The following is a 55662-nucleotide window of genomic DNA, read 5'->3' as shown; positions in this document are numbered from 1 at the left end:
CCGGCGAACTGGCCGGCGCGCGCCGGGAGCTTGACGAGGCGGTCCAGCGCACGCAGACGGCGGAAATTGCTGCGGAGGAGCTGCGGCAGGCTCTTCAACAGGAGCAAGCCCGCAGCGCCGCGTCCGCGAACGAACTCGCTGGAGCCCGCCGCGAGATCGAGACCCGTATCGCGCAGGCGCGCAACGCGGACGAGCTGGCCGCGCAGCAGAGAGATGCGGCGGCGCGGGAGATCGCTGAACTGCAGCAGTCCCTGCAGCAGGAACGGGAAAAGAGCGCCGTCCTGGCGAAGCAGGCGAGCGCCGCGCAGGCAGCAAGGGCAAGCTCTGAGCAAGAACGCTACGAGGCGCAGTCACGCGCAGCGGCACTCGCGAGCGAACTTGCCGGCATACCTCGCGGATCGCTCACGGCCGACGGTGCGGCGGCGGAGCAAAGCGAAGCGGCGGGACGGGAGATCGCGGAATTGCGGCAGTCTCTGCAGCAGGAGCGCGAAAGGAACGTCGCGCAACAGGAGAACGCCGCGCGGTCGGCAACGGTGAACGCTGAGCAACAACGCCGCGCCCTCGAAGAGGCCCAGGCTCACGCTGCCGCGCTGGAGGGCGAACTTGCGGAAACGCGCCGGGACATCGAAATCCTGAACGGGCAATTGCGCGAGGCGAACGATGCGGCCTCGCAGCAGAGACAGGCAGCGAACCGAGAGATCGCCGAACTGCGGCAGTCGCTGCAACAGGAGCGGAGCAGGACCGAAGCCAGGGAAAGAGACTTCGCCTCGGGATCGCGCCTCACCGATGAGCACGCCCCGGTGGAGCAAAAGAACGAAGGCCCGATCCTGTCGACGGCCCAGAACGTGATCGCAGCGGAGCCGCCGATGAGTCCGGGCCAAGACGAGGTGGAGGCTCGATTGATCCCGCGTGCCAGAGCGTTGCTCGATCAGGGCAATATCGGTGCAGCGCGGATCGTCCTCGAGCTCGCTGCCGAGAAGAACATTGCGCAGGCAACCTTCATGCTCGCGGAGACATATGATCCGGCGGTTCTGTCCGCCTGGGGGGCCTATGGAACGCGCGGCGAGGCGGCTAAGGCGCGAGAGCTCTACGCGAAGGCACAGAGGAGCGGTATTCGCGAAGCCAAGGAACGACTGGATGCAATGCATCACTGAGAGTGCGGCCTTGCATCTTTACCGGGACGAGTGGTTGCGGTGGGCAATCCGGAAAGGAACGACATGAACAAGGTGCCAAGGTCGCTCTCGTCGCTCCTGCTCGCCGCGCTGGTGCCGATTGCCATGCTGCTTCAACCGGCGTGCCTGGAAGCACAAACCGCAAGAACCGCCAAGGCGGATGCACAAACAGCCCGACGGCCGCTCCCTCAGGAGAGCGAAAAGGACCGGATGAACGCCTGGACCGTCGGGCTCGCCGGCGGCCTGCTCGAGGGCGCGCCGATCCGTCTCGCGGCAGAAATGGCCCGTGTCGTCGACGACGGGGCAGAGCTGCATCTTCTGCCGATCGTCACCCGGGGCGCCACCGATAATCTGAATGCGCTGCTCTATTTGCGCGGTGTCGATACCGCCATCATCAATTCCGACGCGCTCGACGAATATAAGCTCCAGGCTCCGCAGATCCAAAGCCGCATCAGCTACTTGCTCAACCTGTTCCCGTCCGAATTGCACATCTTCGTGCGGCCGGAGATCACGAGCCTGCAGGATCTTGCCGGCAAGAAAGTGAATTTCAATACCCAGGGCACCGCAGCCGCCTATTCCGGACCGCTGATCTTCAGCCGCCTCGGGATCGACGTCGACAAGACATTCATGCCGCATCCGCTCGCCCTGGAGCGGATGCGCAAGGGTGAGATATCGGCCGTCGTGTTCATCACCTCGAAACCCGTCGACGCCTTCGTACGCGGTCGTTGGGAGGCGGGATTCAAGTTTCTTCCGGTCCAATACGACAGACGATTCGAGGACTATTATCTGCCCGCGACGTTGGACGCGATCGAGTATCCCAATCTGATCAAGCAGGGCGATCGGGTCTCGACCATCGCGGTGCCGACAGCGCTCGTTGCGTTCAATTGGCGGCCAGGCTCCAATCGCTATCAACGCGTGGCGCGCCTCGTCGACCATCTGTTCTCGCGAATTGACCGCTTGCAGGCGCCAGGCTTTGATCCGAAATGGCGGTCGATCAATCTCGCCGCAACCATCCCGGGGCTCACCCGCTTCCAAGCCGCGCAGGAATGGCTGGATCGCCAGGCGCGCAGCGCCCAGGCGAAGCCATGAACACTGCCGTTGCTCCGCTCGCCGTCGCCTTCAACCTTGCCTGCGGAATTGCCTACGCGCAAAGCACGAGCGATTCCATGGAAGCATTTCGGGCCTGTTCGGCGATGGACGGATCGGCCCAGCTTGAATGTTTACGGGATTCATCACGCAAGTTTCCACCGCCTGCCCGGCGGCCGTCGGACAATAACTGGCTGGTCAGCGAGACCACCTCGCCAGTCGACTATTCGCCGATCGTCACCGCCACCACATCTTCTGTCAGCGGCTCGGATGGGGCCGCGATGCAGCTCGCAATCCACTGCCGCAAGGGCCGCACCGAAGTCATGGTCGCAGGACGAGCGTTCTCACGCAGCGCCAGCGAATACGCCGTCTCCTATCGGCTCAATTCCGATCCGCCAATTCAACTTGCGGCAGCCTCGCCGTCGTTCGGCTCCGGCGTCGCCTTCGGGGGCGACGTCGTGCAGTTGCTCAAGTCGTTACCCGACGAGGGTCGCATCGTGGTGCGTCTTTCCACCCGCACAGGCGCGGCGCAAGAGGGACATTTCCTCCTCAGCGGATTCAAAAACGTGCGTGAAAGAATGGCGGCTGCGTGCAAATGGCCACAGACCGTCGCCAGACCGGGAAGGTGATAGTCATGGAACGGGGAGACGCAAGATGATCAATCTGAAGTTGGCGATGGCAGTCGGCGGCGGCCTGGCGATGCTGCTCCTGGTCGGATCACACGCGCAGGCGGAGCTGGACAACCAGCCAATCGCCCAGGCGAGCGAGAAGAACCAGGCGAGCAATCAGAAGCAACCGGGTAGACAAACGCAGGCGAGCAAGCCGGGACACACTCGCGCGAGCAAGCAAACCCCTGTGACCAGGGCGGCGCTGGCTCAGGCGACAGAGCCCGAGATCGCCAAAAAGCCGCATCAGCTGATATTACAGATCAATTCCAACGACCCCGCGATGATGAATCTGCTCCTCAACAACGCGACCAACGTCGCCGAATACTACCACGATCTCGGTGAGGCAGTGTCGATCGAGGTCGTCACCTTTGGCCCCGGCCTTCACATGCTGCGCGATGACACCTCGCCGGTAAAGCCGCGCATCGAAGTGCTCGCCATGAGCCATCCCGAAATCTCGTTCAAGGCCTGCGGCAATACCCGGGAAAACATGCGCAAGGCGGAGAACAAGGACATCGCCCTCGTTCCGCAGGCGAGCGTCGTCAAATCTGGTGTCGTTCGCGTCATGGAGCTGCAGGAGCAGGGCTGGAGCTACGTCAAACCGTGAGGTCCGCCGGCAAATGCAGCAGCTTGCCGGAAAGTGGGCGAGAGGCTCCCCTCACTGAAGCGCGATGCGATTAGGATTAATCGTCATCGCGCTTTCGGGTTGTTGTTTGAGCATGATCTTTTCGGAAAACCGCTGCACACTTTGCCGGATCACGCTCTAAAACTGATACCTCCGCAGTCCCCCATCCACCGGGATTACGGTGCCCGTGATGTACCGCGCCACCGGTGAGGCCAGGAACACCGCGAGTGCCGCCAGATCCTCCGGCTCGCCCCAATAGCCGACCGGGATTTCCTCCTCGGCAAAACGCTCGCGATAATCCGGCGGATAGTTGCGGCGGATCTGCTCGCTCATGATGCGGCCGGGCGGGATGCAGTTGACGGTGATGCCGTGCGCGCCGATCTCGCGCGACAGGCCCTTGGCCCAGGCGTGCACGGCGGCTTTGGCGGCGAAAGCGGCGTTGAGGCCTTCGGGCTCGGACTTGCCGGTGATGTTGACGATGCGGCCCCATTTGCGTTCGATCATCTGCGGCAGCAGCGCATGCGCGATGCGGCGATAGCTGGTGAAGTTGAGCGTGATCGCCTCGTCCCATTTGCTGTCGGGCGCATCGACGGGCAGGGGACGGCTGCCGCCGGCATTGTTGACGAGGATGTCGACGTGGCCGAGCTCCTTCAGCGCGAAGGCCGCGATGTTCTCGGCGGCGTCCTTGGCCATCACGTCCTGCTCGAACGGCGTGATCAATCCGCCGCCGACTTCTTTTACCAGCGCGGCAAGCAGATCGGTGCGGCGCGCCACGCCGACGATACGCACGCCTTCGGCCGCCAGGCCCTTGGCAATGGCGCGGCCGATGCCGATGCTCGCGCCCGTGACGACAGCAGTTTTCGATTTGAGCCCGAGGTCCATGGTGGCACGCTCTCTTGGTCGTTGCTTCGCGTTTTTGCTGTTTGTTTCCTGCCCTGTCCCGGCGGCTTGCGAATTGCCCGGCCCGGACGAGCAGTGGTAACGAAGAGCAACCGCGAAGGAAACACGAAAAGGAAAAGGCGTCGAAGGATGGTCTGGGACCCGCAGCAATATCTGAAGTTTTCCGGCCATCGGCTCCGGCCCGCCGTCGACCTGTTAATGCGGATTCCGGATTTTGCCCCGCGCACGATCGCCGATCTCGGCGCCGGCGCCGGCAACGTGACGAAGCTGATCAGGGAGCGCTGGCCGGATGCACGTGTGACCGGCGTCGAGGGCTCGGCTGAGATGGTTGGCGCCGGGCGCAAGGCGGCGCCGGAGGTGGAATGGTCACATGAGGATCTCGGCCATTGGAGTCCCGACGGGCAATACGATTTGATCTATTCCAATGCCGCACTGCACTGGCTGCCCAATCATGCGGCACTGTTTCCGTCGCTGATGGAGAAGGTGGCGCGTGGCGGCATGCTCGCGGTGCAGATGCCGCGCAACTTTCTCGCGCCTTCGCATGTGCTGATCGGCGAGACTGCGCTTGACGGTCCGTGGCGGTCCAAGGTGGAGCATCTCGTCACCCCGCCGCCTGTCGAGGGGCCGGCCTTCTATCACGATCTTCTCGCGCCGATGTCGGCCAACATCGACATCTGGGAGACCGAATATCTGCAAGTGCTCGAAGGCGAGAACCCCGTGAAGGAATGGACCAAGGGCACCTGGCTGACGCGCTATCTCGACGTTTTGCAGGGCGAAGAGAATGTCGCGTTCGAAGCCGCCTATGGGATGCGCGTCGCAAAGGCTTATCCGAAGAATGCGGCGGGGCAGACGCTGTTCCCGTTCCGGCGCCTCTTCATGGTGGCGCAGCGCAGAGGCTGATCGCCCTGCCGCAATGCGGCATAAGCGCTCGTTCCGTTGGACTCGCGCGGATGCCGGGTTGCGCATACGGCGCTCGTCAAGTTAGCTTGGCTGCGGCAAATTGGGCTTAGGTCTAGTTGTTCGGGTGGCGGATTGCTGCCACTACTGACCTGAAAAACAAGAAGAAGCCGGTTAGAGGTTGTTGGGAGGTACCTTCATGCGCAAGCTGCTTGCTGCGGTCGCCGCCGCGGCTGTTCTCTTGGCGCCCGCCATCGCCCAGGCTCAGAGCCCTGTCGTCATCAAGTTCAGCCACGTCGTTGCCAATGACACCCCGAAGGGCAAGGGCGCACTGAAGTTCAAGGAGCTTGCTGAAAAATACACCGACGGCAAGGTCAAGATCGAGGTCTACCCCAACTCCACGCTCTACAAGGACAAGGAGGAGATCGAGGCGCTGCAGCTAGGTTCAGTGCAGATGCTTGCGCCCTCGACCGCGAAATTCGCGCCGCTCGGCATCAAGGAGTTCGAGGCGCTCGACTTGCCCTGGCTGTTCAAGGACGACCAGACCTATGCCAACGCGATGAAGGGCACGGTCGGCAAGTGGCTGTTCCAAAAGCTCGAGGCCAAGGGCATCACCGGCCTCGCCTATTGGGACAACGGCTTCCACATGCTCTCCGCCAACCGCCCCTTGCTGAAGCCGACCGATTTCCAGGGGCTGAAATTCCGCATCTCCGGATCGAAGGTCGCCGACCAATATCTCCGCATCATGGGCTCGATTCCGCAGATCATGGCGTTCTCCGAAGTCTACCAGGCCTTGCAGACCGGCGTGGTCGACGGCTGCGAGAACACGGCGTCGAACTATCTGACGCAGAAGTTCTACGAGGTGCAGAAGGACATCACCGTGTCCTATCACGCGCATCTGCAATACGCCGTCATCGTCAACTCGAAATTCTGGTCCGGCCTGCCGCCTGACATCCGCATCCAGCTCGACAAGGCGATGGCGGAGGCGACCGACTACACCAACTCGATCGCGCGCCAGGAGAACGAGGAGGCGCTGGCCGAGGTCAAGAAGACCGGCAAGACCAATCTGCATTACCTCACCGACGCCGACCGCAAGGCCTGGCAGGAGGCGATGCAGCCGACCTACAAATGGGCAAAGGGGCGGGTCGGGCAGGAGGTGCTCGATCTCGTCGCCAAGGAACTCGACGTCAAGATGAACTGACGGGCCGCGCCCCAATAAGAACACGACCGACGGTCGGGGGTGATCGCACTCCCGACCGTTGCGCTTGAATAATCCAATCCGGGGGGACCAAGTTGCTGCGCGTGCTGAATCGTTTTCTCGATCATCTCGAGGAGTGGCTGATCGCGACCATGATCGCGGCTGCGACGTCGCTCATCTTCGTCGCGGTGCTGCACCGCTATGGCGCCGGGCTGTCGATCGATATCGCCAAATGGGCGGAAGCCCGCAGCCTGACCTTCCTCGCCGTCCCCGCGCGCGCGACGTTCGCCTGGCTTGCGGCGCTCGACCTGTCCTGGGCGCAGGAACTCTGCATCTACATGTTCATCTGGATGGCGAAGTTCGGCGCCGCCTACGGCGTGCGGACCGGCATCCATGTCGGCGTCGACGTGCTGGTCAATATCCTCCCCGGCGGGTCGCGCCGGCGCGTGATCACCTTCGGGCTTCTGTGCGGCGCGCTCTTCACCGCCATCGTCGCCTATTTCGGCGCCGCGTTCGTCAGCCAGATGTGGCAGACCGGCCAGCAGTCCAACGATCTCGAAGCGCCGATGTGGATGGTGTATCTCACCATCCCGCTCGGCTCCGGCTTGATGTGCTTCCGCTTCCTGCAGGTCGCCTGGTCGTTCCACCGCACCGGCGAACTGCCGCATCACGACATGGCGGGCGTCGAGGGTGTCGAGGCGGATCCGGTGCATCCGGCGCCGGTCACGCCCAGCCAGGTCGTTCGCGACGAGCGCAGCCCGTTGGGCTGGATTTTGATGCTGCTGCCGGTCCTGATCGTCGCCCTGTGCTTCGCTCATGCGGCCCATGTCATCACCCTGCCGCACGGCCTGCGTGTCTTCATCGTGTTCGCGCTTCTGCTCTCGCTGATGCTCACGGGCATGCCGATCTCGATCGCGCTTGGTCTGACCGTGCTCAGCTTCATGTTCACGCTGACCGACGTGCGAACGGAATCGGTGGCGCTGAAGCTGTTCACCGGCATCGAGAATTTCGAGATCATGGCGATCCCGTTCTTCATCCTCGCTGGCAACTTCCTGACCCATGGCGGCGTGGCGCGGCGGATGATCACCTTCGCGACCTCGCTGGTCGGCCATTGGTACGGCGGCCTCGCGCTGTCGGGCGTGGTCGCCTGCGCGCTGTTCGCCGCGATCTCCGGCTCCTCGCCGGCGACAGTGGTGGCGATCGGCTCGGTGATCCTGCCCGCCATGGTCGCGCAAGGCTTTCCGAAGCGGTTTGGCGCGGGCGTGATCACGACATCGGGCTCGCTCGGAATCCTGATTCCGCCGTCGATCCCGATGGTTCTCTACGCCGTCTCGACCAACAGCTCGGTCGGCAAGCTGTTCATCGCCGGCATCGTGCCGGGGCTTGCGCTCGCCTCGCTGCTCGGGGCCACGACGTTCTATCGCGCCTGGCGCAACGACTATCCGCGGATGCCGAAGGCGACCTTCCTCGAGCGTCTCGATGCGTTTCGCAAGTCGATCTGGGGCATCCTGCTGATCGTGATCGTGATCGGCGGCATCTACAGCGGCCTGTTCACGCCGACCGAAGCGGCCGCCGTCAGCGCGGTCTACGCCTTCATCGTCGCGGTGTTCATCTACAAGGATCTGAAGCTGCGCGACGTGCCGCGCGTGCTGCTGTCGTCGGCGAATCTTTCCGCGATGCTGCTCTACATCATCACCAACGCGGTGCTGTTCTCGTTCCTGATGACCTACGAGAACGTGCCGCAGGCGCTGGCGCAATGGATGATCGACCAGGGCCTGGGGTGGATCGGCTTCCTGCTCCTCGTCAACCTGCTGCTGCTGGTGGCGGGCAACGTGATGGAGCCGTCCTCGATCATCCTGATCATGGCGCCCATCCTGTTTCCGGTTGCGGTCAAGCTCGGCATCGATCCGATTCATTTCGGCATCCTGATGACGGTCAACATGGAGGTCGGCCTCTGCCATCCGCCCGTCGGCCTCAATCTCTACGTCGCTTCGGGCATCGCCAAGATGGGGATCACCGAGCTGACGGTCGCGGTGTGGCCGTGGCTGCTGACGATGCTGGGCTTCCTGGTGGTGGTGACGTATTGGCCCGGCCTGTCGCTGTGGCTGCCGCGGCTGCTGGGGATGTAGGTGCGTGAGCGGCACGAGCGGTGCACCCTCTCCCCTCAAAGCGAAGCGGGGTAAGGGGTTCTCTCCTCACGAAAAGTCTTGCGAGCGTATACCGAGGGTGTGCAGGCGGAGAAGGCGGACGCCAGCTTCACGCTGGCACGCGCAACGCTCGACCAGCGATCGCCAAGCTGACGAGCTTTCCGGAAGCCGTTGCGGCCGGCAAGATCAAGCTGTCGGGCAATCCGATGAAGCTTGCCGAGCTGATGGGCCTGATGGACGAGTTTCCAAGGATGTTCGAGATCGTCGAGCCGAAGCGGGCGAGGGTGGGGTAGGGGCTGTCGCCCAGTCCCCCGTCATTGCGAGCGCAGCGCAGCAATCCAGAGTCCCTCCGCGGAAAGATCCTGGATTGCTTCGCTGCGCTCGCAATGACGAATTGATAGAGCGCGGCGCTTCCGCAAATCATGGCCGGTACCAGCCCGGCCATGACGCTTGCGCTTAAGTTGCCTTCCTACTCCGCGCTGCTCACCAGCTTGATCCGCGGCGCCTGTGCCTCGGTCAGGCTGCGATAGGCCGCGAGATAGTCCAGCGCCATGCGCCGTGCGGTGAAGCGCGTCTCGAACTGCTTGCGGATCGCGGCGCGGTCGAGTTGCGGAAGGCGGTTCACGACCCCCGCGGCACTGATGACATCCTCGACGATGAAGCCGGTGAGGCCCTCGTCGATGATCTCCGGCACCGAGCCGCGGTTGAAGGCGACCACCGGCGTTCCGCACGCCATGGCCTCGATCATGACGAGGCCGAACGGCTCCGGCCAGTCGATCGGCAGCAACAGGCCGAGCGCGCCGCTCAGGAAATCCGACTTCTCGTGATCGCTGATCTCGCCGATGAACTCCACCAGGGGATTGTTCTCGATCATCGGCCGGATCAGCTCGTCGTAATAATCCTGGTCGGCGCGATCGACCTTGGCCGCGATCTTCAGCGGGATGCCGCAATGAGTGGCGATCTTGATGGCGCGGTCGACGCCCTTTTCCGGCGCGATGCGGCCGAGCACGGCGAGATATTCCTGTTTTGCCGGCTTGGGCGTCAGCAGATTCTCCGGCAGGCCGTGGTGGATCGTCGTCACCCAGTTCGCCTGCGGCACCGGCCGTCGCTGCGCGTTGGAGATCGAAATGACGGGCATCTTGGAGAAGGTGTTGAAGACCGGCTGATGCTCCGGCAGATCCAGCCGGCCGTGCAGCGTGGTCACAAACGGCGTCGGCTGCCGGTGGAACAGCGACCACGGATAGTAGTCGAGATGGAAGTGGAGGAAGTCGAACTCCTCGTCGTCACATTTTTGCCGCACCCGCTCCAGCAGCACCATGTGCAGCGCATTGGGATCGCGCACGGAACCGTCGAGACGGAGTGCCTTCGGCCACAACGCATCCAGCTTGCCTGACGTCTGCGAGTCGCCGCTGGCGAACAATGTCACGTCGTGTCCAAGGGCCACCAGCTCTTCCGTCAACCAATGCACCACCCGCTCGGTGCCGCCATACAGCTTGGGTGGAACAGCCTCCGTCAACGGAGCTACCTGCGCGATGCGCATCTCACCATCTCCTCTGCGATCATGAATGTTGAAACCCCCGCCTGTACGGCACCGGCAAATGCCAGACGAGGGAACGTTCCCGCACCTGCGAAGTTCCTTCCCCCAAACGTTACATATTCGACACGTCGGGAGATCGTCGCGATGCTGCCACTACATCTTCGCAGATCGTCCGCATCCGCATGTCGTGATGAGCTTGCCCGGGAACCGAGGCGAAGTGGTCGATGTTCACTCGACCAGTGACGAAAACGAAAATCAACATAACGGGGCGATAGCCATATGGATCAGCTTTCTGGATACGCGCGCAGGCCATTTGCCTTTGTCTTGCGCTATCTTCGGCGTCGTCTCGCGTCGCATTTGCTGATCCTGACCGCGGTCGTGGCGGCCGTTGCCTGCTCCGTGGGCACCCAGTATGGCGTCAAATCTCTGGTCGACAGCCTGTCCGCCGGACCATCATATGGTGGTAGCGTATGGCTGGCATTCATTTTACTCATGTCGCTGATCGCGGCCGACAACTTCCTGTGGCGGATTGCGAGCTGGACGGCGAGCTTCACCTTCGTTCGTGTCACGGGTGATTTACGCCGTGACATATTTCGTCATCTGACCGGACATGCGCCGAGCTACTTCTCGGACCGGATGCCCGGCATGCTGACGAGCCGTATCACGGCGACGTCGAACGCGGTGTTCACCGTCGAAAACATGTTTGTCTGGAACGTGTTGCCGCCCTGCATAGCCACAGTTGCGGCAATTGCCTTGATTGGAACCGTCAGTCCTTACATGGCGCTCGGGCTGATCGTGATCGCCGGCGGCATGGTGGTTGCGATGTTTCGTCTGGCAGCCGCCGGCAAGCCGCTGCATGACGATTTCGCCGACAAGGCGGCGGTGGTCGACGGCGAAATGATCGACGTCATCAGCAACATGCCGCTGGTGCGCGCCTTCTGCGGGATCAGCCACGAGCATGAGCGGTTCGACGCGACGGTGAACCAGGAGCTGACCGCGCGAAGCCGCAGCCTGCGTTATCTGGAAAAGCTGCGGCTGTTGCATGCCGCTATAACCGTGCTTTTGACGATTGCGCTGATGGCCTGGGCGATCTCGCTCTGGCAGAAGGGCGAGGCGACGACCGGTGACGTCGTACTGGTCTGTACGCTTGGCATCTCCATCCTGAGCGCCACGCGCGATCTCGCAGTGGCGCTGGTCGACGTCACCCAGCACGTCGCACGGCTGACCGAGGCGATCGCCACGCTGCTGGTGCCGCACGAGCTGCGCGATCACCCCGAGGCCGAGCCGCTGGTGAAGAGCGGCGCCGCGATCGCATACAACAACGTCACCTTCGGCTATACCCGGCGGCGAGAAGATCTTCGAGCGGTTCAGCCTGCGCCTCCAGCCCGGCCAGCGTGTCGGACTGGTCGGGCAGTCCGGCGGCGGCAAATCGACGCTGTTCACGCTGCTCCAGCGCTTCTACGACGTCGACGATGGCAGTATCACCATCGACGGCCAGGACATCTCGAAGGTGACGCAGCTGAGCCTGCGCGAGGCGATTTCCGTCGTGCCGCAGGACATTTCCTTGTTTCATCGCTCGATTCGCGAGAACATCCGCTATGGTCGGCCGAACGCGACCGACGACGAGGTGCTGCGCGCGGCGATCGCGGCGCGCTGCGACTTCGTCGAGAGTCTGCCTGACGGTCTCGACACCATGGTCGGCGACCGCGGCGTCAAGATGTCCGGCGGCCAGCGCCAGCGCATCGCCATCGCGCGCGCCTTCCTGAAGGATGCGCCGATCCTGCTGCTGGACGAGGCGACTGCCGCGCTCGACAGCGAGTCCGAGGAGGCGATCCGCGAGGCGCTGTCGCGCCTGATGCGCGGCCGCACCGTGGTCGCGATCGCGCATCGGCTCGCGACGCTGCGCAATTTCGACCGCGTGGTGGTGCTGAGGAATGGTAAGATCATCGAGGACGGCTCGCCCGAGCGTCTGATGCAGGGCCATGGGCCGTATCGCGAGCTGATCACGCAGGAAATGAGCCGGCTCGCGCAAGCTGCCGCGTAAACCAACGGTCGCGTTCTCGAGTCGGTTGCGTTTCGAAACAAGCGCAGGGGAGCAGCTCATGTCGGCTGAAGCCGTAACCCAATTCGCCTCCGTGACGCGGACCTCGGAGCAGGTCGCGGAACAACCTTTTTACATTCCGATGACCGGGCCGTCGGCGCGGCCGCGGCGTTCACTGAAGCACGACGACACTTTCATCGTGCTCGACAGCCATGGCGACATCGGCGCGTCCGCCGGCGGGCCGGATGGCCTGTTTCATCACGATACGCGCTATCTCGCGCGGCTCGAGCTCGTGCTCGATGATCTCCAGCCACTGCTGCTCGGCTCGAACCTGCGCGACGACAATTCGGCCTTGACCGTCGACCTCACCAATCCGGACATCTACCGGCAGGGCAGCCTCGTTCTGCAAAAGGACCTGCTGCACATCGTGCGCACGATCTTCCTGTGGCGCGGCACGGCCTATCAGCGCATCGGGGTACAGAACCATGGCGACCGGCGCAGCAGCTTCGACCTGACGCTGCTATTCGGCAATGACTTCGCCGATTTGTTCGAGGTTCGCGGCGAGCGGCGACCGCGCCGCGGGATCGGAACGAGCCGGCTGCTCGGGTCGACCGACGTCCTGTTCGAATATCGCGGCCTCGATGACGCCGAACGGACCACCGGACTGCATTTCGATCCGCGTCCGACGCGGCTCTCGGCCAATGCCGCGACCTGGGAGCTCGACCTGGAGCCGCACCAGACCAAATCGCTTTTCGTGGCGGTGTCCTGCAACCGGCCGGTGACTGAAAAGCCGGTGCGGTTCTTCCCGGGTCTGCTGGCGCACCGCCGCGAGATGCGACATCAGGCGGTAGGCGCTGCCAGCATCGAGACCTCCAACAATATCTTCAACGAGGTGCTGTGCCAGGCCATGGCCGACCTCAACATGCTGATGACCGAGACGCCGCAGGGGCGTTATCCCTATGCCGGCATCCCCTGGTATTCGACGACGTTCGGGCGCGACGGGCTCATCACCGCGCTCCAGATGCTCTGGGTCGATCCGCGCGTCGCCAAAGGCGTCTTGCGCCGGCTCGCGCATTTCCAGGCCACGGCGATCGATCCGTTCGCGGACGCCGCGCCCGGAAAGATCCTGCACGAGATGCGCGGCGGCGAGATGGCGGCGCTCGGGGAGGTGCCGTTCGCGCACTACTACGGCAGCGTCGATTCGACCGCGCTGTTCGTGCTGCTGGCGGGAAGCTATTTCGAGCGCACCGGCGACGAAGCCACGTTGATCGAGCTGTGGCCGGCGATCGAGGCGGCGCTGGCCTGGATCGACGGTCCCGGCGACCCCGACCAGGACGGCTTCGTCGAATACCAGCGCGCGACCGAGAAGGGGCTGGCCAACCAGGGCTGGAAGGATTCCTACGACGCGATCTTCCATGCCGACGGCCAGCTTGCAGAGGGCAATATCGCGCTCGCGGAGGTCCAGGGCTACGTCTTTGCCGCCAAGCAGCTCGCCGCGCGTTGCGCGCTGCGGCTCGGCAAGCCGGATCGCGTGCGCAAGCTCGAGGCCGAAGCCAGGGCGCTCGCCGAGCGCTTCGAGAAGGCGTTCTGGTGCGAGGAGCTCGGCACCTATGCGCTCGCGCTCGACGGCAAGAAGCGGCCCTGCAAGGTCAGGACCTCGAATGCCGGTCAGGTCCTGTTCAGCGGCATGATCCGCGAGGACCGCGCGCGCCTCGTCGCTGCCGATCTGCTGCGGCCGCATTTCTTCTCGGGCTGGGGCATCCGCACCGTCGCGCAAGGCGAGGTGCGCTACAACCCGATGTCCTATCATGACGGGTCGGTCTGGCCGCACGACAATGCGCTGATCGCGCTCGGGCTCGCGCGCTACGGCCTCAAGCACTCGGTGGCGCACGTCTTCAAGGGGCTGTTCGATGCCGCGACCTACATGGATCTGCGCCGGCTGCCCGAATTGTTCTGCGGCTTCCGCCGCGAGAAGCGGCGCGGCCCGACGCTCTATCCGGTCGCCTGCGCGCCGCAGGCCTGGGCCAGCGCGACGCCGTTCACGTTGCTGGAGGCGGCGCTCGGCCTCGAGTTCGACGTGGCGCGGGGCGAGATTCGCCTGCGCAACCCGCATCTGCCGGCGTTCCTCAACGAGGTGATCCTGCGCGATCTGCGCCTGGGCCAGTCCAGCGTCGATCTTCGCGTCAGCCGGCACGGCGACGACGTGGCGCTCGAGGTAGTGCGCACACGCGGCCAGATCCAGGTCTCGATCGTTCTGGCGCGCTAACGGCGCGTCGTGAGGAGGGTGTCATGCGTGCGATCGGAGCGTTGATCCTGGGTGTGGCGATCGCGGTGGCCATCGCACCGTCGCGCGCCGCGGAGGATCAGCCCGCAGGCCAGAATGAAGCGAATGCGCCGCCGACGGCACAGCCGCCGGCCTCGACCGTTCCGGTGACGCCCAAGGACGCCGCGCCGCCACCCTCGGTGACCATCATCGGCGCGAGCGAGGCTCACGGCGTGCTCGGCCGCGACGTTCGCAGCGCCGCCGGCGAGGACATGGGCCGCATCGTCGACGTCATCGTCGATCGGACCGGTCATGTCCGCGCCGCGGCGATCGATTTCGGCGGTTTCCTCGGCGTCGGCAGCCGCAAGATCGTGGTGGACTGGAACGCGCTGCGCTTCGGCAAGATCGCCAACAAGAAGGACAGCATCACGTTGGAATTGACCAAGGCGCAGGTCGCGGCCGCGCCGGAATACAAGGAAGATACGCCGATCGTCGTGCTCGGCGCGTCCGGCAGCCTTCAGCCGCTGCGAGCGATCCAGTGAGGTGCAGGGAGGGCTGACCGCCCGTGCTGTTGTCGAGGAAGCCGAACCATGCAGATCGCGGCGGCCGCGTCGAGCAGGACAAGGTCGCTGCTGCAGGCATTCCGGCGCCGTCGCGCCAGAGCCTGCGCGGCCTCGACTGGTTCATCTTCTTCCTCGCCGACGTGCAGACCGGATTCGGTCCCTTCATCGCGGTCTATCTGACGACGCAGAAATGGACCCAGGTCGAGATCGGCCTCGTGCTGTCGATCGGCGGCATCGTCGCCCTGATCGGCCAGATGCCCGGCGGCGCGATCATCGATGCCGCGAAATCGGAGCGTCTCGTCGCCGCCCTCGCGATTGCGACCATCGGCGCCTGTGCGCTGGCTTATGCCGCGATGCCGATCTTCCCCGTCGTGGTCACTGCCGCCACGCTGCATGCGATGGCGAGTTGCGTGCTCGGGCCCGCGATTGCGGCGATCAGCCTCGGTCTCGTCGGTCCGCTCGCGATCGGCGAGCGGCTCGGCCGCAACGCGCGCTTCGCTTCGCTGGGCAACGGCGTCGCGGCGGCCGTGATGGGCACGGCGGGCTATCTCCTGTCGAGCCGCTCGGTGTTCCTGGTCACCTTCCTGCTCGCGATCCCGACCCTGATCGCGCTGTCGCGCATCCGCGAGGAGGAGGTCGACATCAGGCGCTGCCATGGTGAGATGCCGCCCGAAGCCGCCGACCGCGGCGATACCAATGTCTGGCACCTGATCCGGCAGCGTCCGCTCATCGTCTTCGCGCTCAGCGTGCTGCTGTTGCAGCTCGCGAACGCCGCGATGATGCCGCTGATGGCGAGCGCGGTGACGGCGCGGTCCAGCCAGTGGGCGACAGTGCTGGTCGCCTTCTGCATCGTCGTCCCGCAAGCGATCGTGGCGCTGCTGTCGCCGACGGTCGGGCGCAAAGCGCAGCTCTGGGGCCGGCGGCCGCTGCTGCTGATCGGATTCGGCGCGCTGGCGATTCGCGGCCTCTTGTTTGCGACGGTGCGCGATCCGTATCTCCTGGTGCTCGTGCAAGTGTTTGATGGCATTACCGCGGCGGTATTCGCGGTGATGATCCCGCTGATCGTCGCCGACGTCGCCTTCGGCAGCGGCCATTTCAATCTGGCGCAAGGGATCGTCGGCACCGCAACGGGCATCGGCGCGTCGCTGAGCACGGTGCTCGGCGGCTATGTCAGCGACAAGTTCGGCAACGCCACGGCGTTCATCGGGCTGTCCGGCGTTGCCGCAACGGGGCTCCTTCTGATCCTGCTGATGATGCCGGAAACCCGGCGCACGGTATGACCGCGGCAAAGAAAAAGCCGGCCGAAACGGGTTCGGCCGGCCAAGTCGATAGGGAGGAGGAAGATCAGGCGTCGAGATTGTGCAGGCGCTGGCGGTTGCGCAGCACGATCTGGCGGGCGCCGGAGAAGCCGAGAATGCCCTGGGCGTGAAGCTGCGACAGCGCGCGCGACACGGTTTCGAGGGTGAGGCCGAGATAGTCGCCGATGTCGCGGCGGCACATCGGCAGCGCCATCATGCCGGCAACGGCGAGGCGGCGGTCCATTTCGAGCAGGAAGGTCGCAACACGCTCCATCGCGGTCTTGCGGCCCAGCAGCAGCATGTGGTCCTCGGCATGGCGAAGCTCGCCGGCGGTCATCGCCCAGAGCTTGCGGGCAACCTGCACGTCGGTGCCGGCGGCCTTCTCGAGGCTGGCGCGCTTCACGAGGCGCACGGTGGTGTCGATGATGGCTTCTGCGGCGAGGCGGTGAGTGGGACCGGATTCGAGACCGAACACGTCGCCGGGGAGATGGAAGGCGCCGATCTGACGGCGACCGTCGGAGAGAAGCTTGTAACTGCGCACCGCGCCGGTGACGACCTGATAGACATATTCGGCCGCCTCGTCCTCGCCATAGATCTCCTCGTCCTTGCCGTAGGAGAACTCGGTGGCGACCAGGCCGACATGGCCCGTGATCGCGCCGAACTGGTCGCTAACGGGGTGGGCAGGGGCTATCTTGCCACCGATTTGGGTGTTGATCGCCTTGTTGTTGATTGTCTGGGTCAGCATCTGCGCCATCTCCGTTGTGATGGCGATTTAGTACGCGGTATCGGGTGCTTCGAAAATTTCGCGAGATATCTTAAGGGGGGTGCCTTACGTAGAATCCCGTAGGTCAGGCGCGGGGGCGGTCCTGGGTGGCGTGGCGGATGCACTTGACCAGGTTTTCGTCGAGAAGCGGCTTCAAAACCACGTCTTTGATGCCCGCCGTCGCAGCCCGGGCGGAGATATGCTCGTCGGGATAGCCGGTGATCAGGATCACAGGCGCGTCGCGGTCGGATTGGCGCAGGCGGCCGGCCAGCTCGATGCCATTGATGTCCGGCATCTTGTAGTCGATGACGTAGCAGTCCGGCGCAGGCGCGCCGCTGACATTGAGCAGCGCCGTGCCGCTCCTGAAGGTCCGCACGGCGAAGCCGTCGGTCTCCAGCAGGAACCGCAGGGATCCCAGGACGGCGGCATCATCGTCGACCACAAAGACGGTGGGTTGTGCGGGGGACGACGACGGGCGCACACGATGTGAGCTGACCTCGATCATGCTGTCCGATTAGCATGGCGCCGGGAAGACGCCTTGACTTGCCTCAATCGTTGAGCATGCCCGCGCGCATCGCCAGCCGGACCAGTTCCGAGAGGCTGCTCGCCTGCATCTTGGTCATCACGTTGGCCCGGTAGACCTCGATGGTCCGCGGGCTGATGTCGTATTCGCGGGCGATGAGCTTGTTGGAGAGGCCCGCGATCAGCCCTTCCATGACCTGGCGCTCCCTGGGACTCAAGGATGCGACGCGGGCGGCGATGTCCTGCGCGACGGCCTCGCTCTTGGCGGCGGGCTCGGCCTGGCGGATCGCCGAATCGATCATGGCGGTGAGACGGTCGTCATCGAACGGCTTTTCCAGGAAATCGACTGCCCCGAGCTTCATCGCCTCGACCGCGAGCGGCACGTCGCCGTGACCGGTCATGATCAGGATCGGGAACGGGCTTTGCTGCGCCTTCATCCGCTTCAGCAGCTCGATCCCGTCGAGGCCGGGCATGCGCACGTCGGAGACGACGCAGCCGAACTTAAGGCTGGGCAGGGCTTCGAGGAAGGCGAGCGCGTCGTCGAACAGGGTGACGGCGAAGCCGGCGGAATCCAGCAGGAAACTCAGCGAGTCCCGCATCGCTGCGTCGTCGTCGATGACGTAGACATTTCCCTTGGTCGTCATGAATCAGCTCTCGTCGGTTGCCGGCAAGGTGAAACGGAATGTCGCTCCGCCCGCCGCGTTGCTTTCGGCCCACATGCGGCCGCCGTGAGCCTCGATGATCGAGCGGCTGATGGACAGTCCCACGCCCATGCCAGTGTCCTTGGTGGTGAAGAAGGTCTGGAACAGATTTGGAATGACGTCTTCCCGGAAGCCGATGCCGGTGTCGGAAACCTCCACCTCGATCATGCCGTCGCCGACACGCGTGTTGGCGACGACGAGCTCGCGCTGCGGCGACTGCGCCATCGCTTCGAGCGCGTTGCGGAACAGGTTGACCAGCACCTGCTGAATCTGCACCCGGTCGGCGAGGACGAGATCGGCGTCAGGATCGAGGCTGAAGCGGAGCTGCACGTTCTGCTCGCGCGCGCCGGCGAGCCCGAGCGCGCCGGCTTCCTCGATCAGCTTGGACAGGCTCTCGACCCGCTTCTCCGATTCGCCGCGGGAGACGAAGTCGCGCAGGCGGCGGATGATCTGACCGGCGCGCAATGCCTGCTCCGCGGCCCGATCCAGCGCGCTTTCGACCTTCGGCATGTTGGGATCGCTGCTGCCGGCGAGGAGGCGCCGCGATCCCTTCATGTAATTGCTGATCGCCGCCAGCGGCTGGTTGAGCTCGTGGGCGAGCGCGGAAGCCATTTCCCCCATCGCTGTCAACCGCGACACGTGCACGAGCTCGGATTGCAACTCCTGGAGCCGCGCCTGAGTCTGCTGATGCTCGGTGAGATCGCGCACGAAGCCGGTGAAATAAGGCTCGCCCGCGCGTTGCGTCTGTCCGACGGACAGGTGCATCGGAAAAGTCGTGCCGTCGCGGCGTTTGCCCGTCACGATCCGGCCGATGCCGATGATGTGCGGATCGTTCGTCCTGAGATAGCGCGCGAGATAGCCGTCATGACGCGACTGATCCGGCTCCGGCATGAGAATGCTCACGTTCCGGCCAATGGCTTCCTGCCTGCTGTAGCCGAACAGCCGCTCCGCGGCGCTGCTGAAGAGCTGCATGATGCCGCGTGAATCGATGACGATCATGGCGTCAGGCACCGTCTCGAGAATCGAGCGAAGATGATTCTCCTGGGAGCGCAGATTCTCCTCGAGCTGCTTTTCCTCGTTGATATCGAGAAATATCCCGCTGAGGTGACGCGGCGTGCCCGTATCGTCCCGGATCACACCGGCTCTGGCCCGGATCCATTGACCGCTCCCGGAAGCGCCGCCGACCTTGAAGGACAGGTCAAGTCCCCCGCCGCCTTCCGAGGTGCGCCCGATCGCCTTCAGGAGGTGGTCGCGATCGCTCGGCTCCAGCAGCGAAAGAAAGAGATCGTAGCTGACGGCCTGATCCCGCTCGAGGCCGAACAGCCGCTTGGCCGTGTCCGACCATTCAAGTTCGCGCGTCTGCAGATCAAGATCCCAGGTTCCGACCCCGAATCCCTCGATGCGGACCCGGAAATGATCGCCCCGGCCATCGTCAGCCGGATGGGTCTCGCGGGTCGGCGCCAAGCTCTGCTCCTATCCTGGGCGGGCGGGCAGGATGCCTTTACCGCTCCCGCAATTTCGCCCAAGGCTCGCTTGGAGGCAAGCGCGGACGTTGAATTCACTGGCGGATTTCCCACTGAACGGCGAGCGAGCCAGAAGCGCTTGCTTTGATCTATCTCAGCCTGCCGCGCGGCAGCAGGTTTAGCATTCAAAAAAAATGGTGATGCTGGAGATACCTTATGACATACGCGACCGTCATGGTCAGCTTGGCGCTCGATCAGCCCAACGAGGCGCGTCTTCAGGTCGCGGGGGAGCTCGCCGAATGCTTCGAGGCCGCCATCGTCGGGGTCGCCGCGGCGCAGTTCGTGCCGCCGCTCTATTTCACCGACGGCACCGAGGCGCAAGCGCTGATCGATGAGGGCGAAGCTTCGGTCAAACGGCGGCTGGCCGGCCTGGAAGCACAATTCCGCGCGGCCGTGAAGAATCGCGGCGGACATGTGGAGTGGCGCAGCGCCATGGATTTTCCGGCACGATTCGTCCTGGCGCAGGCGCGTTGCGCCGACATCGTCGTCAGCGGAGGGCAAAGCCCGGCCTTCTCCGACGCTTTCTCGCGCGCGAGCCCGAAGGACCTGGTGATGCAGGCCGGCCGTCCGCTTCTCGTCGTCCCCGACCGGGCCAATTGGCTGGACTTGCGCAACGTGCTGGTGGCGTGGAAGGACACGCCGGAGGCGCGGCGGGCGGTGGTCGACGCGCTGCCGATGCTGCGCAAGGCGAGGGACGTCACCATTGTCGAAATTCCAGAGCAGGGCGACGACCGTTCGGCGGTGATGACCGGCGTCACCGACGTTGCCGCCTGGCTCGGCCGTCACGGCGTCACCGCGACCGCACGCGTCTCGAAAGCCGCGGGAAACGAACCCCCCGCTGCGCAGTTGGAGAAAGTCGCCGGCGACGTCGGCGCCGGCCTGATCGTCGCGGGTGCCTATGGTCATTCGAGATTTCGCGAGCTGATCCTGGGAGGCGTCACCCAGTATCTGGTCACGCAAACCGCTCGCAGCGTGCTGCTGTCGCACTGAGCGCCGGCCCGTCAATATGGAATCGAGGAGGACGCGCCGTGTACAGATTTCTTGAACAGACCGTCGACGGCTACATGACGCGCAACGTCAAAACGGTGCAGCGTAGCCTCGACTTGTTCCAGCTCAGCGAGATGTTCGAGACCGACGATTTCAACAGCTATCCGGTCGAAGACGACGGGCAAGTGGTCGGCATCGTCACCAAATTCGACATCCTGAAGTGCTTTGCCTTCACGCCGAGCCAGATGTTGCCGCGCTACGATGACCTGATGAGCCGCAAGGTCGGCGACGTCATGACGCCCGAGTTCATCTATGTCAGCCCCGACACGCGGCTCACTCGCGTGCTCCAGATCATGGCCGAGCACCGCATCAGGAGCATCATCGTGCTCGACGGTGCACAGAAGCTGGTCGGCATCATTGCCCGTGAGGACGTCATCGCGGCGCTCAAGGCGACGGCGCGGAACTGACGCGAAGCTCTGGATCCTGCGGTTCCAACCTCCGTGATTTCACGGAGGTTGCTGCCCTCTCCCGCAAGGGGAGGGGGCGCATCAACTGACAGCCGCCTCACATTAACAGAAATCCATCCATCTTGATTTCAATCAATTCCCCGCGAGGGTGAATGTGGTTTCTGGCAGCGTGTTCTTTCAGAGAGAATCCGCATGAGCCAGCCCTCCATCTCCAAATCCATGACCATCGGTGAAAGCGGCCTGGCTGTCGTGTTCGCAGTCACCGCTTTCCTCTGCGTGATCGCCTCGGCCAAGGCGCTCGATGCGCCCTTCGCCTTCCACGCCGCGCTCAGCGCGGCGGCGAGCGTGATTGCGGTGTTCGTCATCGTCAACCGCTATTTCGAGCGGCCGGCGGCGTTGCCGCCGGCGGAGCTCAACGGCCGCCCGAACTACAACATGGGGCCGATCAAGTTCTCCGCCTTCATGGCGATGTTCTGGGGCATTGCCGGATTTCTCGTCGGCCTCATCATCGCCTCGCAGCTGGCCTGGCCCGCGCTGAATTTCGATCTGCCCTGGACCAGCTTCGGCCGCCTGCGGCCGCTGCACACCTCCGCCGTGATCTTCGCCTTCGGCGGCAACGTGTTGATCGCCACCTCCTTCTACGTGGTGCAGAAGTCCTGCCGCGCGCGCCTTGCCGGCGACCTCGCGCCGTGGTTCGTCGTGGTGGGCTACAACTTCTTCATTCTGATCGCGGGCACCGGCTATCTGCTCGGCGTCACCCAGTCGAAGGAATATGCCGAGCCGGAATGGTACGCCGATTTGTGGCTGACCATCGTCTGGGTCGTCTATCTGCTCGTCTTCCTTGCCACCATCTTCAAGCGCAAGGAGCCGCACATCTTCGTCGCGAACTGGTTCTACCTCGCCTTCATCGTGACGATCGCGGTCCTGCATCTCGGCAACAATCCCGCGCTCCCCGTCTCGGTGTTCGGCTCGAAGTCCTACATCGCCTGGGGCGGCATCCAGGACGCCATGTTCCAGTGGTGGTACGGCCATAACGCGGTCGGCTTCTTCCTGACCGCCGGCTTCCTCGCCATCATGTACTACTTCATCCCGAAGCGTGCCGAGCGGCCGATCTATTCCTACCGGCTCTCGATCATCCACTTCTGGGCGCTGATCTTCCTCTACATCTGGGCGGGTCCCCACCATCTGCACTACACGGCGCTGCCGGACTGGACGCAGACGCTGGGCATGACCTTCTCGATCATGCTGTGGATGCCCTCCTGGGGCGGCATGATCAACGGCCTGATGACGCTGTCGGGCGCCTGGGACAAGCTGCGCACCGATCCCGTGCTGCGCATGCTCGTGGTCTCCGTCGCCTTTTACGGCATGTCGACCTTCGAGGGCCCGATGATGTCGATCAAGGTGGTCAACTCGCTCAGCCATTACACCGACTGGACCATCGGCCACGTCCACTCCGGCGCGCTCGGCTGGGTCGGCTTCGTCTCCTTCGGCGCGCTCTATTGCCTGGTGCCGTGGGCCTGGAATCGCAAGGGCCTCTACAGCCTGAAGCTCGTCAACTGGCACTTCTGGATCGCCACGCTCGGCATCGTTCTCTACATCTCGGCGATGTGGGTGTCCGGCATCCTCCAGGGCCTGATGTGGCGCGCCTACACCTCGCTCGGCTTCCTCGAATATTCCTTCATCGAGACCGTCGAGGCGATGCACCCCTTCTACATCATCCGCGCCGCCGGCGGCGGCCTGTTCCTGATCGGCTCGCTGATCATGGCCTACAATCTCTGGATGACGGTTCGCGTCGGCGAACAGGAAGTCCAGATGCCCGTCGCTCTTCAGCCGGCGGAGTGAGGAGCTCAAGCAATGTCGTTCTGGACACGCCACCAAATCTTCGAAAAGAACTCGATCATTCTGATCGTCGGCATCCTGCTGGTAATCGCGATCGGCGGTCTCGTCGAGATCACCCCGCTGTTCTACCTCAAGAGCACGATCGAGAAGGTCGACGGCGTCAGGCCCTACACGCCGCTGGAACTCGCCGGACGCAACGTCTACGTCCGCGAGGGCTGTTATCTCTGCCATTCGCAGATGGTCCGGCCCTTGCGCGACGAGGTCGAGCGCTACGGCCACTTCTCGCTCGCCGCCGAGAGCATGTACGATCACCCGTTCCAGTGGGGCTCCAAGCGCACCGGTCCGGATCTTGCGCGCGTCGGCGCCAAATATTCCGACGACTGGCACGTCACCCATCTCACCAACCCGCGCGCCATCGTGCCGCAATCGGTGATGCCGGGCTATCCGTTCCTCAGCAAGACCGAGGTCGATCCGGATGCGATCGCGGGCGACATGCGCACGCTCAGCACCGTCGGGGTACCCTATAGCGACGAGCAGATCGCCAATGCCGCCGCCGACCTGAAGGCCCAGGCCGATCCGGACAATGCCGGCACCGACGCCTTCACCAAGCGCTATGCCAAGGCGGTGGTGCGCAATTTCGACGGCAAGACCGGCACGCCGACGGAGATGGACGCGCTCGTCGCGTACCTGCAGATGCTCGGCACGCTGGTCGACTTCAAGATCTACAACGAGAAAGCCAATCTTCGCTGAGAAGGCATCAACGATGAAAGCCATCCTGACCGTCCATAATCTTGCGTCCGATCTCGTGACGACGATCTGGACCCCGGTGTTCGTCGCGATCTTTCTCGCGATCATCGCCTACGCATTCTGGCCCCGTAACAAGGCTGTGTTCGACAAAGCAGCGCACCTGCCGTTGCGGGAGGAGTAGAGAACCATGACCGATCATTCTAGCGACATCGATTCCGTCTCCGGCAAGTCCACGACCGGACACGAGTGGGACGGGATCAAGGAGCTCAACACACCGCTGCCGCGCTGGTGGGTCATCTGCTTCTACCTCACCATCGTCTGGTCGATCGGCTACTGGATCGTCTATCCGGCCTGGCCGCTGATCTCCAGCAACACCACGGGCATGTTCGGCTACTCCTCGCGCGCCGACGTCGCGGTCGAGCTCGCCAATCTCGAGAAGATCCGCGGTGACAAGATGGCGGCGCTGGGCGCGGCCTCGCTCGCCGACATCGAGAAGGACCCGGCTCTGCTGGCGCTCGCCCGCGCCAAGGGCAAGACCGTGTTCGGTGACAATTGCGCGCCGTGCCACGGCTCCGGTGCCGCCGGTGCCAAGGGCTATCCGAACCTGAACGATGACGAGTGGCTGTGGGGCGGCACGCTCGACCAGATCATGCAGACCATCCAGTTCGGCGCGCGTTCGGGCCATGCCAAGACGCATGAGGGCCAGATGCTCGCCTTCGGCAAGGACGGCGTGCTGAAGAGCGACGAGATCGTCACGGTCGCCAATTACGTGCGGTCGCTGTCGGGCCTTTCCACCCGCAACGGATTTGATCCCGCCAGGGGCCAGAAGATCTTTGCGGAGAATTGCGTCGCCTGCCATGGCGACGCCGGCAAGGGCAACCAGGAGATGGGCGCACCTGATCTGACCGACAAGATCTGGCTCTACGGCTCCGACGAGGCGAGCCTGATCGAGACCATCAGCCAGGGCCGCGCCGGCGTGATGCCGGCCTGGGAAGGACGGCTCGATCCCGCCACCATCAAGGCGATGGCGGTCTACGTCCACTCGCTCGGCGGCGGCAAATAGGCCGATCCACGACCGACGACTTCCGGCGGGGGCGAAGAAAAGCGCCCCCGTTTGCGTTGGATCAAGGGACCTGCCGGCGCCGGGTCTAGGTTCAATCGCACCTATCGAGAAGATCCCGCGATGAACAAGACCGTCAACCCGAACGATCTCAAGCCAGCCGACGATGTCGGGCCGCTGTACGCGGCCCGTAAGAAGGTCTACCCCCAGAGCGTCTCCGGTACGTTCCGCCGGACCAAGTGGGCTCTGATGGCGATCTGCCTCGGCGTCTACTATTTGCTGCCCTTCGTGCGCTGGAATCGCGGCCTCGGCGCGCCCAGCCAGGCGGTGCTGATCGATCTGCCCAACAGCCGCTTCTACTTCTTCTTCATCGAGCTGTGGCCGCAGGAAGTCTACTACTTCACCGGCCTCTTGATCGTCGCCGCAGTGGCGCTGTTCTTGATGAACTCCATCGGCGGCCGCATCTGGTGCGGCTATCTCTGTCCGCAGACCGTCTGGACCGACCTGTTCTATGCCGTCGAGCGCCTGATCGAGGGCGACCGGCGCGAGCGGATGAAAAAGGATGCGTCGGCCGACCCGATGAAGCTCGAGCGCATCTCCGAGATCGTGCTCAAGCATTCGATCTGGCTCATGATCGCTTGGTGGACCGGCGGCGCCTGGGTGCTCTACTTCAACGACGCCCCGACCCTGGTGAAGGAGCTCGTCACCTTCCAGGCGCCTATGATCGCCTATGTCTGGATCGGCATCCTCACTACGACGACCTATCTGCTCGCCGGCTACATGCGCGAGCAGGTCTGCACCTATATGTGTCCGTGGCCGCGGATCCAGGCGGCGCTGACCGACGAATGGGCGCTCAACGTCACCTACCGCTACGACCGCGGCGAGAAGCGCACGTCAGTGAAGAAGGCCGCCGAGCTGCGCGCGCTCGGCCAGCAGGTCGGCGATTGCGTCGATTGCTACCAGTGCGTCGCGGTATGCCCGACCGGCATCGACATCCGCAACGGACCGCAGATGGAATGCATCCAGTGCGGCCTCTGCATCGATGCCTGCGACAACGTGATGACCAAGATCGGCCGGCCCAAGCGACTGATCGGCTACGACAACGACATCAACATCCATCGCCGCCAGGAAGGCAAGGCGCCGATCTACCGGATCGTCCGCGCCCGCACCATCGTCTACAGCGCGATCATCGCGGCGGTCGGCGGCTTCATGATCTATACGCTGGCGACGCGCAGCCTGCTCGACGTCAACGTGCTGCATGACCGCAACCCGGTCGCGGTCAAGCTCAGCGACGGCTCGATCCGCAACGCCTACACGGTCCGGCTGCTGAACAAGAGCGGGTACGACCGCGCCATCGCCATCGACGTGGAGGGGCCGGTCAATCCCACGATGCACGTCGTCGGCGTCGATTCGGTGACGCCGGATCGGCCGATCATCGTGATTCCGCGCGACTCCACCAGCGAGCTACGGCTGCTCGTCACCGCACCGGCCGAAAACAATCCAGAGAAGTCGATTCCGGTCCGCTTCCACGTCATGGATATCGGACTGGGTATCGCCGCGAGCGCCACCGACAATTTCGTCGCGCCGTAAATCCAGGAGACCATCATGTCATCCAAGCCGCTGACCGGAACCAAGGTCTTCCTGATGCTGGTCGCTTTCTTCGGCCTCGTGATCGGCGTCAACGCGACCATGATGAAGCTCGCGATCGCGACGCTGCCCGGCACCGATGTCGACAGCCCCTATGCCGCGGGCCTCGTCTATGACCGCGAGATCTCGGCAGCGCAGGACCAGGCCGCGCGCAAATGGAAGGTCAACGCCCATATCGAGCGCCGAAACGACGGCGGCGCCTCGGTCCAGGTCGAGGCCCGCGATGCCGGCGGCCAGCCGATCTCCGGGCTGAGGTTCGGCGGCCGGCTGGAGCGGCCGACCGACAAGCGCGCCGATCTCGCCGTCGAGCTCACCGAAGCCGGCATCGGTCTCTATCGCGGCAATGCGGCGTCCGTCGCGCCGGGGCAATGGGACCTGGTGATCGAGGGCGAGGCGCGGGGGACCCGCGTGTTCCTGTCGCGCAACCGCGTGATCCTGAACTGAAGGATTTTGTCATGCAGGTCACGCGCGATTTCTCTCACTATGTTCGCGATGCGGGCGAGGGCCTCCGGCATATCGATCTCGCGGTCGAGGGCGTTCACTGCGCCGGTTGCATGGCGAAGATCGAGCGCGGGCTGTCCGCCATTCCCGATGTCACGCTGGCGCGTGTCAACCTCACCGACCGCCGCGTCGCGCTGGAATGGAAAGCGGGCACGCTCGACCCCGGCCGATTCATCGATCGGCTCGAGGAGCTCGGCTACAAGGCCTATCCGTTCGAGACCGAGAGCGCGGAGGTGGCCGAGGTCGCCGAATCGCGGTTCCTGCTGCGGTGCCTCGGGGTTGCGGCATTCGCCACCATGAACGTGATGATGCTGTCGATCCCGGTGTGGTCGGGCAACGTCTCCGACATGCTGCCCGAGCAGCGCGATTTCTTCCACTGGCTGTCGGCGCTGATCGCCTTGCCCGCGGCGGCCTATGCCGGCCAGCCGTTCTTCCGCTCGGCCTGGCGCGCGCTGTCGGCGAAGACCACCAACATGGACGTGCCGATCTCGATCGGCGTGATCCTGGCGCTCGGCATGTCCGTGGTCGAGACCATCCATCACGCCGAGCATGCCTATTTCGACGCCGCGATCATGCTGCTGACCTTCCTCTTGGTCGGCCGTTTCCTCGACCAGAACATGCGGCGGCGGACCCGCGCGGTCGCCGGCAATCTCGCGGCGCTGAAGGCGGAGACGGCTGCGAAGTTCGTGGGTCCCGACGAGATCTCGCAGGTGCCGGTGGCCGCGATCAATCCGGGCGACATCGTGCTGCTCAGGCCCGGCGAGCGCTGTGCGGTGGACGGCACCGTGATCGAGGGGCGTTCCGAGATCGACCAGAGCCTGATCACCGGCGAGACGCTCTATGTCACGGCGGAGCGGGGCACGCCGGTCTATGCGGGCTCGATGAACATCTCCGGCACGCTGCGGGTGCGAGTCTCGGCCGCGTCCGAGGCGACGCTGCTCGCCGAGATCACGCGGCTGCTCGACAACGCGCTCCAGGCGCGCTCGCGTTACATGCGCCTCGCCGACCGTGCCTCGCGGCTCTACGCGCCGGTGGTGCACGCGACCGCGCTTCTGACTATCCTCGGCTGGGTCATCGCCGGCGCGAGCTGGCATGATGCGATCGTGACCGGCGTCGCCGTGCTGATCATCACCTGTCCCTGCGCGCTCGGGCTCGCGATCCCGACCGTGCAGACGGTGGCCTCGGGCGCGATGTTTAGGGCGGGTGTGCTGCTCAATGCGGGTGATGCGATCGAGCGGCTGGCCGAAGCCCACCATGTCATCTTCGACAAGACCGGGACGCTGACGCTGCCCGAGCTCGAAGTCATGAATGCCGCCGACATCCCCGCCGATATTTTCGAGCTCGCCGGCCGGCTCGCGCTGTCGAGCCATCATCCGGTCGCAGCCGCCGTCGCTCAGGCTGCCGCTGCGAAGTCTCCGATCGTCGGCGCGGTGGAGGAGGCCGGGCAGGGTGTCCGCGCGACCGTCGACGGCGTCGAGCTTCGCCTTGGGCGACCGTCCTTCTGCGGTGCCGAGGCGCTGGTCGGCGGCGCCACGCTCGATCCCGAAGCCTCCATCGTGGCTTTCAGCAAGGGCACCGCAAAATTCATCCTTTCCGTCCGCCAGGGCCTGCGTCCGGATGCACAGGCCGTGATCGCGGCGCTGCAGGCGCGAAACATCGGCATCGAGATCCTGTCCGGCGACCGCGAGCCGGCGGTGAAGGCGGCGGCGCACGCGCTCGGCGTTCCCGAATGGCGCGCCGGCGTCACGCCTGCCGACAAGATCGCGCGGATCGAGGAACTGAAACGGCGCGGCACCAAAGTGCTGATGGTCGGCGACGGCATGAACGACGCGCCCTCGCTCGCGGCGGCCCATGTCTCGATGTCGCCGATCTCGGCCGCGCATCTCAGCCAGGCCACTGCCGATCTCGTCTTTCTCGGCCGGCCGCTGGCCCCGGTGGTTGCCGCCATCGACGCGTCGCGCAAGGCGCTGCATTTGATGCGGCAGAACCTCTGGCTTGCGATCGGCTACAACGTCCTGGCGGTGCCGGTTGCGATCAGCGGCGTCGTGACGCCACTGATTGCGGCTGCCGCCATGAGCGGGTCGTCGATCCTGGTGATGCTGAACTCGCTGCGCGCCCGCAGCGCCTCGCGGGAGATCGTGTGATGGAGATCCTGGTCATCCTGGTCCCGCTGGCGCTCATGCTCGGAGGTGCCGGTCTCGTCGCTTTCCTCTGGTCGCTTAGGAGCGGCCAGTACGACGATCTCGACGGCGCCGCCTGGCGCGCCATCGCCGACGACGAGCCGTCGCAGGAAGCTCCAGTCAAGCGCTAGCGTTTGAGGGCGAATGTAAGTAGGGCTGCGGTCGCGAGTGCCGCGCCCACGCCGAATACGCACGCCTGCCATCCGAAAGCGTCGAACAGGCGGCCGAGCACGGCCGTACCGACCAGCCCGCCGCAGAAATAACATGCAAGATAAGCCCCGCTGGCGATGCCGCGATTGTCGGCTGCGGCCTGTCCGACGAAGCCAGTCGCGGCGGCCTGCGCGAAGAATGTGCCGACTCCGACCAGGACCATGCCGACGAGGACTTCGCCGAGATGCGGCGCCAGCATCAATGGCAGGCCTAACCCGGCAACGGCGAGCGCGCCCCAGATCGTCGGCCGCGTTCCCAGCCGCGCGGCCACCTTGCCGGCCAGAAGCGTGGTGACGACAGACGGCAGGAAGACGAAATAGACGAGGCCGAGATCCATCATGCCCAGCGACAGCGGCGGCCGCACCAGCACGAAGTTGACGTAGGTGAAGGTGCCGATGAAGGCGAACAGGATGCAGAAACCGATGCCGAAGGCGGCGCGCAGTTGCGGATTGCGCCAAAGCGCGAGGGTGGCGGAAAGGGGCGAAGCCGCCGGCATCATCGCGTGCATCGGCCGCATGTGCTGGATGGTGAAATGGACCAGCACCGCGCCGGCCAGATTGAGCGCCGCGAAGAAATAGAAATTCCAGGCGAGACCGAGGCTATCGGCCACGGCCGCCGAGATCAGCCGGCCGACAAGGTTGCTGGCGACATTGCCGGTGATGTAGGCGGCAAACGCACTTCCGGCGTCCGTGGCACTGCATTGCTCGCCGAGATGGGCAAGAGTGAGCGCAAAGGCGGAGGCCATGCAGAGGCCCTGCGCGACCCGCAAGGCGGTGAAGACGGCAAGGTTTGGCGCGGACGCCAGCAGGCTGGTAGGGATCGCAAGCAGCATCAGGCTGAGCAGGATGCCGGTCCGGCGATCGATATGCGGGCTAAAGAAGCCGACGACGAGGCTCGCGGCGGCCATGCCGAACGTGCTGGCGTTGACGGCGAAGCCCATTGCCGCGGGTGTGACGCCATAGTGCCGCGTCAACGAGGGCAGGATCGCCTGCGTCGCGAACAGGTCGACGACCGTCAGGAAGGCGGTGAGGCCGATCACGAGCGATCGAAATACAAGACCCGGCGAGTGCGCTTCCAACGTCATCGCGCCCGGTTTGATGGGAGCGAAAAGGTCGGTCATGGCGTGCATCTCCTTCGACTGTCATTCCGGGCTGGTGCGAACGGGACCGCAAAGCGGCCCGGAGCACCAGACCCGGAATCTCGAGGTTCTCAGGTGCGCAATTGCGCACCAGAGTTCGCTTCGCGCCCCGGAACGACAGCACACTCGGCGCTCGTTACATATGATGGTCGTTGGGATCCTTGCGGACGTCGCCGACATAGAGAATGACCGTCTCCTTGCCGAGGTTCTTCCACCAATGCGAGGTGCCGTAGACTTCGGGGCGGATGTCGCCGGCCTTGTGCACGATCGGATCGAGACAGTTGGAGGCGTATTCGACAATCTCGCCCTGCTGCACGAAGATCAGGGCAGGGCGGTCGTCATGGCTGTGCCAGGGCACGATACCGCCGGGCGCGATGGTCAGCTTGCGGAAGCGCAGCTCGCGGCCCTCGATATGGGCTGGCTGCTTGCCCAGGTCGATCGCCCCGAGCGTAACATCGGTGACGCCGACGGGTTTGTGGTCGACCATCTGCTGTGCGTTCGGCCTGATCTTGCCGGCCGGACATTCGCCGGCCAAGACCGGCGTTGCAAATGTCAGCGCCCCGAGAACGGCAACGCCTGTCCAAACCACGCGCGACACTGTGAGATGCCTTGACATGGAAAGTCTCCTCTGTTGGCCGCAACCATGATGGTTGCCGGCTATGGCAGGAGCTTCGTCGACACCGTCTCCACCTTGAAATGCCGGCTTGCTCTCGATGCGATAGCCCGGCGCTATGCCGATAGGCGGCGGCTATCGAACCGATTGGGCATCGGCATTTCCGCCTTCGCAGCATCTGGCGTCCGATGGCAGCGCGCCCGATTGGCGGGCGTTCACGTCAATTCCCAAGGAGCAGCCCATGACGAAAGTGTCCAAGACCCTGGTTTTTACCGCCGCCTTCGCGGTGATCGCGACATCGGCCTTCTCGGAAGCGGCCTGGGATCTGAAGGCCGGCATGGCCTATGTCTATGGCGGGCCCGGCAAGATGTCGGCGATGGCCATGGCCCCGGCCGAGAAGAACCACGAGGCCATGATGAAGCATGCGAAGAAGGTACCTGATAACACCGTGTTCTTCATGGACAACGGCACGCTGTACTCCACGTCAGGGCGGCTCGATCCCACCGGCAATTTCTACGTGAATTGAGCCGGTCCTGGCATCGCGGGCCGCCCCTTGCGGGCGGCCGAACCGGGAAACTAGTATCCGCCGCAGGAATGCCGGAGCAGAACGATGACGTCTCTCACGCCAGCCGACGCCGATCGACTGAGGCTCGCCTTCCAGCGCTGCCGCGACATGGAGGGAACGCTGAACGAGCAGCTGCGCGCCTATGCCGACGCGAGCCGCGAGGTGTTTCCAGCCTATGGCGATGCGGTCGATCGCCTGGTGATCCGCTTGAGCGGAAACGGCGGTGGCGAGACCGCGCCGCGTCCGGGCGATGCGATGCCGCCGTTCATGTTGCCTGACGAGGGCGGGCACCTCGTGACGCTGCCCGCGCTGCTGGAGCGGGGCCCGGTCGCGGTGATGTTCTTTCGCGGCCATTGGTGTCCCTATTGCCGGCTCAATGTCCGCGCCGTGGTGCAGGCGCTGGACCGCATCAAGGCCATGGGGGCGCAGGTCGTCGCGATCATGCCGGAGACGCAGGAATATACCGGGCAGCTCAAGGCCGAATCCGGCGTGCCGTTTCCGATCCTGACCGATCTCGACAACGGCTATGCGCTGTCGCTCAACCTTGCGATCTGGCTCGGTGCCGAGATCCAGCAACTGCTGTCGTATCAGGACATGGCGAAGTTCCACGGCAATGACGGCTGGATGCTGCCGATCCCGGCCGTGTTCGTGGTCGGCCGCGACGGCATCGTGAAAGCCCGCTTCGTCGATCCGGATTTTCGCAAACGCATGGAGATCGACGATCTGATCGAGGCGCTGGAGAGCGCGAGCCGGGAGAATTGAGGCGCGCTCTCTTCCCTTCTCCCTTGTGGGAGAAGGTGGCATAGGCGGCCCTCGGCCGCCGTTCCTAAGAACGCCGATGCTTTGCATCGGCTACGGCGCCGGATGAGGGGTATCTAGCGCCATGCACCGACGTCCGTGGAGAGATACCCCTCACCCAAGTGAGTCCGGGTCTGCCAACGTCGCTGCCCTCTCCCACAAGGGGCGAGGGCACAGCAATGCGCATCTCGCCTGGGGCGAAAGCGCTTGCCCTGCTACCCCGCGATCTCCCGCCAGTCCGCGCCGCGTAGCAAGCGCATCACGGCATTGCCCACGGCCGTGCGTTGCCGGCCGGCGACCCCATAAAGGTTGACGGTACGGCGGGCCTCCAGCCCCGAGACTGCGGCGCGTGTCAGTCGCTCCGGCACGGGTGAGGTGTGCGGCACCATGGCAACGCCGAGGTCGGCCTCGACCAGCTCGATCAGGTCGCGCTCGCTCGCGACCTCGTGACCATGTTCGATGTCGATGCCGTGTTCGCGCAGGCTCGCGGAGATGCGGCGCGCGTGCTCGCAGAAGGTCCGGCTCAGCAGCTGCTCCGATCGCAAATCGTCCAGTTCGATCGAGCTGCGGCCGGCCAGCCGGTGTCGGTCGCAGACGACGAGCTCGAAGTTTTCGGTGAACAGCGGCCAGACGTCGAGCCGCTCCCAGGCTTCGTCGATCTCCGCAGCGATGCCGAGCTCGGCTTCGCCCTTCTTGAGGAAGTCGCCGACCTCGCGACTGGTCCCGCGCAGGAAGCGCAGCTCGAGCCGATTGAACTGCCGTTTGATCTCGTTGAGATGCGGAATCAGCAAGGCGAGGTCGATCGAATGCGTCAGCGCAATGCGGAGCGCACCGATCTCTCCGCTTTTGAACGAGGAGGCGAGCGAGCGCGCGCCGGTAGCGGCGTCGTAGCATTGCTTCAGCAGCGGATGCATGCGCTGGCCGAGCTCGGTCAATTGCGCCGCCGGCCGTTCGCGGCGGAACAGGTCGCCGCCGAGCTCGGCCTCGAGCTGCTTGATGGCGCGCGTCAGCGAGGGCTGCGTCACGTTGCATTCCTCCGCGGCGCGCGTAAAGTTCAAGAGCTGCGCTACCGCAAGGAAATAGCGGACCTGATGCATTTCCATGGATCGGCTCCCCAGCAGGATCGACCGGAATCTAGCCGATCCGGACGGGGAATGACATCCTGGGCTCAATAGCGCATGCGTATGGTTATGGAAGCCAGCCGGCATTTCCAAAAGGCCCGGCAATCGCCGAGAACGGCGGGACGCCACAATGGCCTTACGCCTGACGAATGATAAGCATAGGCTCGACAGGAGCGAGACATGAACGGCATGCAGGACAATGTGCAGCGCAAGGGCATGGACCTGCCGGGTCAGGTCGTGCTCGTGCTGCAAGGCGGCGGCGCGCTCGGCTCGTACCAGGCCGGGGTCTACCAGGCCTTGCACGAAGCCGGCATCGAGCCGGACTGGATCATCGGCACCTCGATCGGCGCGATCAATGCGAGCCTGATCGCCGGCAACGCAAGGGAGCACCGGCTCGCGCGCTTGAGGGAGTTCTGGAAGCGGATGGAGCAGCAGCCGGTTTGGGACTGGCGCGCCACGTTTCCCGGCTTCGACGAGAAGCTGGCCTATTGGTCGACGGTAACCCACGGCATTCCGGGTTTTTTCCGACCCAATCCGTTGGCACATGCCGGAGATTCCTATCCGCTGGGTGCCGATCACGCGGGCTATTATTCGACCGCTCCGCTCGAGAAGACGCTGAGCGAGCTCGTCGATTTCGATCTGGCCAATCGCTGCGCGCCGCGCCTGACGGTCGGTGCGGCTCATGTCGGCACCAGCGAAATGCGCTATTTCGACAGCCGCGACGGCGAACTGACGGTGAAGCATGTGATGGCCTCGGGCGCACTGCCGCCGGCCTTCCCGGCGGTGCGCATCGACGGCGAGCTCTATTGGGACGGAGGCATCCTGTCGAACACGCCGACGGAGGCGGTGTTCGACGACAATCCACGCCGGGATTCGCTGATCTTCTCCGTGCATCTGTGGAATCCCGTCGGGCCGGAGCCGACCACGATGGCGGAGGTGCTGAACCGGCACAAGGACGTGCAATATTCCAGCCGCATCGCCAGCCAGATCGTGCGACAGCAGCAGGCCCATCGCCTGCGCCATGTGATCAACCAGCTTGCGGCGCGGCTTCCGGAAAGTGAGCGCAACGATCCCGCGGTGATGGAGCTGATGAGCTACGGCTGTCCGACCCGCATGCATGTGGTGCGGCTGCTGGCGCCGCAGCTCGAGCGCGAGACCCATACCAAGGATATCGATTTCAGTCCGTCCGGGATCACGCGGCGCTGGCATGCTGGCTATGCGCACACGAAATCGGTACTGGCGCGCAAGCCCTGGATCGGCGAATTCGATCCGCTCGCCGGCGTGGTGCTGCACGAGCATATGGACGAGATGCCGATGGCCGCGGAATGAGGGCCTTGTTCGTCATTGCTTTGCACGACGACGATTTCGCAGGCGCGCGGTCCGGAGTATGGTCGCCGTGTCTTCGTCGCGAGGCTTGCAATTGGTCGCCGAGAAAGATCTGGAGGAGTCGCTCGATACGCTGCGTGCCAACGCGGCGGGACCGATCGCGGGCGTGTTCGGTCCGGCCTCGCTGACCTGGCGGATCGACCGGGAGGCCGTGATCTTTCTCGGCGCCGGCCGTGCGCTGCTGCTGCAGCTGGCCCATCCATGGGTGGCGGCGGCGATCGCCGAGCATTCGCGCACCCTTGCCGACCCGATCGGCCGCTTCCACCGCACCTTCGACATCGTCTTTACGATGGTGTTCGGCTCGCTGGACCGGGCGCTGCTGTCGTCCCGGCAGCTGCATCGGCGCCACAGCATGATCGTCGGCGAGATGCCCGAGGCCGTGGGTCCGTTCGCGGCCGGCTCGCGCTACTGCGCCAACGACATCCCCGCGCTGCGCTGGGTCCATGCGACGCTGGTCGAGACCGCGCTCATGGTACATGATCTGGTGCTGCCGCCACTCTCGGCGGAGGAGCGCGATCGCTATTGGAGCGAGGCCAGGCTGTACGGCGCCCTGTTCGGATTGACGGGGGATGATTTGCCGGCGGACTGGTCCGGCTTCGTCGCCTACACCACGGCAATGGCGCAGTCGGAGACGCTGACCGTCAGCCCTGCGGCGCGCGAGATCGCTGCGCAGATATTCAGCGGCGCTCGTCCGTGGTTGCGGCCACCGCGATGGTATCGCGCGCTCACCGCGAGGATGCTCCCTGAGCGTTTGCGCGCAGGCTTTGGCTTTGAGCTCGGCGAGCGCGAGATCCAATCCGCCGACAATGCGCTGCGATGGATCAGGCGCGTCTATCCGAAATTGCCTGATCGGCTGCGCTATGTCGGTCCCTACCAGGAAGCGCAGGCGCGGTTGCGGGGCGAGCTGCAGCCGGACTGGATGACACGGTGTCTCAATCGCGCCTGGATCGGACGGCCGCAGATGGACGCGCGCGGGAAGGGGTGAGGTGCTTGCTGGTCGCCACAAATACCGTCATTGCGAGGAGCCCTTGCGACGAAGCAATCCAGACTGTCTCTGCGGAGGGACTCTGGATTGCTTCGCTGCGCTCGCAATGACGGAGTCTGAGGAAGCGTCGTCGCTTCCTCACACCGACGCCAGCTTGCGGTACAGCGCGCTGTAGCTGCCGGCCGAGATGCTCCAGGAGAACGATCGTCCCATGGCGCTGCGGCGCATGGAGTCGAGCTGGTCGTGCGCCATGAAGGCCGAGAAGGCCCGGCGGACGCCGCCGAGGAAGGATTCGCGCGAGGGTTTCGAGAACAGGAAGCCGGTCTCGCCATCGGTGATGGTCTCGGCGAGGCCGCCGGTCTGGTGCCCGATCGGCAGCGACCCGAAGCGCTGGGCATACATCTGGCTGAGGCCGCAGGGCTCGAACCGCGACGGCATCAAGGTGAAGTCGCTGCCGGCGAAGATGCGCCGTGCCTGGGCATCGTTGAAGCCGATCACGACCCCGATGGCGTCGGGGCGGCGGCGATGCGCGTCGATCAAGGCCTGCTCGAGCGCCGGCTCGCCGGAGCCGGTGACCACGATCTGCCCTCCGGCATCGATGATCTCGTCGGCTGCCGCCAGCACGAGATCGATGCCCTTCTGGTGCACGAGTCGCGCGACGATGCCGAACATCGGGCCGCGCGACACCGCAAGGCCGAACTGCTTGCGCACGTAATCCGCATTGGCCCTCTTGCCGACCCAGTCGCCGGCGCCGAACTGCTGGGCGAGCTGGGCGCAGGAGCGCGGGTCCCAGCTCTCGTCGATGCCGTTGAGGATGCCGGTAAGCTCGGCGGCGTCCGAGCGCAGGCGGAGCAGTCCCTCCAGGCCGCAGCCGAATTCGGCCGTGGTGATCTCCCGCGCATAGGTGCCGCTGACGGTGGTGAGGTGCGAAGCGTAGACGAGGCCTGCCTTGAGGAAGGAGACCTGGTCGTAGAACTCGACGCCGTCGATGTGGAAGGAGCTCTCCGGTGCGCCGATCCGCCGCAGCGAGTCCTTCGGGAAGAGGCCCTGATAGGCGAGGTTATGAATGGTCAGGATCGACGGCAGCTTGGCGCCGCGCCAGGCAAGGTAAGCCGGCACGAGCGAGGCCTGCCAGTCATTGGCATGGATCAGGTCTGCTGCCCAATTCTTGTCCAGCTTGCCCATGGCGAGCTCAGCCGCCGCCGAGGCAAAGCGCGCGAAGCGGATATCGTTGTCGGGCCAGTCGCGCCCGGACTCATCGCCATAGGGATTGCCGGGCCGGTCGTAGAGCTGTGAGCACAACAGCACATAGACCGGCAGGCCGTCTTTGGTCGCGGCCCGGCCGAGCGAACAGGCCGGCATCTCCGCGAACGCAGGACAGCGGCCAACGATCTGAATATGCGTGAGTTGCTCGATGATGTCGCGATAGCCGGGCAGCATGATCCGGATATCGGCAAAGGAGCGAAGGGCGCGGGGAAGGGCGGCGGAAACGGCGCCCAGTCCGCCAACGCGGACGAAGTCGTCCATCTCTGTGGTGACGAACAAGACCCTCAAGAACAGCCGCCCTCTTCAGACCCCGCTTGCTGCTATGCAAGAACGGGTCCAGTTGTGCTGGAATTCCAAAGCCCGCCCACGCGGCACGTCTGCTCGGTAAACACTTTCCTACTCAGCCGCCGCCCTCTAGGGTCGCCGCATCAACAACAAAGAACTTCGATAGTTCCTAAGAGACCCAAGGACGTGAGCAAGCATGCAGCTAGCAGACAAGCATGAGGGGACGACGACAAAGGCTTTCGCAGGCCTGCGGGTCCTGGATTTTTCGACCACGATCGCCGGTCCCCACTGCGCGCGCATGCTAGCCGACATGGGCGCCGAGGTCATCAAGATCGAGACCGACGGCGGGGAGACGATGCGGACCCGGCCGCCGCTGCGCAAGGGGTGCAGCACCGCCTTCGGCCAGCTCAATGTCGGCAAGAAGAGCGTGATCCTCGATCTCAAGTCCGAGGATGGCAAGGAGGCGGTGCGCCGGCTGGCCGCCGCCGCCGACATCCTGGTCGAGAACTTTCGGCCCGGCGTGATGCACCGGCTGCGGCTCGACTACGAAAGGCTGCGCCCGGTCAACCCGAGGCTGATCTACTGCTCGATCTCCGGCTACGGCCAGACCGGCCCCTCGGCCGAGCTGCCGGCCTACGCCCCGGTGATCCACGCCGCTTCCGGCTACGACATGGCGCATCTGGCTTACCAGCCCGGCCGTATCAGGCCCGACTATTGCGGCATCTACCATGCCGACGTCGTCACCGGCACCTACGGTTTCGGCGCGATCGCGTCCGCGCTCTATCAGCGCACCGTGACGGGTCTTGGCCAGCATATCGACGTCTCCATGCTGGAAACGATGCTGTCGCTGACGCTGACCGAGTTGCAGAGCTCTCAATTCGCGGTGGCGCCGCCGCCACGCCCGATGTTCGGGCCGACCGAGACGGCAAGCGGCTATGTCATGATCACGATCGCCAGCGAGAAGACGTTTCAGGCCTTGATGGGCGTGATCGGCCGCCTCGACTGGATCTCCGATCCGCGCTTTGCCACTTATGCTCCGCGCCGCGAGAACTGGGCGGAGTTGATGGACGGCGTCGAGGTCTGGTCGCGGCAGCTTTCGACCGATGCATGCCTGCTCGCGCTTGGCGCTGCCGGCGTGCCGGCCTCGGCCTATCGCACCGTGTCCGAGGCGTTGGCCGATCCGCAGCTTGCGCATCGCCAGGCGCTCTCCGAGGTGCGGGACGAGGGCGGCTCGTTCCAGGTGCTCAACCTGCCATTCCGGATGTCGGGGGCCGACACGACGCCGGCCAAGACGGTGGCCGTGCTCGGCGCGGATACGCATGCGTTGCGCGAGGAGATCGGCCTTGTCGACAGGGCGCCAATTCCGTCAGGCAAAACGGCCGCGACATCTTCAGCAACATGACGACGCGCGCATGCGGCGTTTTGATCTCTCGTGTGTTCCTCTTGCCGTGGCGAGCATTTGTCGCCAAGCTCGCCTCCGAGTCATTCAACGATCCGAAACATCGGACGAGGGATCCCGGGAGGAACCATGACGAACATTGCTGCTGCGGCGCGCAAGACGGCGCCGATTTTCCTTGTTGCGGCATTTTCTCTTCTCCCGCTGGTTGAGCCGGCGCAGGCGCAGAAGCCCGGCGGCAGCATCACCGTCGGCCAGGAGCTCGACATTCCCGGCTTCGATCCGCTCAAGGTCGGCGTCTACGACACCTCGACCTTCACCGCGGCCGCCGCGATCTTCGACACGCTGACCACGCTCGACGACAAGGGCGAGGCCGCGCCGAAGCTCGCGGTCTCGTGGACGCATTCCGACGATTACATGAGCTGGACCTTCAAGCTCCGTGAGGGCGTGAAATTCCACGACGGCACGCCGTTCAACGCGCAGGCCTTCAAGGAGAATTTCGACCGGCAAAAGGACCCTGCCAACAAGTGCCGCTGCGCCTTCTACATCACCAACGTCAAGGAGGTGCTGGCGCCCGACGAATACACCGTCGTCTACAAGCTCACCGACCCCTCCGTGAACCTGCCGGCAGTGATCACCATCCAGAGCCAGAACAATGCGGTGCACTCTCCAACCGCCTGGAAGACCAAGGGCGACGATTACAATCGCAATCCCGTCGGCACCGGCCCGTACATCCTGAAATCATGGACCGCCGGCGACCGCATGGTGCTGGAGAAGAATCCCAACTACTGGGACAAAGGGCGCCCCTATCTCGACCGCATCATCCTGAAGCCGCTGCCGGACGCGCAGTCGCGGTTCGCCTCGCTGCAGTCGGGCGAGGCCGACATCATCTGGGACGACGAGAACGACGCCGACAACATCATGAAGGCGCAGAAGGACCCCAAGCTCACCGTGCACACCTACAAGGGCTCGGGCGCGCAGGTCTATGCCTTTAACACCAAGGTGGCCCCGTTCGACGACGTCCGCGTGCGCCAGGCGCTGGTGATGGCGATCGACCGTCCGAAAATGTCGCAGGCGATCAGCAACGGCCTGAGCCGACCCGCGAGCAATCCTTACGGCGACGGCTCCTGGGTCAAGTGCAAGGACGACGGCGCACTGCCGTTCGACATCGAGAAGGCCAAGGCGCTGATCAAGGACTACAGCAAGCCGGTCGAGTTCAAGATGCTGGTGACCGCAACGCCCCGCGGCCGCATGATCGGCCAGGTGCTCCAGCAGTTCTGGAAGCGCGTCGGCGCCAACATGGAGATCGAGCAGGTCGACCAGGCCACCATTCCGTCGCGCGCTTTCACCCGTCAGTTCCAGCTGACGCCGTGGCGCATCGTCGATCTCGCCGACCCGGATCCGCAGATGTACGCGAATTTCCGCAGCGGCAGCCCGCTGGCGCTCTCCGGCTTCTCAAATCCCGAGCTCGACAAGCTTCTAGACCATGCGCGCGTCACCGCCGACCTTGGCCAGCGCACAGAGGATTACTGCGCCATCAGCCGCCTGATCAACAAGGAGGCGATCTGGTTCTGGACCTTCCAGAACACCTATTACGCACTGTCGAGCGCCAGGCTGAAGGGCTTTCCGAAGATCTACAATGGTGTGATCGACGTCTCGACCACCTGGCTGGAATGACCATGCGATGCTGACCTTCGTTGCGCGGCGGCTGCTTGCCATGCTGCCGGTACTGCTCGCCGTCTCGTTGCTCACCTTCCTGATCGCCTCGCTGTTGCCGGGCGATCTCGCCTTCGTCATCCTCGGCGACCAGGCGACGCCGGAGAATGTCGCGGCGCTGCGCCGTGACATGGGGCTCGATCAGCCAGTGTGGTGGCGTTACCTGAGCTGGCTCGGCCATGTGTTGCAGGGCGATCTCGGCCGCTCGTTCCGCACCGGTCAGACCGTGCTGCAGGCGGTCGCCGAGCGCATTCCTGTCTCGCTCCAGCTGATGCTGATGGCCGAGTTCATCGGGCTCCTGATCGGCGTTCCCGTCGCGATCGGCTGCGCCGCCCGTGCCGGCGGCGCCTTCGACCGCTTCATGACCGGCAGCGCCTTCGCCATGCTGTCGATGCCGTCCTTCCTGATGGCGATTCTGCTGATCTATCTGTTCGCGGTCGAGCTGCATTGGCTGCCGGCGACCGGCTATGTGCCCTTCAACGAGGAGCCGCTGGCCAATTTGCGCTTCTTCGTGCTGCCGGCGCTGACGCTGGCGCTGGCGGAGTGGCCGGGCATCATGCGGGTGCTGCGCTCCGACATGATCGCGACCTTGCAGGAAGACTATATCGCGCTCGCGAAGGCAAAGGGCCTCAAGCCGGCGCGCATCCTGTTCGTGCATGCGCTCAAGCCCTCGTCGCTGACGCTGGTGACGGTGACGGGCATCAATATCGGCCGCCTGCTCGGCGGCACGTTGATCGTGGAGACGATCTTCGCGCTGCCTGGCATCGGCCGGCTGCTGGTCGGCGCGATCTACACCCGCGACCTCGTCATCCTCCAGGGCGTGGTGCTGCTGGTCGCCTGCGGCTTCGTCATCGTCAATTTCATCGTCGACATGCTCTACGCCGTGCTCGATCCGAGGATCCGCCATGGCCACGCTTGAGCTGTCGATGCAGGACGAGGCAGCGTCCGCGCCCGTTCGCCGGCGGAAGCTCGGCGTCCTATTTTGGCTTGCGAGCGGTTGGCTCGCGATCATTCTCGCGCTCGCGATCTTCGCGCCCGTGCTGCCGCTACAGAACCCGACCGACATGGACATGCTGGAGCGCCGTGCCCCCTTCTCCAGCGAGCACTGGCTCGGCACCGACGGGCTCGGTCGCGACGAGCTTGCCCGCCTGATCTTTGGTGCGCGGGTGTCGCTGACGGTCGGGTTGATCGCGCCGATGATCGGCCTCGTGGTCGGCGGCGCTCTCGGGCTGCTCGCCGGCTATTTCCGCGGCCGGGTCGAGACGCTGGTGGTCGGCAGCATGGACGTGCTGCTGGCCTTTCCGCCGCTGATCTTCGCGCTCGCCGTGACCGCCTATCTCGGCCAGTCGGTCCCCAATCTCACCGTGATCCTCGGCGTGCTCGGCATCCCCGCCTTCATGCGGGTGGCGCGTGCGGCGACGCTGACGCTGGCGCGGCGCGAGTTCGTGATCGCGGCCGAGGCGTTAGGGGCGAGCCATGCACGCATCATCTTGCGCGAGCTGCTGCCGAACGTGATCCTGCCGCTGCTGGCCTTCTTCCTGCTCGGCGTCGCCGTCACCATCGTGGTCGAGGGCGCGCTGTCCTTCCTCGGACTCGGCGTGCCGCCGCCGATGGCGAGCTGGGGCAGCATGATCGGCGAGGGGCGCGACAGTCTTGACGTTGCGCCGCGGCTCGCCTTCCTGCCGGCGGCGGGACTGTTCCTGACCGTGCTGGCCTTCAACCTCGTCGGCGACACCTTGCGGGCCCTCACCGACCCGCGTCAGGGGGCGTTGTGAGCGTGCCGCTGCTGGCCATCGAGGACGTCGCGGTCGAGCTGCCGACCCCGCGCGGCAATCTCCGCGCCGTCGATCATGTCGATTTGACGCTGGACCCCGGCCGCACGCTCGGCATCGTCGGCGAATCCGGCTGCGGCAAGACCATGCTGTCGCGCGCGGTGCTTCAGTTGCTGCCGAAAAAGGCCAAGCTCACCGGCCGCGTGATGTTCGACGGCCAGGACCTGGTGCGGCTCGATTCCGAGCGCCTGCGGCGCTTGCGCGGGCGCGACCTCGCGGTCGTGTTTCAGGACCCCATGACCTCGCTCAATCCGGTCCTGACCATCGGCACGCAGGTGATGGAGACGATCCAGGAGCATCTCGAGCTCGATGCTCCCGCCGCGAAGGCGCGCAGCATCGAGCTGCTGGCGGCCGTCGGCATTCCCGCGCCGGAGCAGCGGCTCGCGCAATATCCGCATCAGTGCTCCGGCGGCATGCGCCAGCGTATCGCGATCGCGATCGCGCTGTCGTGCGAGCCGAAGCTCTTGATCGCGGACGAGCCGACTACGGCGCTCGACGTCACCATCCAGGCGCAAATTCTCGATTTGCTCGCGCGCGAGCAGCGGCGCCGGCACATGGCGATGATCATCATCACCCACGATCTCGGCGTCGTCGCCGGCCGTGCCGACGAGGTCGCGGTGATGTATGCGGGCAGGGTGGTCGAGCGCGCGCCGACGCAGGCGTTGTTCAAGCGCATGCACATGCCCTACACCGAGGCGCTGCTGGCGGCGATCCCGAAGCTGGAGGCCGCGCCGCATACGCCGCTGCCGGCCATCTCCGGCCGCCCGCCCGATCCGACACGGCCGCTACGTGGCTGCTCCTTCGCGCCGCGCTGCCGCTATGCCGCAGGACGTTGTCACGAGGCCAAGCCCGAGCTGAGGGATGCAGAGACGCCCGGGCATCTCTATGCCTGCTTCCATCCGATCCGGATGGCGGAAGGGATCGGTGCATGATGCAGCTTGCCGTGCGCCCCGAGCCGCTTCTGAATGTCGACAATCTCGTCGTCGAATATGGTCTCGGCAACAAGACGGTGCATGCCGTCTCGGGTGTCAGTCTTCAAGTCGCGCGCGGCGAGACGCTGGGGCTGGTCGGCGAATCCGGCTGCGGCAAGTCGACGCTCGGGCGCGCGGTGCTGCAATTGCGCCGCGCCAAATCGGGCCGCGTGCTGTTCGCTGGCGAGGACCTCACGGCGATGGAGGGCGAGGCGCTGCGCAAGATGCGCCGCCGCGTGCAGCTGATCTTCCAGGATCCGATCGCTTCGCTCAATCCGCGCCGGCGCATCGGCGACATCGTCGCCGAGCCGCTGATCATCGCCGGCGTCAAGGATGCCGCCGAGCGCAAGCGGCGCGTGCACGACGTGCTCTCTGCCGTCGGGCTCGACCCTGATATCGTGGCGAACCGCCTGCCGCACGAATTCTCCGGCGGGCAGTGCCAGCGCATCTGCATCGCACGGTCGCTGGTGCTCAACCCTGAATTCATCGTCTGCGACGAGCCGGTCTCGGCGCTCGACGTCTCCATTCGCGCGCAGATCCTCAACCTGCTGGAGGAGATGAAGGCGCGCTTTGGCCTGACGCTGCTGTTCATCGCGCATGATCTCGCGGTGGTCAAAGCGGTCAGCGACCGCGTCGCAGTGATGTATCTCGGCCGGCTCTGCGAGGTCGGACCGTCGGAGCAATTGTTCGCAAGACCGGCGCATCCCTATACCGGGCTGTTGTTGCAGGCGATCCCGGTGCCCGATCCGGAGGTGCGTCCCGCGGAGAGTGTGGCGACCGGCGAGCCGCCATCGCCGATTGCGCCGCCGTCCGGCTGCCGCTTCCGTACCCGCTGCCTTCGGGCCGATCAGCGATGCAGCGCGGAGATACCGGAGTTGCGCGAAGTCGCACCCGGCCAGTTCGCGGCTTGCCATCATCCGCTGGCCTGAACTAAGACCGCTGCCGGGTTTGTCTCGTCTCACTGGCCGTGGCATGCTGCGCAGAGAACGAGAAACTTGCCGGGAGGACACCAATGAAGAGTTTCAAGGTCGCCGATTTCAAGGCGCCGCTGCAGGAGGTCGACGAGGCGACGCCGCAGCCGTCGGGCACGCAGGTGTTGATCAAGGTGAAGGCCGCCGGCGTCTGCCACAGCGATCTCCACATCTGGGAAGGCGGCTACGATCTCGGCCATGGCCGCAAGCCGCTCTCATTGAGGGATCGCGGCATCAATCTGCCGCTGACGATGGGCCATGAGACGGTCGGCGAAGTCCTGGCCTTCGGCCCCGACGTGAAGCCCACCGATCAGGGCGATCTGAAGATCGGTGATGTGGGCCTCGTCTATCCCTGGATCGGCTGCGGCAAATGCGCAACGTGCCTTGGCGGCGACGAGAACATGTGCCTGACACCGCGCTCGCTTGGCGTCTATTGCGATGGTGGCTATTCGGACCACATGCTGGTGCCGCATCCGCGCTATCTGCTCAATCTGAAAGGCCTCGATCCCGCGACGACCGCGCCCTATGCCTGCTCGGGCGTCACCACCTACAGTGCGCTGAAGAAGGTCGAGCAGCATTTCGACACGCCGATTGTGATGTTCGGTGCCGGCGGCCTCGGCCTGATGGCGCTGTCGCTCTTGAAGGCGATGGGCGGCAAGGGCGCGATCATGGTCGACATCGACGCCAGGAAGCGTGAGGCGGCCGAAAAGGCCGGCGCGCTGGCGACCGTCGATCCCAAGGCGCCGGATGCACTGGAGCAGCTTGCCAAGAAGGCGGGCGGGCCGATCCGCGCCGTGATCGACCTCGTCGGCAACTCTGCCACGACACAGCTCGGCTTCGACTGTCTCACCAAGGGCGGCAAGCTCGTCATCGTCGGCCTGTTCGGCGGCGGCGCGACCTGGGCGCTGCCGCTGATTCCGATCAAGGCGGTGACGATCCAGGGCAGCTATGTCGGGAACTTGCGCGAGACGCAGGAGCTGCTGGATCTCGTCCGCACCAAGAAGGTGCCGCCGATCCCGGTGACGCGGCAACCGCTCGCCAACGCCAATGATGCGCTGCTGCAATTGCAGCAGGGCGCGGTGGTCGGGCGCACGGTGCTGACGCCGTAGCTCAACGCTCTCTCCCCGTCATTGCGAGCGAAGCGAAGCAATCCAGAAATCCCTCCGCGGACACAGTCTGGATTGCTTCGTCGCAAGAGCTCCTCGCAATGACGACTTGGTTAGCTCCCTTCCTTGAGGCCTCCCATGTCCGCAAACAACGCCTTCCACATTGCCGTGCTCGCCGGTGACGGCATCGGTCCTGAAGTCATGGCGCCGGCGCTCGAGGTGCTGCGCAAGGTCGAGCACAAATCGGACTTGCGCTTTCGCTTCACGGAGGCGCCGGCCGGCGCCAACCATTATCTCGCCACCGGCAAGTCGATGCCGGATAGCACGATCAAGCTCTGCGAGGAGGCGGACGCGATCCTGCTCGGTGCGTGCGGCTTGCCGTCGGTGCGCTACCCCGACAATACCGAGATTGCGCCGCAGATCGAGCTGCGCTTCATCTTCGATCTCTATGCCGGTGTGCGTCCGGCGCGGCTCATTCCGGGCGTGCCGAGCCCGATCGTCGGCGCCGACCAGCGCGGTATCGATCTCGTCGTGATCAGGGAGTCCACCGAAGGCCTGTTCGCCTCGATGGGCAAGGGCGTTGTCACCCATGAGGACGCGCGCGAGACCATGGTGATCACGCGCCGGACCTCCGAGCGCCTGTTCGAGTTCTCGTTTCGCCTCGCCGAGCGGCGCAAGGCTCGCGGCAAGCCGGGAATGCTCACCTGCGTCGACAAGGCGAACGTGTTCAAGGCCTTTGCGTTCTTCCGCGGCATTTTCGACGAGATCGAGAAGAAGCATCCCGAGGTGAAGACCGACCGGCTCTATGTCGATGCCTGCTCGGCGATGCTGGTGAAGCGTCCCTGGGATTTCGACGTGATGGTGATGGAGAATATGTTCGGCGACATCGTCTCCGACATCACCGCGAGCCTGATCGGCGGCCTCGGCATGGCGCCCTCGGCCGACATCGGCGACAAGCATGCGGTGTTCCAGCCGTGCCACGGCACCGCGCCTGATATCATGGGGCAGGGCAAGGCCAACCCTACCGGCATGATCCTGTCCGCAGCGATGATGCTGGACTGGCTCGCCGACAAGCACGGGCTCGAGAGCGCGGCAGAAGCCGGCGAGACCATCGAGCGTGCGGTGGACCAGGCCTATGCCGGCGGCATCAAGCCGATGGAATTCGGCGGCAGCAACGGCACGGCGGATATTACGAAGGCGGTGCTCGCGGCCCTGTAGGGGCTGTGCGCCTCGCCTCTCTCCGCAATGACGACGAAATTACTTTCCCCTAAACTGCGGCTTGCGCTTCTCCATGAAGGCCAGCCGGCCCTCGCGGAAATCCTCCGAGTCCATGCAGGCGTGGCCGATCGCCCTGATCGCCTCCATGTCGCGCCGGCTCTCGTCCTTCAGCACCTGCGCAATGGTGATCTTGGCGGCCTTGATCGCAAGTGGGGCGTTCTGCGCGATCGTCTCGGCAATCGTCATGGTCTCGCCCCAGAGCTCGCCCTCCGGGAACAGCCGTTCGACGAGGCCAATGCACAGCGCTTCGGCAGAATCGATACGCATTCCCGTGTACATCAGAAGCCGCGCCCACGACGGGCCGACCAGCGACACCAGATGCCGCAAGCCGTCATAGCCATAGGCGATGCCGAGTTTGGCCGCGGGGATGCCGAACTGGCTGCCATGCGAGGCGAGGCGGATATCGGCGAGCATCGCGACCTGCATGCCGCCGCCGAGGCAATAGCCGTCGATGCAGGCGATGGTCGGCTTGGGATAGTCGGCGAGCAGCGCGCGCTGGGCGGCGCTGCGCTTGGCGTACTCCTCGGACGCCGCTGCATTGTGCCTGACCTTCTCGAACTGGCTGATGTCGGCGCCCGAGACGAACGCCTTGCCGCCGGCGCCGCGCAGGATCACGACGCGCACGGTGTCGTCGTCGCGCAAGGCCGTCAGCGCCTCGCCAAATCCCTCCCACATCTCCAGCGACATCGCGTTGCGCTTGTCGGGATTGTTGAAGGTGATCACGCCGACGCCACCGGCCGCGTGCTGGAGGATATTGCCGTCGACGTAAGGTGTTCCGGTCGTGCTGAAAATGTCGGGCATCGCGCGCTCGCTGCTCGATGGCGACGCGCAATGTGCGGCGCAGGCGCCGGCGCGGTCAACCGGGGCAGGGCAGGCGAGCCTGCATCCGCCTGTGCTGCGATTGCATGGCACGCGAAGTTGGGCGGCAAACGACCAAGAAGAAAGGGCGGCCAGGCCACCCCGAGATAGACCGCGCGCAAGCGCGCGGGCGCAGACATATCTCATCCGACCTCGTTCAATCCGGTCGCGCCCCCGTGACGCGACGGATTGAACATCGGCCGCAAAGGCCAGGCCGTCGATCGGCCTCAGCTCTCGTTCGCCGCGATCGATTCCATCAGCGATACGAGCTGACGCTGCACCGTCTGGTCCTTGATCTTGCTGTAGGCGCGCAGCAAGCGGAGGCTAAAGGCCGAGTCGAGGAAGAGCAGGCTCTCGACTTCGCGGGCCTTGTTGTCGCCGTCGTAGAAGAAGGTCACGGGCACGTCGAGGGCGGAAGCGATCTGCTGAAGCCGAGCCGCGCCGACCCGATTGACGCCCTTCTCATATTTCTGGACCTGCTGGAAGCTGACGCCGAGCTTCTCGCCGAGCTCGGCCTGCGAGATCTTCATCTCGACGCGCCGCAGGCGGATCCGCTTGCCAAGCTCGATGTCCGGCTTGCCGGCGCTGCGCTGCTTCATTCTTTTCGCCGCTGCTTTCATCTCTGTTTTCACCTTTGTTCTTCGGTTGAAAATCCCCCGAAGAGCTGGGTCAGGGGTTCGCCCATGTACGAGTCCTTGAATTCATGCGGATGCACGAACTCTTCCTTAAACCACGGGAAGCGAGCCGGACTGAAAGCCTCGATCAGCCAGTCAATCATGTGCCGCACGCGCGGGATACGGCCGCTACCGGGGTGGTAGGACAGCCAGATATCCAGCGGTCGGTTCAGCTCGACCTCCAGTGGAATCAACTTCCCGCCAAGCGCAATGGCGTAGCTCGGGAATACGCCGATGCCGGCGCCATTCGCGACCGCCCAGTAGTTGGCGCTTGAGACGTTGGTCTTCATGACCAGAAGGTCACGTTCCGAAACACCCGGGAAGAAGCTCTCGAAGGATTCCTTGGCGGCGAGCTGGTCGGCGAATTGCAGCACCAGGCGATGCTTGATCAATTCCGCCGCCGAGTGCGGCGCGCCATGCTTTGCGATGTATTTCTCGGAGGCCCAGAACATCAGATGCATGCGGCCGAGCCGCACCAGCTTGATGTCGAGCGCCGAGGGACGCGACAGGTGGATGGCGACGTCGGCCTCGTGTCGCGAGACGTCGGCCGAGCGCATCGCGCAATGCAGGTCCACCAGGATCTTCGGATAGGCCTGCTGGAATTCGACCAGACGCGGGGCCAGCCAGAATGTGCCGAGCCCCTCGGTGACGGCAACGCGGACCTCGCCGGACAAGGCGTTGGCCATCGAATCGCTCGCCCGCAGCACGTCGAAGGTGGCCGCCTCCATGCGCTCGACGGCGGAGACCACGAGAGCACCCTCATCGGTCAGATGAGTGCCATGAACGTCGCGGGTGAACAGTGTGGTGCCGGTCTGGCGTTCGAAGTCGTCGATCCGTCGGCGCACGGCGTTGATCGACAGCGATAAGCGCTCGGCCGCCGAGCGAAAACTTCCGCATCGAACAACTTCCAAAAATATGCGGGCGGCATCCCAATCCGAGAGGCCGCTGAGATTTGTCTTTGGGCGTTCCGCCAACGGAACGCCCCTTTCCGCCAAGGAGTGCATACAAGTCCCTTCGGAAAGCTAAACTGGCAGAATCTGGAGCAAACCACAACCACGGCGGGTTGGGGAGTGACGAGTTTTGAACGTCATCCTTACTGCCTCGAGGGTGGTATTTGGATGCTGCCGTGGGCTGGGAATCGGGCAGACTATCGGCCTGACTGAGGGATTTTGGCGTGAGTTCCGTTGCGAGCCGTGGAATGGCTGCGGGATTGCCGGCGCTGTCCGCAACGGAAATTCTTGCGCGAGAGCCGATGCCGTCTCCCTCGATGGATCAATCACACCGCGTCGGGCGTTTGCTCTCGGACCATTTCGGCGATCGCCAGCGGCGCTGCATGGCGATGGTGTCCGGAGCCGCGGTTCCACGCCCGAAACACACTGAAATCAGGTTCGGAGGCTCAGTAGCCTCATGCTATCTTTGGTCTTCCATGGGGGCCGAAGGGGGCGTGACAAATACGTCTCGCAGGCCGAATTAACGGAAAGAACGCCGGTGTCGCATTCAGACGAACAGTTGCAGTCGGTGCTGGAAACGCTCGAGGGGTGCCGCAGGGTCCTCAATGAGTGCAACAGCCGTGAGTCGGCCGAGATGCTGTCGATTGTCATCCTCGACGTGCGGATGAAACTGAAAGGAATTGACAGTGCCGATCTCAAGGCACTGTGCGACGAAATGCTGCGGAGCGCTGCGAGTGAGCCGCCGCCCCCTTCCAAGCAGACGCAGGACCAGCCCCGGCGTCCGCTGCTCCGCGTGGTGAAGTAGCCGCGCCGCCGAATCTCGCTTTTTGGCGAGGTTTGTGCGCGTCCCGATGCCGCATCTGTGATCACGGAGGGCATCGGGAGGAGCCCTGGTTTTGTGCGCCTCTGTTGCGCATTCTCCGGCATCGGCTACACCAGAGCCGGTTCGGTTCCGGGCGGGGCGCATCCCTTGCGCGTCGGACCGGCACCTGAGATGGCTCCGACTGCATCATGCAAAATGTTTCGATCCCGGCGGCGCTGATTGCCGGCCTCGTCAGCTTCCTCTCGCCTTGCGTCCTGCCTCTGGTTCCGCCCTATCTGATCTACCTGACGGGCGCCACGATCGAGCATGTCGAGAGCGACGAGCCGGCCGGAGCCTCCAAGCGCGCGATCATGATGTCGGCGCTCCTGTTCGTGCTCGGCTTCTCCACCGTCTTCGTGGCGCTCGGCGCCAGCGCCTCGCTGATCGGCGGGCTGATCCGTGCCTGGTCGGCGGAGCTGTCGATCCTCGCCGGCATCGTCATCATCATCATGGGCCTGCACTTCCTGGGCCTGACGCGCATCGGCTTTTTGATGCGCGAGGGACGGCTGCCGATCCCCAAACCGGTCGGCCTCTGGGGCGCCTATATCATGGGCCTCGCATTCGCCTTCGGCTGGACGCCTTGCATCGGCCCGATCCTCGCCGCGATCCTCTCGATCGCCGCGGCGGAAGCAACGGTGACGAAGGGCGCCGGCCTGCTCGCTGTCTATTCCGCGGGCCTCGGCATTCCCTTCCTGATCGCCGCGCTGATGATCGAACAGTTCTCCGCGCTGTTCGCGCGCATGAAGGGCCACCTCGTCAATGTCGAGCGCGCCATGGGCGTCTTGATGGTGGTCACCGGGATCGGGTTTCTTACCGGCGCGGTCTCCAATGTGAGCATCTGGCTGCTGGAGACGTTTCCGGCGCTGCAGACGATCGGTTAGGGCGCGAGGAGCCGCGTTTTCACGGACGAAAAAGTAGAGGAACCGTTGAAACCCGTCAGGCATGCTGTCACGGAACGACGATTCCAAACCTTTCCGCTCCCGAGACGTTTGCATCGGGGACAATTCGCATGGTGGAGATGACGTGACCAAGACACTGCGCTTAGAACCCTTGTCGGACAACGCGGCTCTGGTTGCCTGGCAATTTTTGGGGCAGCCGTTGCAGGAGTGGCCGAGCTGGGTTCAGTCGAAATGCTCGCTGCAGAAGGATGCCGACGGAAAATTCGAACTTCGGCACGAGCGGCGCAGCGGCACCCAGATCGTCTATCTCGGCGAGTGGCTGGTGAGAGATCTCGATGGCGGCGTGGACTTCTACACGGACGCTGAGATCTGGGCGCGGTTCGCCGCGAAACGCTGAAGCGCGATGAGATTGGGCCGGCTCGTCGATCGCGCCTTAGTCTGTTTTGCTTGAACTCCAGGCGATCAAAAGCCTGTGTCGTCGGTGGGGCAAAAGGCCTCGCCGGTAGGACTCACTCACAGAATGCAATCTGTGGTAATATTTCGTCGTACTACACCCTGAGGGGCAATTCTTCTGAACGTATACTGAAACGAGAATTTTGGACCAATCGACATCTTCGGCGCCCCTCTCCCCCTACAGCATTTTGAGCAGGAGCAAGCGATGGGAACCGACGTGAACGTTCATCCCGGTCATGGCAAGGCCGGACGTCAGCCGACGCGACAATTTCTGGATACGCTTTCAGGACACGACGATCCGGGCATGTTCGGTCGGATATTTCCGACACTGGAGCCGCTGGCTGTCGACGACGGCCCGCTGCATGAGCTCGCCGATGCGATGAAGGACCCCGCTCCCGGCGATGCTGGGGGAAACAATCTCAACGTCCCGGCCGGCTTCACCTATCTCGGGCAATTCATCGACCATGATATCACGCTCGATCTGACCTCCTTTGGCGAGAAGGAGGCCGATCCGACGGCGGTCACGAATTTTCGCACGCCGGCGCTCGATCTCGACAGCGTCTATGGTCTCGGCCCCGACGGAAGCCGCCACCTCTACGCGCGCAATTCGGCCAGCGACAACGGCAAGACCCCGGGCCCCAAGCTGCTGATCGGCAAGACCGTCAACGTCGATGCCATCACGGGAGATCATCGCAACGACCTGCCGCGCAATCCCGAGGGGTTTGCCCTGATCGGCGATCATCGCAACGACGAGAACCTGCTCGTCGCGCAAACCCATCTTGCGATGCTGAAGTTTCACAACAAGGTCTGCGATCAGCTCGCGGTATCGGGAAAGCCGCAGGGTGAGATATTCGAGGAAGCACGCCGGATCGTGACCTGGCACTACCAATGGATGGTCCTGCATGATTTCGTGGAGCGGATCACCGAGAAGGGGATCGTCGCGAAGATTCTCGAGCAGGGGCGGCGGTTCTACCGCTTCAAGAAGACACCCTACATGCCCGTCGAGTTTTCAGCCGCCGTCTACCGTCTCGGCCACAGCATGGTGCGCCAGGTCTATAGCCACAACCGGATCTTCACGCCGGGTGGCCTCACGCCCGCGACGCTCGATCTGCTGTTCAGGTTCACCGGGCTTTCGGGAGGAATCATCGGCGATCTGGCGCCTAACCCGATTCAGCCGCCGCTGCCGCTTCCGGTGCTTTCGAGCAACTGGATCATCGACTGGCGGCGCTTCTATCAGGTGCTGCCGAACAATCCTGCGGGCGTGACGCTCAACCCGTCGCGCAAGATCGACCCGTTCGTCGTGCCGCAGCTCCACAACTTGCCCGGCGACGGCGGCAGCCTGCCGTTCCGCAATCTCAAGCGCGGCGTGTTGCTGGGCCTGCCGTCCGGACAGGACGTCGCCAAGGCCATGAAGATCAAGCATCCACTGACGCCGGAAGAAATCTCGAAGGGGAGCGACGGTGCCGTGGCGAAGAAGCATGGCCTGCACCAGCACACCCCGCTCTGGTACTACATCCTCAAGGAGGCGGAGCAGCGGGGCGGCGGCGAAAGGCTCGGGCCGGTCGGCGCGACGCTGCTTGCCGAGGTCTTCGTCGGCCTCGTCCATGGCGACCACCAGTCGTATCTTTGGGTCAAGGGTAAGAACTGGAAGCCGACGCTTCCGTCGCAAGTGCCGGGCGAATTCACGATGGCCGATCTGCTGCGCTTCGTCGGGGATATCAGCCCGATCGACGGCATCTCGACGGTCTGAAGCGCGACGAGATCAAGACGAATCGTCATCGCGTTTGTTCGAGCATGATCCTTCCGCTGCAGATTTTCCGGATCATGCCAGATGCCCGGCGATCCGCCGGCCACACAAATGACGCTGGGCCGCGAAGCGGCCCAGCCCGCAGGAGCCGGCCGAGGCGGCCGTCATCTCAAGCGAGAGCGGCGCGATCATTGCGGCCGCTCCGCCTTTCTCGCCGGCTCAGGGCTTGAACACATAGCCCGGCGTGATCGCCGCCGTCTCCGGGATCGGCGGCAGGTCGGCGAACAGCTCGGGACGGTCCTTCATGACCTTGAGAATGTGCTTCGGCTCGATATGCGCATTGACGTCGAAGGTCGACTTGAGGATGCCGAGCCGGGAGAGCCGGTCCTCGGCGCTCCAGAGCGCGCGGTAGTTGTTCGCCGACAGCCGGCGGTCCGCCTGCTGGATGTTGAACTGCATCGCAGTCTCGGCGACGTCCTGCTTGAGGCCCGGTATCCAGCGTGTGGCGACTTGCGCCGCCTGCTTCGGGTTCTTGCGCATCCATTGGTCGGCCTCGGAGACGGCCGCGAGGAATTTCTCGATGGTCTCGCCATTGGCCTGCACCCAGGGGCGAAGCGCGACGTTGAAGCCGAGATAGGAGATCACGTCGCCACCCCGGATGATCTCGATCGCGCCCGGCACATCCTTGCCGGCGACGATCGGCCAGGGATCCCAGCCCGAGAACGCGTCGATGCCCTTGGCGAGCAGGGCGACGGTCATGTCCGGCGGCGGCGTGTTGACCAGCGTCACGTCGTCGGGCTTCAGTCCGGCCTTCTCCAGCGTCGCCAGGATATAGAGATGGTTGATCGTGCCGAAGGACGCCGCGATCTTCTTGCCCTTCAGCGTCGACAGGTCGCCTTTGACGATACCCGAACCTTCGCGCGCGATGATCGCCATGGTCGCATCGGAGCCGGCCTTGGTGGCGTTGCCGCTGTAATTGCCGAGCGCGACGAGGTCCATGCCGCGCAGCACGGCCCCGATCATGGGCACGCCGACCTGCACGATCTCGCTCTCGCCGGCCTGCAATGCGTTCAGCGCGTCGACGCCGGTCGCGTAGGGGCGCGCGATCGTGACGTCGAGCCCGTACTTCTCGAAGAAGCCGCGCTCGAGCGCGATCGGCAGGCCGATCTGGTCGATGCCGGTGACCATGCCGGCCTTCAGTTTCGTCAGGGTCTGGGCGCTTGCCGGCACCATGCCGGCCAAAAGCGCGATCGCAAGCAGCAAGAGTCGTGTCATATCCTCAGCCTCCCTCTTTTATCGGCCCCACCGCCGTCACCCAGTAAGGTCTGGCCACGGCATTGAGGTCCGTTCTTTTGACACCGCGCAGTTCGATCGAATGCTCGTCCGTGCCCGAGACGCGTCCGTATTGCTGGAACGCGAGCACGTGGAAGCGCTCCGGCGTGAACGGCAGCTCGATCTGCACGTTCACTTTTTCCGACGTGCCCGTGAGCTCCGGCGAAATCTTTCCCGGTGCTGCGATCGTCAGCCAGAGCTGAAACAGCGCCCATGCGGCAATCGCGCCGAGCACGACGCGGCCCTTGGGCGAACGCAAGGCTTCGGAGGCGACGCTCATGCTGCGCGCACCATCTGCAGCACGCGCGCCGAGAGCTGCTTGAAGCGGTCGTCCTTGACGAGGTCGTCCCACACCCGAGGCCGCGGCAGGTCGACCGCGATCTGGTCGAGCACGCGTCCCTTCGACAACACGACCACGCGATTGGCGAGAAACACCGCTTCCGCCACGTCATGGGTGATGAAGATCACCGTCGGCCTGCGCTCCTGCCAGATGCGGGTCAGTTCCTCCTGGAGCGTCATGCGCGTCTGCGCGTCGACGCTGGCGAACGGCTCGTCCATCAGCAGGACATCCGGATTGTTGGCGAGTGCGCGCACCACGCCGACGCGCTGCTGCATGCCGCCGGAGAGCTCGTTGGGATAGCGGTGCGCCGCGTGCGAGAGCCCGGCAAGCGCGAGATATTCGCGCGCAATGCGGTCGCGCTCGGCCTTCGGCACGCCACGCATCTTCGGGCCGAACCCGACATTGTCGAGCACGGTCTTCCAGGGAAACAGCGCGAACGACTGGAACACGACGCCGCGCTCGGGGCCGGGCCCGTGCACCGGCTTGCCGTCGAGCAGGATGTCTCCCTTCGAATGGGGAATGAAGCCGGCGATCATGTTCAGGATCGTCGTCTTGCCGCAGCCGGAGGGACCGACCACCGA

At 64.5% G+C, this 55662-nt stretch carries 52 protein-coding genes and 3 pseudogenes (2 of these 55 cut by a window edge); 39 read left to right on the top strand and 16 right to left on the bottom strand.

The features are described from left to right. The 4 genes from ACVIIV_RS33480 to ACVIIV_RS33465 all read left to right on the top strand — a co-directional run. Nucleotides 1-1154, top strand: the 3' portion of a protein-coding gene (locus ACVIIV_RS33480; RefSeq protein ID WP_456747995.1) for a hypothetical protein. Its footprint begins 484 nt before the window's first position; 1154 of the gene's 1638 nt are visible here — the last part of the coding sequence; the start codon falls outside the window, past its left edge; the stop codon is at nucleotides 1152-1154. A 63-nt stretch (nucleotides 1155-1217) separates the two neighbouring features. Then, complete coding sequence (locus tag ACVIIV_RS33475) at nucleotides 1218-2261, top strand: TAXI family TRAP transporter solute-binding subunit (RefSeq protein WP_456747994.1); 1044 nt, start codon at nucleotides 1218-1220, stop codon at nucleotides 2259-2261. Then, entirely contained in the window at nucleotides 2258-2887 is a 630-nt protein-coding gene (locus ACVIIV_RS33470; protein WP_456747993.1) for a hypothetical protein, read from the top strand. Before ACVIIV_RS33475 ends, ACVIIV_RS33470 begins: the two co-directional genes overlap by 4 nt. A 46-nt stretch (nucleotides 2888-2933) precedes the next feature. Continuing rightward, nucleotides 2934-3530: a DsrE family protein gene (locus ACVIIV_RS33465; RefSeq protein ID WP_456747992.1), complete on the top strand. Its 597-nt coding sequence runs from the start codon at nucleotides 2934-2936 to the stop codon at nucleotides 3528-3530. A gap of 156 nt (nucleotides 3531-3686) precedes the next feature. Here ACVIIV_RS33465 and ACVIIV_RS33460 read toward each other — a convergent pair whose 3' ends face one another. Then, on the bottom strand, nucleotides 3687-4430 hold the full coding sequence (locus tag ACVIIV_RS33460; protein WP_456747991.1) for an SDR family NAD(P)-dependent oxidoreductase: 744 nt from the start codon (nucleotides 4428-4430) through the stop codon (nucleotides 3687-3689). Between the two features lie 147 nt (nucleotides 4431-4577). On the opposite strand from ACVIIV_RS33460, the gene ACVIIV_RS33455 reads away from it, so the two are divergent. From ACVIIV_RS33455 to ACVIIV_RS33435, 5 genes and pseudogenes are all read left to right on the top strand, one after another. Continuing rightward, nucleotides 4578-5348 carry a methyltransferase domain-containing protein gene (locus tag ACVIIV_RS33455; RefSeq protein WP_456747990.1) on the top strand — a complete coding sequence of 257 codons (771 nt, stop codon included), beginning with the start codon at nucleotides 4578-4580 and terminating at the stop codon, nucleotides 5346-5348. Nucleotides 5349-5544: 196 nt separating this feature from the next. Continuing rightward, a complete protein-coding gene (locus tag ACVIIV_RS33450) occupies nucleotides 5545-6546 on the top strand; it encodes a DctP family TRAP transporter solute-binding subunit (RefSeq protein ID WP_456747989.1) in 1002 nt (333 codons plus the stop codon). Nucleotides 6547-6695: 149 nt separating this feature from the next. Further along, nucleotides 6696-7172: pseudogene (locus tag ACVIIV_RS33445) on the top strand (TRAP transporter small permease); the annotation flags it as partial. A gap of 219 nt (nucleotides 7173-7391) precedes the next feature. Next, nucleotides 7392-8672 carry a TRAP transporter large permease gene (locus tag ACVIIV_RS33440; RefSeq protein WP_456748891.1) on the top strand — a complete coding sequence of 427 codons (1281 nt, stop codon included), beginning with the start codon at nucleotides 7392-7394 and terminating at the stop codon, nucleotides 8670-8672. 87 nt (nucleotides 8673-8759) lie between these two features. After that, nucleotides 8760-8983, top strand: a pseudogene (locus ACVIIV_RS33435) (alkyl sulfatase C-terminal domain-containing protein); the annotation flags it as partial. Between the two features lie 176 nt (nucleotides 8984-9159). Here ACVIIV_RS33435 and ACVIIV_RS33430 read toward each other — a convergent pair. Further along, on the bottom strand, nucleotides 9160-10230 hold the full coding sequence (locus tag ACVIIV_RS33430) for a glycosyltransferase family 4 protein (RefSeq protein ID WP_456747988.1): 1071 nt from the start codon (nucleotides 10228-10230) through the stop codon (nucleotides 9160-9162). A gap of 276 nt (nucleotides 10231-10506) precedes the next feature. Here ACVIIV_RS33430 and ACVIIV_RS33425 point away from each other — a divergent pair. From ACVIIV_RS33425 to ACVIIV_RS33410, 4 genes and pseudogenes are all read left to right on the top strand, one after another. After that, nucleotides 10507-12271 (top strand): annotated as a pseudogene (locus ACVIIV_RS33425) (ABC transporter ATP-binding protein). Between the two features lie 58 nt (nucleotides 12272-12329). Further along, nucleotides 12330-14534: an amylo-alpha-1,6-glucosidase gene (locus ACVIIV_RS33420; RefSeq protein WP_456747987.1), complete on the top strand. Its 2205-nt coding sequence runs from the start codon at nucleotides 12330-12332 to the stop codon at nucleotides 14532-14534. A gap of 23 nt (nucleotides 14535-14557) precedes the next feature. Further along, nucleotides 14558-15073 carry a PRC-barrel domain-containing protein gene (locus tag ACVIIV_RS33415; protein ID WP_456747986.1) on the top strand — a complete coding sequence of 172 codons (516 nt, stop codon included), beginning with the start codon at nucleotides 14558-14560 and terminating at the stop codon, nucleotides 15071-15073. Nucleotides 15074-15096: 23 nt separating this feature from the next. Continuing rightward, nucleotides 15097-16374: an MFS transporter gene (locus ACVIIV_RS33410; protein ID WP_456747985.1), complete on the top strand. Its 1278-nt coding sequence runs from the start codon at nucleotides 15097-15099 to the stop codon at nucleotides 16372-16374. Between the two features lie 64 nt (nucleotides 16375-16438). On the opposite strand, the gene ACVIIV_RS33405 is transcribed toward ACVIIV_RS33410, so the two are convergent. The 4 genes from ACVIIV_RS33405 to fixL form a co-directional block, all read right to left on the bottom strand. Beyond that, complete coding sequence (locus tag ACVIIV_RS33405) at nucleotides 16439-17137, bottom strand: helix-turn-helix domain-containing protein (RefSeq protein WP_456747984.1); 699 nt, start codon at nucleotides 17135-17137, stop codon at nucleotides 16439-16441. A gap of 103 nt (nucleotides 17138-17240) precedes the next feature. Then, nucleotides 17241-17660 carry a response regulator transcription factor gene (locus tag ACVIIV_RS33400; protein ID WP_456747983.1) on the bottom strand — a complete coding sequence of 140 codons (420 nt, stop codon included), beginning with the start codon at nucleotides 17658-17660 and terminating at the stop codon, nucleotides 17241-17243. Between the two features lie 43 nt (nucleotides 17661-17703). Further along, on the bottom strand, nucleotides 17704-18321 hold the full coding sequence (gene fixJ, locus ACVIIV_RS33395; protein WP_456747982.1) for a response regulator FixJ: 618 nt from the start codon (nucleotides 18319-18321) through the stop codon (nucleotides 17704-17706). A gap of 3 nt (nucleotides 18322-18324) precedes the next feature. Beyond that, the gene (gene fixL / locus ACVIIV_RS33390) at nucleotides 18325-19842 is read right to left on the bottom strand and encodes a sensor protein FixL (protein WP_456747981.1); all 1518 of its coding nucleotides are present in this window, start codon (nucleotides 19840-19842) and stop codon (nucleotides 18325-18327) included. A gap of 215 nt (nucleotides 19843-20057) precedes the next feature. Between fixL and ACVIIV_RS33385 the strand changes: the two genes are divergently transcribed. From ACVIIV_RS33385 to ccoS, 10 genes are all read left to right on the top strand, one after another. Then, nucleotides 20058-20891: a universal stress protein gene (locus tag ACVIIV_RS33385; RefSeq protein ID WP_456747980.1), complete on the top strand. Its 834-nt coding sequence runs from the start codon at nucleotides 20058-20060 to the stop codon at nucleotides 20889-20891. A gap of 38 nt (nucleotides 20892-20929) precedes the next feature. Next, nucleotides 20930-21355 (top strand): CBS domain-containing protein, encoded by a 426-nt coding sequence (locus ACVIIV_RS33380; RefSeq protein ID WP_456747979.1) that lies wholly within the window; start codon nucleotides 20930-20932, stop codon nucleotides 21353-21355. A gap of 192 nt (nucleotides 21356-21547) precedes the next feature. Next, nucleotides 21548-23197: a cytochrome-c oxidase, cbb3-type subunit I gene (ccoN, locus tag ACVIIV_RS33375; RefSeq protein ID WP_456747978.1), complete on the top strand. Its 1650-nt coding sequence runs from the start codon at nucleotides 21548-21550 to the stop codon at nucleotides 23195-23197. Nucleotides 23198-23209: 12 nt separating this feature from the next. Then, a complete protein-coding gene (ccoO, locus tag ACVIIV_RS33370) occupies nucleotides 23210-23944 on the top strand; it encodes a cytochrome-c oxidase, cbb3-type subunit II (RefSeq protein WP_456747977.1) in 735 nt (244 codons plus the stop codon). 13 nt (nucleotides 23945-23957) lie between these two features. Then, nucleotides 23958-24122, top strand: coding sequence for a cbb3-type cytochrome oxidase subunit 3 (locus ACVIIV_RS33365; protein ID WP_028135114.1), 165 nt, complete (start codon nucleotides 23958-23960; stop codon nucleotides 24120-24122). Nucleotides 24123-24128: 6 nt separating this feature from the next. After that, nucleotides 24129-25004, top strand: a complete 876-nt coding sequence (gene ccoP / locus ACVIIV_RS33360) for a cytochrome-c oxidase, cbb3-type subunit III (protein ID WP_456747976.1) — start codon at nucleotides 24129-24131, stop codon at nucleotides 25002-25004. A gap of 120 nt (nucleotides 25005-25124) precedes the next feature. Continuing rightward, nucleotides 25125-26591, top strand: coding sequence for a cytochrome c oxidase accessory protein CcoG (ccoG, locus tag ACVIIV_RS33355; RefSeq protein WP_456747975.1), 1467 nt, complete (start codon nucleotides 25125-25127; stop codon nucleotides 26589-26591). A 15-nt stretch (nucleotides 26592-26606) separates the two neighbouring features. Continuing rightward, nucleotides 26607-27092 carry a FixH family protein gene (locus ACVIIV_RS33350; RefSeq protein ID WP_456747974.1) on the top strand — a complete coding sequence of 162 codons (486 nt, stop codon included), beginning with the start codon at nucleotides 26607-26609 and terminating at the stop codon, nucleotides 27090-27092. An 11-nt stretch (nucleotides 27093-27103) separates the two neighbouring features. Beyond that, nucleotides 27104-29293 (top strand): cation-translocating P-type ATPase, encoded by a 2190-nt coding sequence (locus tag ACVIIV_RS33345; RefSeq protein WP_456747973.1) that lies wholly within the window; start codon nucleotides 27104-27106, stop codon nucleotides 29291-29293. Further along, complete coding sequence (ccoS, locus tag ACVIIV_RS33340; RefSeq protein ID WP_456747972.1) at nucleotides 29293-29460, top strand: cbb3-type cytochrome oxidase assembly protein CcoS; 168 nt, start codon at nucleotides 29293-29295, stop codon at nucleotides 29458-29460. Before ACVIIV_RS33345 ends, ccoS begins: the two co-directional genes overlap by 1 nt. Here the strand turns inward: ccoS and ACVIIV_RS33335 are convergent. Further along, the gene (locus ACVIIV_RS33335) at nucleotides 29457-30659 is read right to left on the bottom strand and encodes an MFS transporter (protein WP_456747971.1); all 1203 of its coding nucleotides are present in this window, start codon (nucleotides 30657-30659) and stop codon (nucleotides 29457-29459) included. The genes ccoS and ACVIIV_RS33335 overlap by 4 nt on opposite strands. A gap of 154 nt (nucleotides 30660-30813) precedes the next feature. Then, nucleotides 30814-31293: a cupin domain-containing protein gene (locus ACVIIV_RS33330; RefSeq protein WP_456747970.1), complete on the bottom strand. Its 480-nt coding sequence runs from the start codon at nucleotides 31291-31293 to the stop codon at nucleotides 30814-30816. A 238-nt stretch (nucleotides 31294-31531) separates the two neighbouring features. On the opposite strand from ACVIIV_RS33330, the gene ACVIIV_RS33325 reads away from it, so the two are divergent. Beyond that, complete coding sequence (locus tag ACVIIV_RS33325) at nucleotides 31532-31816, top strand: hypothetical protein (RefSeq protein WP_456747969.1); 285 nt, start codon at nucleotides 31532-31534, stop codon at nucleotides 31814-31816. Between the two features lie 84 nt (nucleotides 31817-31900). Next, complete coding sequence (locus tag ACVIIV_RS33320) at nucleotides 31901-32617, top strand: peroxiredoxin-like family protein (RefSeq protein WP_456747968.1); 717 nt, start codon at nucleotides 31901-31903, stop codon at nucleotides 32615-32617. A gap of 251 nt (nucleotides 32618-32868) precedes the next feature. Here ACVIIV_RS33320 and ACVIIV_RS33315 read toward each other — a convergent pair whose 3' ends face one another. After that, nucleotides 32869-33756, bottom strand: coding sequence for a LysR family transcriptional regulator (locus ACVIIV_RS33315; protein ID WP_456747967.1), 888 nt, complete (start codon nucleotides 33754-33756; stop codon nucleotides 32869-32871). 198 nt (nucleotides 33757-33954) lie between these two features. On the opposite strand from ACVIIV_RS33315, the gene ACVIIV_RS33310 reads away from it, so the two are divergent. Then, nucleotides 33955-35103: a DUF3734 domain-containing protein gene (locus ACVIIV_RS33310; protein ID WP_456747966.1), complete on the top strand. Its 1149-nt coding sequence runs from the start codon at nucleotides 33955-33957 to the stop codon at nucleotides 35101-35103. Nucleotides 35104-35194: 91 nt separating this feature from the next. Next, complete coding sequence (locus tag ACVIIV_RS33305) at nucleotides 35195-36145, top strand: oxygenase MpaB family protein (protein ID WP_456747965.1); 951 nt, start codon at nucleotides 35195-35197, stop codon at nucleotides 36143-36145. A 138-nt stretch (nucleotides 36146-36283) separates the two neighbouring features. Here the strand turns inward: ACVIIV_RS33305 and glgA are convergent, their stop codons facing one another. Beyond that, entirely contained in the window at nucleotides 36284-37699 is a 1416-nt protein-coding gene (glgA, locus tag ACVIIV_RS33300; RefSeq protein ID WP_456747964.1) for a glycogen synthase GlgA, read from the bottom strand. A 193-nt stretch (nucleotides 37700-37892) separates the two neighbouring features. Between glgA and ACVIIV_RS33295 the strand changes: the two genes are divergently transcribed. The 8 genes from ACVIIV_RS33295 (at nucleotide 37893) to ACVIIV_RS33260 (ending at nucleotide 46906) form a co-directional block, all read left to right on the top strand. After that, nucleotides 37893-39098 (top strand): CaiB/BaiF CoA transferase family protein, encoded by a 1206-nt coding sequence (locus tag ACVIIV_RS33295; protein WP_456747963.1) that lies wholly within the window; start codon nucleotides 37893-37895, stop codon nucleotides 39096-39098. Nucleotides 39099-39224: 126 nt separating this feature from the next. Continuing rightward, nucleotides 39225-40769, top strand: a complete 1545-nt coding sequence (locus ACVIIV_RS33290) for an ABC transporter substrate-binding protein (RefSeq protein ID WP_456747962.1) — start codon at nucleotides 39225-39227, stop codon at nucleotides 40767-40769. 7 nt (nucleotides 40770-40776) lie between these two features. Continuing rightward, the gene (locus tag ACVIIV_RS33285; RefSeq protein WP_456747961.1) at nucleotides 40777-41727 is read left to right on the top strand and encodes an ABC transporter permease; all 951 of its coding nucleotides are present in this window, start codon (nucleotides 40777-40779) and stop codon (nucleotides 41725-41727) included. After that, nucleotides 41714-42583, top strand: a complete 870-nt coding sequence (locus tag ACVIIV_RS33280; RefSeq protein WP_456747960.1) for an ABC transporter permease — start codon at nucleotides 41714-41716, stop codon at nucleotides 42581-42583. Before ACVIIV_RS33285 ends, ACVIIV_RS33280 begins: the two co-directional genes overlap by 14 nt. After that, nucleotides 42580-43572, top strand: a complete 993-nt coding sequence (locus ACVIIV_RS33275) for an ABC transporter ATP-binding protein (RefSeq protein ID WP_456747959.1) — start codon at nucleotides 42580-42582, stop codon at nucleotides 43570-43572. Before ACVIIV_RS33280 ends, ACVIIV_RS33275 begins: the two co-directional genes overlap by 4 nt. Next, a complete protein-coding gene (locus ACVIIV_RS33270) occupies nucleotides 43569-44540 on the top strand; it encodes an ABC transporter ATP-binding protein (RefSeq protein ID WP_456747958.1) in 972 nt (323 codons plus the stop codon). Before ACVIIV_RS33275 ends, ACVIIV_RS33270 begins: the two co-directional genes overlap by 4 nt. An 83-nt stretch (nucleotides 44541-44623) precedes the next feature. Beyond that, nucleotides 44624-45691, top strand: coding sequence for an alcohol dehydrogenase (locus ACVIIV_RS33265; RefSeq protein ID WP_456747957.1), 1068 nt, complete (start codon nucleotides 44624-44626; stop codon nucleotides 45689-45691). A 135-nt stretch (nucleotides 45692-45826) separates the two neighbouring features. After that, nucleotides 45827-46906, top strand: a complete 1080-nt coding sequence (locus tag ACVIIV_RS33260; RefSeq protein WP_456747956.1) for an isocitrate/isopropylmalate dehydrogenase family protein — start codon at nucleotides 45827-45829, stop codon at nucleotides 46904-46906. Nucleotides 46907-46945: 39 nt separating this feature from the next. On the opposite strand, the gene ACVIIV_RS33255 is transcribed toward ACVIIV_RS33260, so the two are convergent. From ACVIIV_RS33255 to ACVIIV_RS33245, 3 genes are all read right to left on the bottom strand, one after another. After that, the gene (locus tag ACVIIV_RS33255) at nucleotides 46946-47767 is read right to left on the bottom strand and encodes an enoyl-CoA hydratase (RefSeq protein ID WP_456747955.1); all 822 of its coding nucleotides are present in this window, start codon (nucleotides 47765-47767) and stop codon (nucleotides 46946-46948) included. 284 nt (nucleotides 47768-48051) lie between these two features. Next, nucleotides 48052-48423: a helix-turn-helix domain-containing protein gene (locus ACVIIV_RS33250; protein ID WP_020608151.1), complete on the bottom strand. Its 372-nt coding sequence runs from the start codon at nucleotides 48421-48423 to the stop codon at nucleotides 48052-48054. Nucleotides 48424-48452: 29 nt separating this feature from the next. Beyond that, the gene (locus ACVIIV_RS33245) at nucleotides 48453-49502 is read right to left on the bottom strand and encodes a LysR family transcriptional regulator (protein ID WP_456747954.1); all 1050 of its coding nucleotides are present in this window, start codon (nucleotides 49500-49502) and stop codon (nucleotides 48453-48455) included. A gap of 484 nt (nucleotides 49503-49986) precedes the next feature. Here ACVIIV_RS33245 and ACVIIV_RS33240 point away from each other — a divergent pair, with 484 nt between their 5' ends. The 4 genes from ACVIIV_RS33240 to ACVIIV_RS33225 all read left to right on the top strand — a co-directional run bounded on the left by ACVIIV_RS33240 (nucleotide 49987) and on the right by ACVIIV_RS33225 (nucleotide 53412). After that, on the top strand, nucleotides 49987-50253 hold the full coding sequence (locus ACVIIV_RS33240) for a hypothetical protein (RefSeq protein WP_456747953.1): 267 nt from the start codon (nucleotides 49987-49989) through the stop codon (nucleotides 50251-50253). A 206-nt stretch (nucleotides 50254-50459) separates the two neighbouring features. Continuing rightward, on the top strand, nucleotides 50460-51191 hold the full coding sequence (locus ACVIIV_RS33235; protein ID WP_456747952.1) for a cytochrome c biogenesis CcdA family protein: 732 nt from the start codon (nucleotides 50460-50462) through the stop codon (nucleotides 51189-51191). A 142-nt stretch (nucleotides 51192-51333) separates the two neighbouring features. Then, nucleotides 51334-51606, top strand: coding sequence for a hypothetical protein (locus tag ACVIIV_RS33230; protein ID WP_456747951.1), 273 nt, complete (start codon nucleotides 51334-51336; stop codon nucleotides 51604-51606). A 261-nt stretch (nucleotides 51607-51867) separates the two neighbouring features. After that, entirely contained in the window at nucleotides 51868-53412 is a 1545-nt protein-coding gene (locus ACVIIV_RS33225; RefSeq protein WP_456747950.1) for a peroxidase family protein, read from the top strand. A 216-nt stretch (nucleotides 53413-53628) separates the two neighbouring features. Here ACVIIV_RS33225 and ACVIIV_RS33220 read toward each other — a convergent pair whose 3' ends face one another. The 3 genes in view from ACVIIV_RS33220 to ACVIIV_RS33210 are tightly spaced (at most 4 nt apart) and all read right to left on the bottom strand, a layout consistent with a single transcriptional unit that may run on beyond the window. Continuing rightward, nucleotides 53629-54684 carry an ABC transporter substrate-binding protein gene (locus tag ACVIIV_RS33220; protein WP_456747949.1) on the bottom strand — a complete coding sequence of 352 codons (1056 nt, stop codon included), beginning with the start codon at nucleotides 54682-54684 and terminating at the stop codon, nucleotides 53629-53631. 4 nt (nucleotides 54685-54688) lie between these two features. Further along, nucleotides 54689-55021 (bottom strand): hypothetical protein, encoded by a 333-nt coding sequence (locus ACVIIV_RS33215; protein WP_456747948.1) that lies wholly within the window; start codon nucleotides 55019-55021, stop codon nucleotides 54689-54691. Then, nucleotides 55018-55662, bottom strand: the 3' portion of a protein-coding gene (locus ACVIIV_RS33210; protein WP_456747947.1) for an ABC transporter ATP-binding protein. 114 nt of this gene lie beyond the right edge of the window; 645 of the gene's 759 nt are visible here — the last part of the coding sequence; its start codon lies off the right edge, out of view; the stop codon is at nucleotides 55018-55020. The genes ACVIIV_RS33215 and ACVIIV_RS33210 overlap by 4 nt, the downstream gene beginning before the upstream one ends.

It is taken from the genome of Bradyrhizobium sp. USDA 4354, from assembly GCF_054060315.1.
Note: the sequence above shows the minus strand (reverse complement) of the source record. Positions and strands in the feature narration are given on the sequence as shown.

What these genes read in the sequence shown, in the direction of transcription:
- ACVIIV_RS33475 (WP_456747994.1), top strand. Translation starts at nt 1,218, where the DNA reads ATGAACAAGGTGCCAAGGTCGCTCTCGTCGCTCCTGCTCGCCGCGCTG.
- ACVIIV_RS33470 (WP_456747993.1), top strand. Translation starts at nt 2,258, where the DNA reads ATGAACACTGCCGTTGCTCCGCTCGCCGTCGCCTTCAACCTTGCCTGC.
- ACVIIV_RS33465 (WP_456747992.1), top strand. Translation starts at nt 2,934, where the DNA reads ATGGCAGTCGGCGGCGGCCTGGCGATGCTGCTCCTGGTCGGATCACAC.
- ACVIIV_RS33460 (WP_456747991.1), bottom strand. Translation starts at nt 4,430, where the DNA reads ATGGACCTCGGGCTCAAATCGAAAACTGCTGTCGTCACGGGCGCGAGC.
- ACVIIV_RS33455 (WP_456747990.1), top strand. Translation starts at nt 4,578, where the DNA reads ATGGTCTGGGACCCGCAGCAATATCTGAAGTTTTCCGGCCATCGGCTC.
- ACVIIV_RS33450 (WP_456747989.1), top strand. Translation starts at nt 5,545, where the DNA reads ATGCGCAAGCTGCTTGCTGCGGTCGCCGCCGCGGCTGTTCTCTTGGCG.
- ACVIIV_RS33430 (WP_456747988.1), bottom strand. Translation starts at nt 10,230, where the DNA reads ATGCGCATCGCGCAGGTAGCTCCGTTGACGGAGGCTGTTCCACCCAAG.
- ACVIIV_RS33420 (WP_456747987.1), top strand. Translation starts at nt 12,330, where the DNA reads ATGTCGGCTGAAGCCGTAACCCAATTCGCCTCCGTGACGCGGACCTCG.
- ACVIIV_RS33415 (WP_456747986.1), top strand. Translation starts at nt 14,558, where the DNA reads ATGCGTGCGATCGGAGCGTTGATCCTGGGTGTGGCGATCGCGGTGGCC.
- ACVIIV_RS33405 (WP_456747984.1), bottom strand. Translation starts at nt 17,137, where the DNA reads ATGCTGACCCAGACAATCAACAACAAGGCGATCAACACCCAAATCGGT.
- ACVIIV_RS33400 (WP_456747983.1), bottom strand. Translation starts at nt 17,660, where the DNA reads ATGATCGAGGTCAGCTCACATCGTGTGCGCCCGTCGTCGTCCCCCGCA.
- fixJ (WP_456747982.1), bottom strand. Translation starts at nt 18,321, where the DNA reads ATGACGACCAAGGGAAATGTCTACGTCATCGACGACGACGCAGCGATG.
- ACVIIV_RS33385 (WP_456747980.1), top strand. Translation starts at nt 20,058, where the DNA reads ATGACATACGCGACCGTCATGGTCAGCTTGGCGCTCGATCAGCCCAAC.
- ccoN (WP_456747978.1), top strand. Translation starts at nt 21,548, where the DNA reads ATGAGCCAGCCCTCCATCTCCAAATCCATGACCATCGGTGAAAGCGGC.
- ccoO (WP_456747977.1), top strand. Translation starts at nt 23,210, where the DNA reads ATGTCGTTCTGGACACGCCACCAAATCTTCGAAAAGAACTCGATCATT.
- ACVIIV_RS33365 (WP_028135114.1), top strand. Translation starts at nt 23,958, where the DNA reads ATGAAAGCCATCCTGACCGTCCATAATCTTGCGTCCGATCTCGTGACG.
- ccoP (WP_456747976.1), top strand. Translation starts at nt 24,129, where the DNA reads ATGACCGATCATTCTAGCGACATCGATTCCGTCTCCGGCAAGTCCACG.
- ccoG (WP_456747975.1), top strand. Translation starts at nt 25,125, where the DNA reads ATGAACAAGACCGTCAACCCGAACGATCTCAAGCCAGCCGACGATGTC.
- ACVIIV_RS33350 (WP_456747974.1), top strand. Translation starts at nt 26,607, where the DNA reads ATGTCATCCAAGCCGCTGACCGGAACCAAGGTCTTCCTGATGCTGGTC.
- ACVIIV_RS33345 (WP_456747973.1), top strand. Translation starts at nt 27,104, where the DNA reads ATGCAGGTCACGCGCGATTTCTCTCACTATGTTCGCGATGCGGGCGAG.
- ccoS (WP_456747972.1), top strand. Translation starts at nt 29,293, where the DNA reads ATGGAGATCCTGGTCATCCTGGTCCCGCTGGCGCTCATGCTCGGAGGT.
- ACVIIV_RS33335 (WP_456747971.1), bottom strand. Translation starts at nt 30,659, where the DNA reads ATGACCGACCTTTTCGCTCCCATCAAACCGGGCGCGATGACGTTGGAA.
- ACVIIV_RS33330 (WP_456747970.1), bottom strand. Translation starts at nt 31,293, where the DNA reads ATGTCAAGGCATCTCACAGTGTCGCGCGTGGTTTGGACAGGCGTTGCC.
- ACVIIV_RS33325 (WP_456747969.1), top strand. Translation starts at nt 31,532, where the DNA reads ATGACGAAAGTGTCCAAGACCCTGGTTTTTACCGCCGCCTTCGCGGTG.
- ACVIIV_RS33320 (WP_456747968.1), top strand. Translation starts at nt 31,901, where the DNA reads ATGACGTCTCTCACGCCAGCCGACGCCGATCGACTGAGGCTCGCCTTC.
- ACVIIV_RS33315 (WP_456747967.1), bottom strand. Translation starts at nt 33,756, where the DNA reads ATGGAAATGCATCAGGTCCGCTATTTCCTTGCGGTAGCGCAGCTCTTG.
- ACVIIV_RS33310 (WP_456747966.1), top strand. Translation starts at nt 33,955, where the DNA reads ATGAACGGCATGCAGGACAATGTGCAGCGCAAGGGCATGGACCTGCCG.
- ACVIIV_RS33295 (WP_456747963.1), top strand. Translation starts at nt 37,893, where the DNA reads ATGCAGCTAGCAGACAAGCATGAGGGGACGACGACAAAGGCTTTCGCA.
- ACVIIV_RS33290 (WP_456747962.1), top strand. Translation starts at nt 39,225, where the DNA reads ATGACGAACATTGCTGCTGCGGCGCGCAAGACGGCGCCGATTTTCCTT.
- ACVIIV_RS33285 (WP_456747961.1), top strand. Translation starts at nt 40,777, where the DNA reads ATGCTGACCTTCGTTGCGCGGCGGCTGCTTGCCATGCTGCCGGTACTG.
- ACVIIV_RS33280 (WP_456747960.1), top strand. Translation starts at nt 41,714, where the DNA reads ATGGCCACGCTTGAGCTGTCGATGCAGGACGAGGCAGCGTCCGCGCCC.
- ACVIIV_RS33270 (WP_456747958.1), top strand. Translation starts at nt 43,569, where the DNA reads ATGATGCAGCTTGCCGTGCGCCCCGAGCCGCTTCTGAATGTCGACAAT.
- ACVIIV_RS33265 (WP_456747957.1), top strand. Translation starts at nt 44,624, where the DNA reads ATGAAGAGTTTCAAGGTCGCCGATTTCAAGGCGCCGCTGCAGGAGGTC.
- ACVIIV_RS33260 (WP_456747956.1), top strand. Translation starts at nt 45,827, where the DNA reads ATGTCCGCAAACAACGCCTTCCACATTGCCGTGCTCGCCGGTGACGGC.
- ACVIIV_RS33255 (WP_456747955.1), bottom strand. Translation starts at nt 47,767, where the DNA reads ATGCCCGACATTTTCAGCACGACCGGAACACCTTACGTCGACGGCAAT.
- ACVIIV_RS33250 (WP_020608151.1), bottom strand. Translation starts at nt 48,423, where the DNA reads ATGAAGCAGCGCAGCGCCGGCAAGCCGGACATCGAGCTTGGCAAGCGG.
- ACVIIV_RS33245 (WP_456747954.1), bottom strand. Translation starts at nt 49,502, where the DNA reads ATGCACTCCTTGGCGGAAAGGGGCGTTCCGTTGGCGGAACGCCCAAAG.
- ACVIIV_RS33235 (WP_456747952.1), top strand. Translation starts at nt 50,460, where the DNA reads ATGCAAAATGTTTCGATCCCGGCGGCGCTGATTGCCGGCCTCGTCAGC.
- ACVIIV_RS33225 (WP_456747950.1), top strand. Translation starts at nt 51,868, where the DNA reads ATGGGAACCGACGTGAACGTTCATCCCGGTCATGGCAAGGCCGGACGT.
- ACVIIV_RS33220 (WP_456747949.1), bottom strand. Translation starts at nt 54,684, where the DNA reads ATGACACGACTCTTGCTGCTTGCGATCGCGCTTTTGGCCGGCATGGTG.
- ACVIIV_RS33215 (WP_456747948.1), bottom strand. Translation starts at nt 55,021, where the DNA reads ATGAGCGTCGCCTCCGAAGCCTTGCGTTCGCCCAAGGGCCGCGTCGTG.